At 65.0% G+C, this 54,307-nt stretch carries 57 protein-coding genes (2 of these 57 running past the window's edge); 25 read left to right on the top strand and 32 right to left on the bottom strand.

What is annotated here, in order from left to right; genetic code table 11:
• Positions 1-1,218, bottom strand: the 5' portion of a protein-coding gene (locus GGD66_RS23700; protein ID WP_183259130.1) for a metallophosphoesterase. 141 nt of this gene lie to the left of the window's left edge; 1,218 of the gene's 1,359 nt are visible here — the first part of the coding sequence; its start codon is at positions 1,216-1,218; its stop codon lies off the left edge, out of view.
• Positions 1,219-1,281: 63 nt separating this feature from the next.
• Entirely contained in the window at positions 1,282-1,824 is a 543-nt protein-coding gene (locus GGD66_RS23695) for a hypothetical protein (protein ID WP_092257644.1), read from the bottom strand.
• 212 nt (positions 1,825-2,036) lie between these two features.
• On the opposite strand from GGD66_RS23695, the gene GGD66_RS23690 reads away from it, so the two are divergent.
• From GGD66_RS23690 to GGD66_RS23680, 3 genes are all read left to right on the top strand, one after another.
• Complete coding sequence (locus GGD66_RS23690; protein ID WP_183259156.1) at positions 2,037-3,362, top strand: LLM class flavin-dependent oxidoreductase; 1,326 nt, start codon at positions 2,037-2,039, stop codon at positions 3,360-3,362.
• A 208-nt stretch (positions 3,363-3,570) separates the two neighbouring features.
• On the top strand, positions 3,571-3,738 hold the full coding sequence (rpmG, locus tag GGD66_RS23685; protein WP_007603295.1) for a 50S ribosomal protein L33: 168 nt from the start codon (positions 3,571-3,573) through the stop codon (positions 3,736-3,738).
• Between the two features lie 462 nt (positions 3,739-4,200).
• Positions 4,201-4,752, top strand: a complete 552-nt coding sequence (locus tag GGD66_RS23680) for a hypothetical protein (protein ID WP_183259129.1) — start codon at positions 4,201-4,203, stop codon at positions 4,750-4,752.
• A gap of 188 nt (positions 4,753-4,940) precedes the next feature.
• Here the strand turns inward: GGD66_RS23680 and GGD66_RS23675 are convergent, their stop codons facing one another.
• Positions 4,941-6,179, bottom strand: a complete 1,239-nt coding sequence (locus GGD66_RS23675) for an MFS transporter (protein WP_183259128.1) — start codon at positions 6,177-6,179, stop codon at positions 4,941-4,943.
• Positions 6,180-6,308: 129 nt separating this feature from the next.
• Here GGD66_RS23675 and GGD66_RS23670 point away from each other — a divergent pair, with 129 nt between their 5' ends.
• Positions 6,309-6,917, top strand: a complete 609-nt coding sequence (locus GGD66_RS23670) for a TetR/AcrR family transcriptional regulator (RefSeq protein WP_183259127.1) — start codon at positions 6,309-6,311, stop codon at positions 6,915-6,917.
• Between the two features lie 326 nt (positions 6,918-7,243).
• Here GGD66_RS23670 and GGD66_RS23665 read toward each other — a convergent pair whose 3' ends face one another.
• Both GGD66_RS23665 and GGD66_RS23660 read right to left on the bottom strand, forming a co-directional pair.
• Complete coding sequence (locus GGD66_RS23665; protein ID WP_183259126.1) at positions 7,244-8,617, bottom strand: PleD family two-component system response regulator; 1,374 nt, start codon at positions 8,615-8,617, stop codon at positions 7,244-7,246.
• Between the two features lie 14 nt (positions 8,618-8,631).
• Positions 8,632-8,997: a response regulator gene (locus GGD66_RS23660; RefSeq protein WP_183259125.1), complete on the bottom strand. Its 366-nt coding sequence runs from the start codon at positions 8,995-8,997 to the stop codon at positions 8,632-8,634.
• Between the two features lie 241 nt (positions 8,998-9,238).
• On the opposite strand from GGD66_RS23660, the gene GGD66_RS23655 reads away from it, so the two are divergent.
• Together GGD66_RS23655 and GGD66_RS23650 are read left to right on the top strand one after the other, a co-directional pair.
• Entirely contained in the window at positions 9,239-9,550 is a 312-nt protein-coding gene (locus GGD66_RS23655) for a DUF3572 domain-containing protein (RefSeq protein WP_183259124.1), read from the top strand.
• Entirely contained in the window at positions 9,547-10,836 is a 1,290-nt protein-coding gene (locus GGD66_RS23650) for a DNA polymerase IV (RefSeq protein WP_092257653.1), read from the top strand. Before GGD66_RS23655 ends, GGD66_RS23650 begins: the two co-directional genes overlap by 4 nt.
• 16 nt (positions 10,837-10,852) lie before the next feature.
• Here GGD66_RS23650 and GGD66_RS23645 read toward each other — a convergent pair whose 3' ends face one another.
• A complete protein-coding gene (locus GGD66_RS23645; RefSeq protein ID WP_008548553.1) occupies positions 10,853-11,008 on the bottom strand; it encodes a hypothetical protein in 156 nt (51 codons plus the stop codon).
• 192 nt (positions 11,009-11,200) lie between these two features.
• Here GGD66_RS23645 and GGD66_RS23640 point away from each other — a divergent pair, with 192 nt between their 5' ends.
• The gene (locus GGD66_RS23640; protein ID WP_183232101.1) at positions 11,201-11,602 is read left to right on the top strand and encodes an ACT domain-containing protein; all 402 of its coding nucleotides are present in this window, start codon (positions 11,201-11,203) and stop codon (positions 11,600-11,602) included.
• A gap of 37 nt (positions 11,603-11,639) precedes the next feature.
• On the opposite strand, the gene GGD66_RS23635 is transcribed toward GGD66_RS23640, so the two are convergent.
• Both GGD66_RS23635 and GGD66_RS23630 read right to left on the bottom strand, forming a co-directional pair.
• Positions 11,640-12,041, bottom strand: coding sequence for a RidA family protein (locus GGD66_RS23635; RefSeq protein WP_183259123.1), 402 nt, complete (start codon positions 12,039-12,041; stop codon positions 11,640-11,642).
• Between the two features lie 258 nt (positions 12,042-12,299).
• On the bottom strand, positions 12,300-13,160 hold the full coding sequence (locus GGD66_RS23630; RefSeq protein ID WP_183232099.1) for a cell envelope integrity EipB family protein: 861 nt from the start codon (positions 13,158-13,160) through the stop codon (positions 12,300-12,302).
• 247 nt (positions 13,161-13,407) lie between these two features.
• Here GGD66_RS23630 and GGD66_RS23625 point away from each other — a divergent pair, with 247 nt between their 5' ends.
• The 4 genes from GGD66_RS23625 to GGD66_RS23610 all read left to right on the top strand — a co-directional run bounded on the left by GGD66_RS23625 (position 13,408) and on the right by GGD66_RS23610 (position 16,601).
• Positions 13,408-13,875, top strand: coding sequence for a RidA family protein (locus GGD66_RS23625; protein WP_018321130.1), 468 nt, complete (start codon positions 13,408-13,410; stop codon positions 13,873-13,875).
• A gap of 5 nt (positions 13,876-13,880) precedes the next feature.
• Positions 13,881-14,627, top strand: a complete 747-nt coding sequence (locus tag GGD66_RS23620; RefSeq protein ID WP_183232098.1) for a glycerophosphodiester phosphodiesterase — start codon at positions 13,881-13,883, stop codon at positions 14,625-14,627.
• A 212-nt stretch (positions 14,628-14,839) separates the two neighbouring features.
• On the top strand, positions 14,840-16,111 hold the full coding sequence (locus tag GGD66_RS23615; RefSeq protein WP_183259122.1) for a GNAT family N-acetyltransferase: 1,272 nt from the start codon (positions 14,840-14,842) through the stop codon (positions 16,109-16,111).
• 64 nt (positions 16,112-16,175) lie between these two features.
• Positions 16,176-16,601, top strand: a complete 426-nt coding sequence (locus GGD66_RS23610) for an HIT domain-containing protein (RefSeq protein ID WP_092257674.1) — start codon at positions 16,176-16,178, stop codon at positions 16,599-16,601.
• Between the two features lie 45 nt (positions 16,602-16,646).
• Here the strand turns inward: GGD66_RS23610 and tsaA are convergent, their stop codons facing one another.
• The 4 genes from tsaA to GGD66_RS23590 all read right to left on the bottom strand — a co-directional run bounded on the left by tsaA (position 16,647) and on the right by GGD66_RS23590 (position 19,383).
• Positions 16,647-17,138, bottom strand: coding sequence for a tRNA (N6-threonylcarbamoyladenosine(37)-N6)-methyltransferase TrmO (tsaA, locus tag GGD66_RS23605; RefSeq protein WP_018321134.1), 492 nt, complete (start codon positions 17,136-17,138; stop codon positions 16,647-16,649).
• Positions 17,139-17,170: 32 nt separating this feature from the next.
• Entirely contained in the window at positions 17,171-17,521 is a 351-nt protein-coding gene (locus GGD66_RS23600) for an AzlD domain-containing protein (RefSeq protein ID WP_018321135.1), read from the bottom strand.
• The gene (locus GGD66_RS23595) at positions 17,518-18,258 is read right to left on the bottom strand and encodes an AzlC family ABC transporter permease (RefSeq protein WP_018321136.1); all 741 of its coding nucleotides are present in this window, start codon (positions 18,256-18,258) and stop codon (positions 17,518-17,520) included. Before GGD66_RS23595 ends, GGD66_RS23600 begins: the two co-directional genes overlap by 4 nt.
• 159 nt (positions 18,259-18,417) lie before the next feature.
• On the bottom strand, positions 18,418-19,383 hold the full coding sequence (locus tag GGD66_RS23590; RefSeq protein WP_092257679.1) for a lytic transglycosylase domain-containing protein: 966 nt from the start codon (positions 19,381-19,383) through the stop codon (positions 18,418-18,420).
• Positions 19,384-19,459: 76 nt separating this feature from the next.
• Here GGD66_RS23590 and GGD66_RS23585 point away from each other — a divergent pair, with 76 nt between their 5' ends.
• Entirely contained in the window at positions 19,460-20,098 is a 639-nt protein-coding gene (locus GGD66_RS23585; RefSeq protein ID WP_092257682.1) for an HAD family hydrolase, read from the top strand.
• On the opposite strand, the gene GGD66_RS23580 is transcribed toward GGD66_RS23585, so the two are convergent.
• Both GGD66_RS23580 and GGD66_RS23575 read right to left on the bottom strand, forming a co-directional pair.
• Complete coding sequence (locus tag GGD66_RS23580; protein ID WP_092257685.1) at positions 20,095-21,135, bottom strand: phenylacetaldoxime dehydratase family protein; 1,041 nt, start codon at positions 21,133-21,135, stop codon at positions 20,095-20,097. The two genes, GGD66_RS23585 and GGD66_RS23580, sit on opposite strands and share 4 nt — an antisense overlap.
• Before the next feature lie 28 nt (positions 21,136-21,163).
• Entirely contained in the window at positions 21,164-22,180 is a 1,017-nt protein-coding gene (locus tag GGD66_RS23575; protein WP_092257802.1) for a carbon-nitrogen hydrolase family protein, read from the bottom strand.
• 196 nt (positions 22,181-22,376) lie between these two features.
• On the opposite strand from GGD66_RS23575, the gene GGD66_RS23570 reads away from it, so the two are divergent.
• The 5 genes from GGD66_RS23570 to GGD66_RS23550 all read left to right on the top strand — a co-directional run bounded on the left by GGD66_RS23570 (position 22,377) and on the right by GGD66_RS23550 (position 26,939).
• The gene (locus GGD66_RS23570) at positions 22,377-23,333 is read left to right on the top strand and encodes a helix-turn-helix domain-containing protein (RefSeq protein WP_183259121.1); all 957 of its coding nucleotides are present in this window, start codon (positions 22,377-22,379) and stop codon (positions 23,331-23,333) included.
• Between the two features lie 92 nt (positions 23,334-23,425).
• Positions 23,426-23,662, top strand: coding sequence for a hypothetical protein (locus GGD66_RS23565; RefSeq protein WP_183259120.1), 237 nt, complete (start codon positions 23,426-23,428; stop codon positions 23,660-23,662).
• A gap of 113 nt (positions 23,663-23,775) precedes the next feature.
• Positions 23,776-24,801 (top strand): aldo/keto reductase, encoded by a 1,026-nt coding sequence (locus GGD66_RS23560; RefSeq protein ID WP_183259119.1) that lies wholly within the window; start codon positions 23,776-23,778, stop codon positions 24,799-24,801.
• 137 nt (positions 24,802-24,938) lie between these two features.
• Complete coding sequence (locus tag GGD66_RS23555; protein WP_183259118.1) at positions 24,939-26,360, top strand: MFS transporter; 1,422 nt, start codon at positions 24,939-24,941, stop codon at positions 26,358-26,360.
• Positions 26,361-26,489: 129 nt separating this feature from the next.
• The gene (locus GGD66_RS23550; RefSeq protein WP_092257699.1) at positions 26,490-26,939 is read left to right on the top strand and encodes a PEGA domain-containing protein; all 450 of its coding nucleotides are present in this window, start codon (positions 26,490-26,492) and stop codon (positions 26,937-26,939) included.
• Positions 26,940-27,012: 73 nt separating this feature from the next.
• On the opposite strand, the gene clpA is transcribed toward GGD66_RS23550, so the two are convergent.
• Positions 27,013-29,421: an ATP-dependent Clp protease ATP-binding subunit ClpA gene (clpA, locus tag GGD66_RS23545; protein WP_092257702.1), complete on the bottom strand. Its 2,409-nt coding sequence runs from the start codon at positions 29,419-29,421 to the stop codon at positions 27,013-27,015.
• A gap of 282 nt (positions 29,422-29,703) precedes the next feature.
• Positions 29,704-30,036: an ATP-dependent Clp protease adapter ClpS gene (clpS, locus tag GGD66_RS23540; protein WP_026202494.1), complete on the bottom strand. Its 333-nt coding sequence runs from the start codon at positions 30,034-30,036 to the stop codon at positions 29,704-29,706.
• A gap of 483 nt (positions 30,037-30,519) precedes the next feature.
• Here clpS and GGD66_RS23535 point away from each other — a divergent pair, with 483 nt between their 5' ends.
• Positions 30,520-31,881, top strand: a complete 1,362-nt coding sequence (locus GGD66_RS23535; protein WP_092257705.1) for a TadE/TadG family type IV pilus assembly protein — start codon at positions 30,520-30,522, stop codon at positions 31,879-31,881.
• 74 nt (positions 31,882-31,955) lie between these two features.
• Here the strand turns inward: GGD66_RS23535 and GGD66_RS23530 are convergent, their stop codons facing one another.
• Entirely contained in the window at positions 31,956-32,294 is a 339-nt protein-coding gene (locus tag GGD66_RS23530; protein ID WP_183234518.1) for a phasin family protein, read from the bottom strand.
• A 389-nt stretch (positions 32,295-32,683) separates the two neighbouring features.
• Here GGD66_RS23530 and GGD66_RS23525 point away from each other — a divergent pair, with 389 nt between their 5' ends.
• Positions 32,684-34,522: a D-alanyl-D-alanine carboxypeptidase gene (locus tag GGD66_RS23525; RefSeq protein ID WP_092257708.1), complete on the top strand. Its 1,839-nt coding sequence runs from the start codon at positions 32,684-32,686 to the stop codon at positions 34,520-34,522.
• Positions 34,523-34,741: 219 nt separating this feature from the next.
• On the opposite strand, the gene GGD66_RS23520 is transcribed toward GGD66_RS23525, so the two are convergent.
• The 4 genes from GGD66_RS23520 to GGD66_RS23505 all read right to left on the bottom strand — a co-directional run bounded on the left by GGD66_RS23520 (position 34,742) and on the right by GGD66_RS23505 (position 38,555).
• Positions 34,742-35,470 (bottom strand): DnaJ domain-containing protein, encoded by a 729-nt coding sequence (locus GGD66_RS23520; protein ID WP_018321151.1) that lies wholly within the window; start codon positions 35,468-35,470, stop codon positions 34,742-34,744.
• Positions 35,471-35,534: 64 nt separating this feature from the next.
• Positions 35,535-36,284: a VWA domain-containing protein gene (locus tag GGD66_RS23515; protein ID WP_183259117.1), complete on the bottom strand. Its 750-nt coding sequence runs from the start codon at positions 36,282-36,284 to the stop codon at positions 35,535-35,537.
• 133 nt (positions 36,285-36,417) lie between these two features.
• The gene (locus GGD66_RS23510) at positions 36,418-37,278 is read right to left on the bottom strand and encodes an alpha/beta fold hydrolase (RefSeq protein WP_183259116.1); all 861 of its coding nucleotides are present in this window, start codon (positions 37,276-37,278) and stop codon (positions 36,418-36,420) included.
• Positions 37,279-37,631: 353 nt separating this feature from the next.
• Entirely contained in the window at positions 37,632-38,555 is a 924-nt protein-coding gene (locus GGD66_RS23505) for a division plane positioning ATPase MipZ (protein ID WP_018321154.1), read from the bottom strand.
• Positions 38,556-38,835: 280 nt separating this feature from the next.
• On the opposite strand from GGD66_RS23505, the gene panC reads away from it, so the two are divergent.
• Complete coding sequence (panC, locus tag GGD66_RS23500; protein ID WP_183259115.1) at positions 38,836-39,687, top strand: pantoate--beta-alanine ligase; 852 nt, start codon at positions 38,836-38,838, stop codon at positions 39,685-39,687.
• On the opposite strand, the gene GGD66_RS23495 is transcribed toward panC, so the two are convergent.
• The 4 genes from GGD66_RS23495 to GGD66_RS23480 all read right to left on the bottom strand — a co-directional run bounded on the left by GGD66_RS23495 (position 39,684) and on the right by GGD66_RS23480 (position 42,488).
• Entirely contained in the window at positions 39,684-40,124 is a 441-nt protein-coding gene (locus GGD66_RS23495) for a DUF1489 family protein (RefSeq protein ID WP_183259114.1), read from the bottom strand. The genes panC and GGD66_RS23495 overlap by 4 nt on opposite strands.
• A 42-nt stretch (positions 40,125-40,166) precedes the next feature.
• A complete protein-coding gene (locus GGD66_RS23490) occupies positions 40,167-41,156 on the bottom strand; it encodes a hypothetical protein (RefSeq protein WP_183259113.1) in 990 nt (329 codons plus the stop codon).
• 159 nt (positions 41,157-41,315) lie between these two features.
• Positions 41,316-41,519 carry a hypothetical protein gene (locus tag GGD66_RS23485; protein ID WP_018321158.1) on the bottom strand — a complete coding sequence of 68 codons (204 nt, stop codon included), beginning with the start codon at positions 41,517-41,519 and terminating at the stop codon, positions 41,316-41,318.
• A 306-nt stretch (positions 41,520-41,825) separates the two neighbouring features.
• On the bottom strand, positions 41,826-42,488 hold the full coding sequence (locus GGD66_RS23480; RefSeq protein WP_092257723.1) for a glutathione S-transferase family protein: 663 nt from the start codon (positions 42,486-42,488) through the stop codon (positions 41,826-41,828).
• 122 nt (positions 42,489-42,610) lie between these two features.
• Between GGD66_RS23480 and GGD66_RS23475 the strand changes: the two genes are divergently transcribed.
• The gene (locus GGD66_RS23475; protein WP_183259112.1) at positions 42,611-43,327 is read left to right on the top strand and encodes a DUF599 domain-containing protein; all 717 of its coding nucleotides are present in this window, start codon (positions 42,611-42,613) and stop codon (positions 43,325-43,327) included.
• A gap of 1,103 nt (positions 43,328-44,430) precedes the next feature.
• On the opposite strand, the gene GGD66_RS23470 is transcribed toward GGD66_RS23475, so the two are convergent.
• The 4 genes from GGD66_RS23470 to mgtE form a co-directional block, all read right to left on the bottom strand.
• On the bottom strand, positions 44,431-45,396 hold the full coding sequence (locus GGD66_RS23470) for a hypothetical protein (RefSeq protein ID WP_183259111.1): 966 nt from the start codon (positions 45,394-45,396) through the stop codon (positions 44,431-44,433).
• Between the two features lie 49 nt (positions 45,397-45,445).
• A complete protein-coding gene (locus GGD66_RS23465; RefSeq protein WP_179738589.1) occupies positions 45,446-46,264 on the bottom strand; it encodes an aldo/keto reductase in 819 nt (272 codons plus the stop codon).
• Positions 46,265-46,445: 181 nt separating this feature from the next.
• The gene (locus GGD66_RS23460; RefSeq protein WP_038949950.1) at positions 46,446-46,763 is read right to left on the bottom strand and encodes a DNA-binding transcriptional regulator; all 318 of its coding nucleotides are present in this window, start codon (positions 46,761-46,763) and stop codon (positions 46,446-46,448) included.
• 162 nt (positions 46,764-46,925) lie between these two features.
• A complete protein-coding gene (mgtE, locus tag GGD66_RS23455) occupies positions 46,926-48,347 on the bottom strand; it encodes a magnesium transporter (protein WP_018320588.1) in 1,422 nt (473 codons plus the stop codon).
• Between the two features lie 115 nt (positions 48,348-48,462).
• Between mgtE and GGD66_RS23450 the strand changes: the two genes are divergently transcribed.
• Both GGD66_RS23450 and GGD66_RS23445 read left to right on the top strand, forming a co-directional pair.
• Positions 48,463-49,236 carry a polysaccharide deacetylase family protein gene (locus tag GGD66_RS23450; RefSeq protein WP_183259110.1) on the top strand — a complete coding sequence of 258 codons (774 nt, stop codon included), beginning with the start codon at positions 48,463-48,465 and terminating at the stop codon, positions 49,234-49,236.
• Between the two features lie 179 nt (positions 49,237-49,415).
• Positions 49,416-50,693, top strand: a complete 1,278-nt coding sequence (locus GGD66_RS23445) for a polysaccharide deacetylase family protein (RefSeq protein WP_183259109.1) — start codon at positions 49,416-49,418, stop codon at positions 50,691-50,693.
• 7 nt (positions 50,694-50,700) lie between these two features.
• Here the strand turns inward: GGD66_RS23445 and GGD66_RS23440 are convergent, their stop codons facing one another.
• Positions 50,701-51,075 carry a hypothetical protein gene (locus GGD66_RS23440; RefSeq protein WP_018320591.1) on the bottom strand — a complete coding sequence of 125 codons (375 nt, stop codon included), beginning with the start codon at positions 51,073-51,075 and terminating at the stop codon, positions 50,701-50,703.
• Positions 51,076-51,346: 271 nt separating this feature from the next.
• On the opposite strand from GGD66_RS23440, the gene GGD66_RS23435 reads away from it, so the two are divergent.
• The gene (locus tag GGD66_RS23435) at positions 51,347-51,604 is read left to right on the top strand and encodes a hypothetical protein (RefSeq protein ID WP_018320592.1); all 258 of its coding nucleotides are present in this window, start codon (positions 51,347-51,349) and stop codon (positions 51,602-51,604) included.
• Between the two features lie 31 nt (positions 51,605-51,635).
• Here GGD66_RS23435 and GGD66_RS23430 read toward each other — a convergent pair whose 3' ends face one another.
• Complete coding sequence (locus tag GGD66_RS23430) at positions 51,636-52,904, bottom strand: ABC transporter substrate-binding protein (protein ID WP_246788960.1); 1,269 nt, start codon at positions 52,902-52,904, stop codon at positions 51,636-51,638.
• A 102-nt stretch (positions 52,905-53,006) separates the two neighbouring features.
• The gene (locus tag GGD66_RS23425) at positions 53,007-53,693 is read right to left on the bottom strand and encodes a DJ-1/PfpI family protein (protein WP_183259108.1); all 687 of its coding nucleotides are present in this window, start codon (positions 53,691-53,693) and stop codon (positions 53,007-53,009) included.
• 91 nt (positions 53,694-53,784) lie between these two features.
• Here GGD66_RS23425 and GGD66_RS23420 point away from each other — a divergent pair, with 91 nt between their 5' ends.
• Positions 53,785-54,307 carry the 5' portion of a GlxA family transcriptional regulator gene (locus tag GGD66_RS23420; RefSeq protein WP_028140546.1) on the top strand. 416 nt of this gene lie beyond the right edge of the window, so only the first 523 of its 939 coding nucleotides appear in the window; its start codon is at positions 53,785-53,787; the stop codon falls past the right edge of the window.

The following is a 54,307-nucleotide window of genomic DNA, read 5'->3' as shown; positions in this document are numbered from 1 at the left end:
CGTGGAGTCCTGACGACGGTACAATAGACCGCCGGGGCCCATATCCGGGTAGATCGCGACGTGAATATCGAAACCCTCGCCCGCCGGAACATCAGGTCCAAACCAATAGGTTGGGCTTCGCCCCGGCTCACGACCAACGATGGCTGTCAGAGTTTGCCTTGGTCCCCGAAGCCCGAGCCAGAACGGCGCGATCGAACCAGGCGCGAAGGCCGTGAAAATCGTCTGGGCCGTTGCAACATCGGCCGCAGCGCTTTGCCCCACAAGCCTCAGCTCGATCCGACGCCCGCTCTCCAAACGTCCGCTAAACGGTGCCTCGACATCTCCGTGCCGCAGCACTTTCCACCCGGCGGGATCAGGATCCGGTAGCGGCCATTCCATCCTCTCCCTGACGACGCCGTCGGTATCCAGCACCTGATAACGCAAGCCTTCCTCGTCAAGCGCGGCTTGAATGCAATGCAGATACTCGACGCCTTCCGGCATCCTGTGAGCCGTTCCTGCGCCCGCAGTGCAAATCTGCAGGACACCACGATGTGCCTGGACGTCGAAGGCGAGGATGTGGCTGCACAGATAGGCAAGCACGTTTTCCTTCACCAGAAGGTCCCAGAACGGACGCGCATATTCGTGGCCGATCTCGCGCTGATACGTCCCGGTAAAGCCGTTGACAGGAAACACCGGGTGATGGCCAAGGACGAGCTTGTGTCGGGCATCACCATGTTCTCTGAGCGTGGCTTCCAGCCACGCGAGCTCAACATGGCCCTCACCTCCAAGGCCACTCCAGAGCGTGTTGACGAACACCATCAGGAGGTCGCCGCGCCGCACGAAGTAAGAGAGACCGGCTTGCCCCGGCGGCCCATTGTCCGGCAGGTCCAACACTGCGCGAAACACCGCCTCGCTCATCACGTCATAGGTAGTATGGTTGCCGGTGGTGTGCCAGATCGGAGTGGCCGCACGGTCGAGCCACGCCATTTCCGTTTCCAGCCAGTATCGCCACTGCGCACGCAGAGCGTCCGGGTCCGGCGTGAGTCCGATGATCTCATCGCCCGGAAAGAGAATGAAGTCAGGCTGCGGTGTCAGGCGTTGAACGACTGCGTTGACCGAGGCGAAGGTCTTTTCGTGCAAGGCACCGGGCACGCCCGAGCACGAGTCACCATACAACAGAAACTGGTGGCCCTTGCCGCGCGGCAGAAGCGCGGGAATGGAATTATTCGCAGAGGTCATGGCCTTCCATCGCGGTGTTCGGCCGCGAGGATGGCAATTTCCGGAACGGGTCGCAACTAGGCCTTAGCTCTCGTCAGGCTCGGTGCCGACATAGTCGCGCGCCGGCAGTTTCAGGAGGCGGCCGATCTCGCTCGCCAACTTGTCCGCCTCCTCGCGCCTAGTGAAGCTCACCAGCGTGATCGGCTCGGTGCCCTTGTTGCCGCAGAGATTGACGTCATAGGTCGTCAGCTCGGGATCGTAGTCGTCGGTGATGCTGATGAAGTGATAATCGGCGAGATCGCGCGATGAGCGGATATTCAGCAGGCCGAACTGCCTTGTGATGACGATCTGGCGCAGCGTCTCGTTGAGCACGACGAAATAGCGGAACGTGAGCAGGATGAGGCCGGGAATGCCGACCAGCAATCCGAGCCCCGTAAACACCAGCACCGGCATGAGGTCATCGGCGAGCCTTCCGAAGCCGAAAAAATCCTGCCGCAGCCCGAGCGCGACATTCCACAGCAGATAGCCGCTCGCCGCCAGCAGCGGCAGCGACAGCAGCCGGCCGACCCATGGCATGGGCCGGTCGATGCGAACGATGCCACCGTCCACGGTCATTGCGCGGGCCATTGAAGCGTCTCCTCACGAGGTCACGGCTTAGGTCGGAGCCAGCGGTGGATTGGTTCGATGGCTCCTGCGGGCTTGCCGCGTGCCCCCCGAAATGACGCGATTGTGCTAACCGCGTCGCGAAAAACAAAAGATTCTTCCCGCCTCCCCCGATGGCGGAGTTCCGTCGCATGCCTATGTCTTTCCCCAACGTCACCAAGAACGGACACCGGGCGATGGCACAACGGCAACTCAAGCTTGGCGCGTTCATGCGCCCGATCAGCATCCACACCGGCGCCTGGCGCTATCCCGGGGCCTGGCCGGACGCCAATTTCAACTTCTCGCACATCAAGACGCTGATCCAGAAGCTCGAGGCCGGCAAGTTCGACGCCTTCTTCATGGCCGATCACCTCGCCGTGCTGAACATGCCGGTCAATGCGCTCAAGCGCAGCCACACGGTGACCTCGTTCGAGCCGTTCACGCTGCTGTCGGCGCTCTCGGCGGTCACCGAGCGGATCGGCCTGATCGCGACGGGCTCGACCACGTTTGACGAACCCTATCACGTCGCGCGCCGCTTCGCCTCGCTCGATCATCTCAGCGGCGGCCGCGCCGGCTGGAACATCGTCACGACATCGAACCCGGACGCGGCGCTGAATTTCGGCCTCGACGACCACATGGAGCATGCCGAGCGCTACAAGCGCGCACGTGAGTTCTACGATGTCGTCACGGGCCTATGGGATTCCTTCGCCGACGATGCCTTCGTGCGCGATGTCGAGAGCGGGCTATTTTTCGATCCCGCGAAGATGCACACGCTCGACCACAACGGCAAATATCTGAAGGTGCGCGGCCCCCTCAACATTGCCCGTCCCGTGCAGGGCTGGCCGGTGATCGTGCAGGCCGGCGCCTCCGAAGACGGCAAGCAGCTCGCGGCAGAGACGGCGGAAGCCGTGTTCACCGGCGGCGGCAGCCTCGCCGACGGACAAAAGCTCTATGCCGACATCAAGGGCCGCATGGAGAGGATCGGCCGCGATCCCGAGCATCTGAAGATCCTGCCCGGCGCATTCGTGGTGGTCGGCGACAGCGTCGATGAGGCCAAAGAGAAGCGCACGCTGCTCGACAGCCGCGTGCATTACGACAGCGCCATCGCCTCGCTCTCGGTCATCCTCGGCACCGATGCCTCGGGCTTCGACCCCGACGGCCAACTGCCTGACATCCCCGAGACCAACGCCAGCAAGAGCGGCCGGCAGCGCATGGTCGACCTCGCCAAGCGCGACAAGCTCACCGTGCGCCAGCTCGCCCAGCGCGTCGGCGGCTATGGCGGGCTGTCCTTCGTCGGCACGGCCAAAACCATCGCCGACCAGATGGAGGAATGGCTGGTCGGGCGCGGCTCCGACGGCTTCAACATCATGTTCCCGTTCCTGCCCGCCGGCCTCGACGATTTCGTCGACAAGGTCGTCCCGGAGCTGCAGCGGCGCGGGATTTTCCGGAAAGAGTATGAAGGGCCCACTTTGAGGGAGAATCTGGGCCTGCCGCGGCCGAAAAACCGGTTCTTCGAGGGGTAATCGGGCCGTTTTGGGGGGCTTTTGCCGCTAGAGCCCCGTACGGGGGCTCTAGGTTGTTGTTTTTGACGCGTTTTCTTGACGCGAACCGGTGCCCACTTCGCTTGAAAACGCTTCGAAACCTTGACATCAGGCGGTTTCTGGCTAGGTTGCCGGCCAACGCGGGCCGTTTGGCCGGCTCCAGATTCCCTTCATTTCTGAGGTTCTGAACATGGCCAAAGCGGTCACCATCAAGGTCAAGCTCGTGTCCTCGGCCGACACCGGCTTCTACTACGTCGCCAAGAAGAATTCGCGCACCATGACCGACAAGCTGGTCAAGAAGAAGTACGACCCGGTCGCGCGCAAGCACGTCGAATTCCGCGAAGCCAAGATCAAGTAAGATCGCGGACAAGCTGCTGAGTTTTGCGGGGCCCTCACGGGCCCCGTTTTTCTTTACCTATCCTTCTCCGTTATCCTGAGGCGCGAGCCGTGCGATGCAAAGCATCGCGCGGAGAACCTCGAAGGATGAACGGCCGAGATGCGGCCGGGCTGTTCGCCCTTCGAGGCTCGCCCTGCGGGAAACCGCAGGACGAGCACCTCAGGGTGACGGTCAGAGAGCGCGAGCCGCCGCCACATCGGCGCGCTGCGCTGCAGAGTCGTTCCCAACCGCTTCGCTTCCGCCTTCGTTCTTCGAGCTTCGGTGGACAAGCCGCCCAGCAAGCGCGTTCTCTTGTTGGTTGCCATGGCGATGGCGAATTTATCGCTAAGCGATCCCTCAACCCCCGGTTGCTCAATCCTAAATGTCTGTTACCGTGCACTTACCGGCACGGAGTTTCCGTCCGGATTTGGGAAGGACATGGTCATGAGATTGTCATCGAGCCTTGTCGTGCCTTCAACCATCGCAGCCTTGTCGACTGTCCTGCTGTGCGCCCCGGCAGCGTCGCAAATCCCGACAGGCTCCGCCGCCACGCTTCCCCCCATCACGGTCGATGCGCCGAAACAGGTGGCAAAGCCGCACGTGTCGGAGCGGGGAGCAAACACAACGGCGCCGCGTCGAACTGCGTCAACCACTCGAACGGCAACCGCGCGCACGCCTTCCTATGCACCGGGTTCTGTGATGGGGAGGATAGCCAGCCTGGAGAAAGTCGCCAGCAGCTGCAACGGTGGCTGTGCATCAAGCTTCCGGCACGGCAAGGAGCCGTGGATCGGATGCAGCGAGTCGGGCGGCAATGTGAACTATGGACCCTTCTCGCCAACGTGCCGAGACACCATCACCCATTCATCCTACGAGAATTGCGTCGAGACGAAGGTGTTCCTGGGCGAATTTCGAAACAGAGCCCACTGGTTTTGCAGCAGCCTGCAGGCCGGCAACAGGTTCAAGGTCGCCGATCTCAAGCGCTCAGGACATCGCTAGTCCATACCGCTCGCCGATTGCTGCAAGCGCTTATCCCGATCCGTCATCCTGAGGTGCGAGTGGCGCGATGCAAACGCATCGCGCCGGGAGCCTCGAAGGATGAGCGGTCACAGCCGCGCCGTCGCCCTTCGAGGCTCGCCGAAGGCGAGCACCTCAGGGTGACGGTGAGAGATGCTAATCCCAGAAGCCTACGCCGCCTTCAGCACCGGCGCCGGCGGCTGCGACGGCCTGACAAGCGCGAACGCCACCTGCACGATGCCCCCGGCAAGGCCGAGCGCCACGCCGATGCGCCAGGCCATGGTGTAGGAGCCGAGCGCGTCGTAGAGTACCCCGCCTCCGTAGGCGCCGAGGAAGCTGCCGATCTGGTGGCTCATGAAGGCGAGGCCCTGGATCATCGCCTGCCAGCGCAGGCCGAACATCTCGGCGACCGCGCCCGCGACCAGCGGCCCGACGCCCATCCACAGGAAGCCCATGATGGCGCCGAACAGCAGCGTCGAGAACGGCGTTGCCGGCAGCATGAAGTACCAGGCGAGCGCCAGCGAGCGCAGGATGTAGATCGCCCCCAGCAGCGCCAGCTTGTTCCAGCGCTGGCCGGCCCAGCCGAAGAACAGCGAGCCGAGGACGTTGAAGCCGCCGATCATGCCGAGCGTCTGCGCGCTCAGCATCGGATCGAGGCCGCAGATCGCGAGGTATGACGGCAGATGCGTGGTGAGGAAGACCAGTTGCATGCCGCAGACGAGATAGGCGCAGGTCATCACCACGAAGGAGGCATTGCCGAACGCGGTCCTCGCCGCGGTCGCAGCCGTGGCATCGTCGATCTCGTCGGCAGCCGGCTTCGGCAGCGGGACCTGGTCGACGCGCCCCGCGTACCACGCGGCCGGAATCATCAGCACCGACATGACGACGAAGCCGGCAAGCCCGACGCGCCAGCCAAACCCCTCATTGAGCATCTGTCCGATCGGCGCCGACAGCAGCGCGCCGAGCGAACCCGCGCCGGAGACAATGCCGAGCACAGTCGAGCGCACCGTTTCGGGCACCGCGCGCGCCGCCACCGACATCGCGATAGCGGCCGCAGTGCAGGCCAGCGATGTGCCGATCAGCACGCCCGCGCCGATCATGATACTGACGAGGCCGTTCGCGGTCGCCATCAGAATGAGGCCCACGATGTACATCAGCGCGCCGACGATCATGATCGGGCGGAAGCCGTAGCGCACCGTCATCGCGCCGGCGAGCGGCTGGAGAAAGCCCCAGGCGAGGTTCTGCACCGCCAGCGCCAGCGTGAAATCCGAGATCGAAATGTGGATGTCGTGGGTCAGCGGCTGCATGAAGATGCCGAGGCTCTGCCGCAGCCCCATGCTCAGCGTCAGCATGATCGAGGCGCCGATCAGGATGGGCAATGTCGGACGCAGGACCTGCAGCAGGGGCATTTTCGTCTCCCTCGGGGGCACGGCGCAAATGCCGTCGTCTGAAATATCGGTTGATTTTGGTTACACAGACCTGTGTACTTAGGCTATGTTGCGCCCCAGCTGTCAAGCCAAGAGGATGCGCGTCGCTGCATGGCTCCCCCGCCCGCCCCACAGACGATGAAAGAGCGGATCCTTCAGACCGCCGACAAGCTGTTCTATCTGCAGGGCATTCGCGCCATCGGCGTTGACACCATCGCGGCCGAGATCGGCATCTCCAAGCGTACGCTCTACAACCACTTCCCGTCCAAGGACGCGCTGATCGCGGCATACCTCGAGCGCCGCTTCGTGCACGCATCTCCCTCGGACAAGCCGCCGGCCGAGCAGATTCTCGCAACCTTCGATTCGCTGGAGCGGCGCTTTGCCGCCAAGGACTTTCGCGGCTGCCCGTTCGTGAACGCGGTCGCCGAGCTCGGCCCTCAGGACCGCGCCGTGAAGAAGATCGCGGTCGCCTTCAAGGAAAGCCGCCGCCTCTGGTTTCGCGACCGCCTGAACGAGCTCGGTGTAGCCGAGGCGGACGCGCTCGCAACGCAGCTGGTGCTGCTGGTCGACGGCTCGATCGCGCAAGACCTCGTGCGGGACGATCCGGCAATGGCAAGAGCTGCGAAGGAAGCGGCGAAGGTGCTGTTGCGGAATGCAGGGGTGGATGTGGGGGATGCGGGGAAGCCGGCGGAGAAGCGACGCAAGCCGACGCCACAATAACCCTCGCCGCATCGTTCGGTGTCATCACCCGCGAAAGCGGGTGATCCAGTATTCCAGAGGCAGCTGTGATTGAACCGAGAGGCCGCGGCGTACTGGATTCCCCGCTTTCGCGGGGAATGACAGCGGAGTTTGTGGAGGAAGCGTGGACGCCTGACTACGCGTCAGGCCATTTCGCGACGCTACCAACATCCTCCCTGTTTTGCCCGACGGGTCAAACGGCGCGACGGTCCGCGCAAGCTATCTTTGCCGCGCACGTAACCCGTTGATCCGGCTAGCGCCGGCTACTGTGCATGGGGTTGTTTTCGCGAATTTTGCGCGGGCGGCCCTCACGCCGCCTGCGATACCACGCGGTTGCGCCCGTCGTGCTTGGCCCGATACAGCGCGGTGTCGGCGCGCTTGAGCACGTCGGCGACCGCCTCGCCCTTCTGCTCCAGCGTGGTGAGGCCGATCGAGATCGTGACCTCGATGCGCTTGGCGCCTTTGTGGATCGCGAACGGCTCGCCCGCGATCGAGCGGCGCAGGCGCTCGGCGACCATGCCGGCGACGTGGAGATCGGTCTCCGGCATCACGATGACGAACTCCTCGCCGCCATAGCGGCAGGCCAGGTCAATGCCGCGGATCGACTTGCGCACCCGCACCGCGAATTCGCGCAGCACGTCGTCGCCGGCGTCGTGGCCGTAATTGTCGTTGATGGACTTGAAGAAGTCGATGTCCAGGATCATCAGCGCCAGCGGCTTGCCGCGGGTCGAAGCCTGCTCGGCGAGCGTCGCCAGATGGCTCTCCATGTAGCGGCGATTGTGCAGGCCGGTGAGCGCGTCCGTGATCGCCATCTCGATCGAGTTCTGCACGTTGTCGCGCAGATGATCGGTGTAGCGGCGGCGGCGGATCTGGGTGCGGGCCCGCGCCAGCAGCTCGATCTTGTCGATGGGACGCAGCAGATAGTCGTTGACGCCGATCTCGAGGCCGCGGAGCAGCCGCGTCGAGTTCTCGGGGTCGGCGATCGCCAGGATCGGCACATGGCGCGTGCGCTCCAGCGAGCGCGCCTGGCTGCACAGGCGCAGGCCGTCGAAATTGTTGAGGTCGAGCGAGACGATCAGCAAATCGTAATTGCCCTCGGCGGCGTGGAACAGCGCCTCCGTCGGGTTCGGCTCGACGTCGATGGTGTGCTCGGCGGCGAGGATCGTCGCCAGCCGCTCGTAGGAGGACGGACGGTCGTCGACCAGCAGGATGCGGCCGCCCTTGCCGGTATCGGCCACGGCGCTGCGCTCGGGCGCCTGCATGCCGATCTCGAGCGAGGTGATGGCGCGCATGCGCAGCTCGTCGGTCATCATCTTCAGCCGCGTCAGCGAGCGCACCCGCGCGATCAGCACGACGTCGGAGACGGGTTTGGTCAGGAAGTCGTCGGCGCCCGCTTCCAGCCCCCGGTTACGGTCGGACGGACTGTCGAGCGCCGTCACCATCACGACGGGAATGTGGTGCGTGGCCGGATCGGTCTTGAGGCGGCGGCAAACTTCAAAACCGTCGATGTCGGGCATCATCACGTCGAGCAGGATGATGTCGCATTCAGCGCGATGACAGATCGCCAACGCCTCGGTGCCGTTCGAGGCGGTCATCACATCGAAATATTCGGCGGACAGGCGGGCTTCGAGGAGTTTGACGTTGGCAGGAACGTCATCGACAACCAGGATACGCGCGGACACTGTGAACTCACTTCCTATCCGATAAAACGCCGGACCGTCTCAATGAATTTGCCGACCGAGATCGGCTTGGACAAATAGGCCTCGCAGCCGCCCTCGCGGATGCGCTCTTCGTCGCCCTTCATCGCGAACGCCGTGACCGCGACGACGGGAATGGCGCGCAGCTCCGGATCGTCTTTGATCCAGCGCGTCACCTCGAGGCCGGAGACCTGCGGCAATTGGATATCCATCAGCACGAGGTCGGGCCGCATCTTGCGAACGAGGTCGAGCGCCTCGAAGCCGTTGCTGGTGCCGGAGGTCTGGTAGCCGTGCGCCTCCAACAGGTCGCGGAAGAGCTTCATGTTGAGCTCGTTGTCTTCCACGATCAGGACGGTCTTAGCCATCCCGCCCTCCTGATTGGTCCGCAGACCCATACATGTAACGCCTCAGGCGCCGCTCGCCGGCGCTTCGAAAACTGGATTCAAACTAGCCTCAGATTCGCTTGAGTTTCGTTAAACCCGAGGGTCGACTTTCCGCGATGTGGTTTCCAGTTGCTTGCCTGGGGTCGGAAGACTCAGGGCCGAGACTCGGGCATGATGATTCCAAATTAGAGACCGAAAGTTAACGGAAAGGCAAACCGTCCCCTTGAAAAAGCCTGTTCACAACCCCCGCGAAGTCGCTGAAATCGTTGCGATTCAGGCGCTCTCTTTCGTTGCGAGCGATCCCGAGCGGCTGGGCCTGTTTCTGGCCGAGACAGGGGTCGGTCCGGAGACCCTGCGCAATGCCGCCGCGGACCCCAATTTCCTGCTCAGCGTGCTCGATTTCGTGCTGCGCGATGACGCCACCGTGAAGGCCTTTGCCTCGAACGCGGAACTGCATCCGACCAACGTCGCGGCGGCGCGGCAGGTCCTCGGCGACGCGCTCGGCGACCCCTCCTGGGATCGCGACGTGCCGTGACCGTTCCCGACCCGGCCGGGCCTCGTTGCTTCTGCCGGGATTGTTCGGCCGATCTCGACATGGGCACGCGGCGCTGTTCCGCCTGCGGTTCCCCTCGCCTCGTCCGCCACCGCGCGCTCGCGGGCCTGACCATCGCCCACATCGACTGCGACGCCTTCTATGCGACGGTCGAGAAGCGCGACAATCCTGACATTGCCGACAAGCCGGTCATCATCGGCGGGGGAAAACGCGGCGTGGTGTCGGCCGCCTGCTACATCGCCCGCACCTACGGCGTGCGCTCGGCCATGCCGATGTTCAAGGCGTTGGAGGCCTGCCCGCACGCGACCGTGATCCCGCCGGATATGGCCAAATATGTCCGCGTCGGCCGCGAGGTGCGCCAGGCCATGCAGGCGCTGACGCCGCTGGTCGAGCCGCTCTCGATCGACGAGGCCTTCCTCGATCTCTCCGGCACCGAACGGGTGCACGGCATGATCCCGGCAAAGGTGCTGGCGCGCTTTGCCCGCGACGTCGAGCGCGACATCGGCATCTCCGTCTCGGTCGGCCTGTCCTGCAACAAGTTTTTGGCCAAGATCGCCTCCGACCTCGACAAGCCGCGCGGCTTCGCCGCGCTCGACCAGGAGGAAGCGCGATCGATGCTTGCCGAGAAGCCAGTCGGCTTCATCTTCGGCGTCGGACCTGCGACGCAGGAGCGCCTGGTGCAGCGCGGCTTCCGCATCATCGCCGATCTGCAAAAGGCCGACGAGATCGAGATGATGCGGCAGTTTCCGAGCGATGGCCGCCGGCTGTGGCGGCTCGCGCGCGGCATCGACGACCGCCGCGTCGAGCCTGACCGGGGCGCCAAGACGATATCGAGCGAAACCACCTTCGAGACCGACATCCGCGATTTCGCGACGCTGGAGAAGATCCTGTGGCGGCTGTGCGAGAAGACCTCGTCGCGGCTCAAGAGCAGCGAGCTCGCCGGCTTGACCGTCACGCTGAAGCTGAAGACCGCAGATTTCCGCCAGCGCACCCGCTCGCAATCGATCGCGGCCCCGACCCAGCTCGCCGCAAAGATCTTTGCGATCTGCCGCGAGATGCTGGCCAAGGAGATCGACGGCACCGCCTTCCGCCTGATGGGCGCCGGCGTCAGCGCGCTGCGCGAGGGCTCGCCCGCCGACGACACCGACATGCTCGACCGCCGCGCCGCCCACGCCGAGCGCGCGGTGGACAGCCTGCGCAAGAAATTCGGCAGCGCCGCGGTGATCCGCGGGATCGCGTATGAGGGGCCGGAGAAGGCGCAGGAGTGATCGGGACCTGCTCTGCTCAGTCGCGTTCAAAGATCCGTGCACCCGGATAGGCGCGCCTGGCATACTGGACGACCAGCTGCCGATCCTGCGTTTCCAGGAACGGAGTTCGGATCTGACAAGACCCGACAATGAGGTGCCACAAACCGTTGAGCTTTCGAATGACGACATTCATTGAGCTTCCTCGTAGTGACCCGAGTGGACTCAAATTGTAAGAATCCGCCGCCGTCACTCAATTGTACGAGCGTAAGGTCAGGGCATGAGAAGGATTCGGGGAGATATACGAACGTATGCCTGTCATGGCCTCAACAGCCGCCGGCGCCGATAGCTGCGCAAGGGCTCAAACGATCCTGCAGGAGCTGGCACCATGACGAGCGAGCACAATCTCGGCGCGCTGCTGAGACACATGAGGCCAAAGATGCTGGACGGGACCTTCGTATTTTGCACGATCCCGACCAGCGAGGCCATTCCCGAAGCACTCAAACCGCTGCTGACGTTCCGCGAACAGGAAGGCACGACGCTCGTGATCCCTCGCGAAGAGGCCGAAGCGGCGGGGCTTCGCTACGCGTTCCCCTCACGCCTGATCACCCTGACGGTTCACTCTGCGCTCGATGCGGTCGGCTTCCTGGCTGCGATCACTGCGCGCCTCGCCGACGCCGGCATCAGTGTGAACGCCGTGTCGGCCTTCCATCACGATCATCTGTTTGTGCCCGACGACAGGGCTGAGGAAGCGATGGCTGTTCTGCGAGATTTGTCTGCAACCAAGTAGGATGGGTTTCGCTGCGCTCTACCCATCCTACGCAACCTCAATCCGCGACGGCCACCGCCTCGATCTCGATTAGCCACTCCGGGGCTGCCAGCGCGGAAACGCCAACGAGCGTGGACGCCGGCGGCTCCATGCCTTCGAAGAAGGCCGAGCGAGCCTTGCCGATGATCGGGCGCAGCTCCGGCTTGTAGTTCACGACGAAGGTCGTGATCTTCAGGATGTTGGAATAGCTCGCACCGGCCGCTTTCAGCGCGTGTCCGAGATTCTGCATCACCTGCGTGGTCTGCGCGGCGATATCGCCCTCGCCGACGATCCGCCCCTCCTCATCCACCGACACCTGGCCCGAAATGTAGATGGTGCGCGCGCCGGTGGCGGTGACGACGTGGGAATAAGCGGGATTGTGATGCAGGCCGCTGGGGCGGAGATGATCGAGCTTGGGCATGGGCTGGCTCCCTGAGGTTTTTGGTTAGGAGGGAGCGTAGCGGGAGATCATGACAAGAGCTAGATGCGACGCGCAACACTCGTGCACCGTCATCCTGAGGTGCGCGCCATGCGACGCGAAGCGGCGTATGGGAAGCCTCGAAGGATGCACGGCCCCGCTGATACGGCCGGGCCGTCGCCCTTCGAGGGCCGCTGAAGAAGCGGCCACCTCAGGGTGACGGTGATGGTGTGCGCGGTACGCAGCTGTAGCAACAATCCCTCAATTACAGGGCTTGCTGTCCTTGACGTCGAACTTGCCCATCGCGCCGGAAATGACAAAGTCGTTGTAATCGAGCACGAGCTGGCGCGAGACGCCGTTTTCGTAGAGCTCGAACGCCATCGCATAGACCGGCGTCTGCTCGCCCTCTTTCTGCTGGGCCTCACGGTCGAAATAGCTGACCGTAACGGGCCAGCGCTTGAGCGATTTCATGTGCTCGTCGGAGGTCGACGGATCCGGCGCGGCGGCGCGGTCGGCGGGGATCGGCTGGCCGATCACGGTCAGCGTGTTGTAGACCTTCTGGCCGTCGTCGGAGCCGTCATAGACGGAGAGCTCGAGCAGCGGCTTGCCATCCTTGGCGGCGGCGATGATGCGCTGGATCTGCTCGGTCGGGAACACGATCTTGCCGTCGAGCGTGAAGTTCTTGGGCGCCGGCAGCTTCAGCTTGACATTGATGTGGTCGCCGTCGCGCTCGGCCGAGCCGTCGACGCGGCCGGCATCGGCCTCGTTCATGCGGGTCTCGATCTTGAAGCGGTAGCTTTTCCCCCCGGCATCTTCCCACGAGTTGGAGCGGAGGTCGCTCAGCGTGACCTTACCCTCGCCGCTGTCGAGCTCGGACACCTGGCGGAATTCAGAGGTGTAGCCCTCGCACGAGCTTCCGGTGAAGTTGTAGAGAATTCGGCCCCGCGCGCTGCTCACCGAATTGGAGCGCGATTTCACCAGGCTCAAGTCGTAGAGGGCCTGGTGCGCGAGGAACGGACCATTGGCGGCCTGCGCGGCGTCGCCAAGGCCTAAATCGCCAAGTCCGAAACTGGCCGCCGCGAGCGCCATTACACCGAGCGAAGTCCGGAAAAGGTGCACCATGTCTGTTCCTTGGGGGCGCGTCCTTGGGATGCGCAGATTCGACATTTTAATGACCGTTCCATTGCGTCGCAACTGAGGCCGTTTCACGTAAAGTTGCGGCCCTGCCGTTGAACCTGCGGCCTCGCCTCGGCAAAGGCAGCCTGCTGCGGTTTGCTTGCATGTGGCGGCACGATGGGCGAAACAGGGCGCGGCCGGCCTCCCACGGATGCGCCGGGGCGAATGGAATTTCTGGACAACGAGGTCGAACATGGCGGGCACGGTCGAGCAAAAGCTGGCGGAACAGGGCATCAAGCTGCACGAGGCCCCTACCCCTGTGGCCAATTACGTCCCGTTCGTGCGCACCGGTAATTTGCTGTTCGTCTCCGGCCAGGTCTGCTTCGACCCCGCCGGCAAGCTGATCGCCAAGGGCAAGTTGGGCGCCGGCGTCTCGATCGAAGACGGCGCGGCGGCGGCCCGCGGCTGCGCGGTCAATTTGCTGGCCCAGGTCAAGGCGGCGCTCGGCGACCTCGACAAGGTGGTGCGCGTGGTGCGCCTCGGCGGCTTCATCAACTCGGCCCCCGATTTTCTGGATGGGCCGAAGGTGCTCAACGGCGCCTCCGACCTGATGGTCGCCGCCTTCGGTGACAAGGGCCGCCATGCCCGCACCACCGTCGGCGTCGCCTCTTTGCCGGCAGACGCGGCGGTCGAGGTCGATGGCGTGTTCGAGGTCGCCTGACGCGCATGCGCGCTCCTGATTGGCTGACAGCCCGGCCGGTCGCTCATCGCGGCCTGCATGACATTTCCCGCGGCGTTGTCGAGAACATGCCCGGCGCGGTGCAGGCTGCGATATCGGGCAATTTTTCGATCGAGGTCGATATCCAGCTCTCGGCCGACGGCGAGGCCATGGTGCATCACGACCATGCGCTCGGCCGCCTCACCGAGGCCACCGGCGAGGTCGTGTCGAAGACCGCGGCGGAGCTGAAGGCTGTCAAATTCAAGGACACGGACGAGCGAATGATGTCGCTGTCCGACCTCTGCGCCATGGTCGCCGGCCGGGTCCCGCTGGTGATCGAGGTGAAGAGCCATTTTGGCGGCGACCGCAAGCTGGTGAAGCGGATGGCCGAGGTGCTGGCGTCCTATGACGGCCCCGCCGTCGGCATGTCGTTCGATCCCGACCAGGTGCTGGCACTGCGCAAGCTGTTGCCCTCCCGCCCGCGCGGCATCGTCGCGCAGCGGACCTATGAGGACGACTATTGGGCCAAGCTCACGCAGGAACAGCGCGACAGCATGCTGTATCTGCGCCACGGCTTTCAGACCCAGCCCCACTTCGTTGCCTTCAGGGTCGACGACCTCCCGGCCCCCGCTCCCTGGATCGCCCGCAACGTCTTCGGCTGCGCCCTGCTCGGCTGGACCGTCCGCACCCCGGAGCAGCGGACACGGGTCGGGCAACATGCCGATCAGATGATCTTTGAGGGGTTCGTGCCGTAGGAATGGTCTCGTGTCCCGGACAAGCTGCAACGCTTTGGCGTTGCGGCGCAGAGCCGGGACCCAGAAGGCGGCACGCTACGCGGTGAGATGGGCCCGGCTCTGCAGCGCGGACGATGCCTCGCATCGCCGGAGCGCTACGCTGCGTCCGGGGCACGAGAGCTGCGCTCCCGCCCCCTTGAAGTCGCTGCTGCAATGCACGATCTTGGGCAACAATGGCATCATCCGAAATCACGCTCGAGGCCGTACCTTCGATTGGTGAGGTATCCCCGGAGGACTGGGACGCCTGTGCCAATCCCGGCAAGGCTCTTAACGAAAAGGCTCTTAACGAAAAGGCCTGCAACGGGCTTGGCGCGGGAACCTCATCTGGACTTCCAGGCGACTCCCTCGGCCTTTTAAAACCCGCCTATAACCCTTTCGTCTCGCACGCCTTTCTGTCCGCCGTCGAGAAATCCGGTTCGGCGACAATCCGCACCGGCTGGGGACCGCGGCATCTCGTGGCCAAGGTCGACGGCCGCGTCGCCGGTGTCGTGCCCTGCTATCTGAAATCGCATTCGCAAGGCGAGTACGTGTTCGACCGCGGCTGGGCGGACGCCTATGAGCGCGCCGGCGGGCGCTACTATCCGAAGCTGCAGGTCTCGGTTCCCTTCACGCCGGCCACAGGCCCGCGCCTGCTGGTCCGTGACGGCGTCGATCACGAGCGCATCATGGACGCACTGGCGAGCGGGCTGGTGGCGCTCTGCGGCGTCAGCAAGGCCTCCTCCGTCCACGTCACCTTCGCACAGGAGGCCGAGTGGAAGCTGCTCGCCGAGCATGGATTCCTGCAGCGCACGGACCAGCAGTTCCACTGGCACAATGAGGGCTTTACTGGCTTCGACGACTTCCTGGCGACGCTGAACTCGCGCCACCGCAAGTCGATCAAGCGCGAGCGGCGCGACGCGCTTCCCGCCGGGATCACGATCCACTGGCTCACCGGCAAGGACATCACCGAGGACGCCTGGGATGCGTTCTTCATGTTCTACATGGAGACCGGGTCGCGCAAATGGGGCCGTCCCTATCTGACGCGCGAGTTCTTCTCGCTGATCGGCGAGACCATGAGCGAGGACGTGCTGCTGGTGATGGTCCGCCGCAACGATCGCTGGATCGCGGGCGCGATCAACTTCATCGGCTCGGACACGCTGTTCGGCCGCAACTGGGGCGCGGTCGAGCATCATCCGTTCCTGCATTTCGAGGTCTGCTATTACCAGGCGATCGATTTCGCGATCAAACGCGGCCTCACCCATGTCGAGGCCGGCGCGCAAGGCGAGCACAAGATCGCGCGCGGCTACCTGCCGCGCACCACCCATTCCGCGCACTTCATCGCCGATCCCGGCCTGCGCCGCGCGATCGATGATTACCTCAAGCGCGAGCGCGCGTACGTCGCAGAGGCCGGACGGGAGCTTGCCGGTCTCGGCCCGTTCCGGAAAGGCGCCGACGAGGCGCCTTGACGATTTGCCGCGGCTGGTGACAGTAAGCGCAAAATTCCAAGCGCAAAGTTCTTGGGGAGCCGCCATGACCGCCTACGACACCAACAATATCTTCGCCAAGATCCTGCGCGGCGAGCTGCCCTGCTCCAAGGTCTATGAGGACGAGCACGTCTTCGCGTTCCTCGACATCATGCCGCGCGTGCCTGGCCACACGCTGGTGATCCCGAAGGCCCCCGCCCGCAACATCCTCGACATCAAGCCTGACGATTACGCCCACGTCGCCCGCGGCGCGCACAAAATCGCGGCGGCTGCAATGAAGGCGTTCAAGGCCGACGGCATCACCATCCAGCAGTTCAACGAGCCCGCCGGCGGACAAGTGGTGTTTCACCTGCACATGCACGTGATGCCGCGCCACGACGGCGTGGCGATGCTGCCGCCCGCCAGCCGCAAGGAAGACGCCAAGGTATTGGAAGAGCACGCGGCGAAGCTGATCGCGGCGTTGAAGAGCTGATTGTCATTCCGGGCTCGCGCCTTCGCCACGCCCCGGAATGACAGATTACTCCGTCTCGAAATCCCCCGGCTGCGGCGCCGCCAATGGCGTGAACTCGCAGCGGTCGGGCTTGATGTCGATCAGCGGCGTGTTGTCGATGCAATCGAGACCGCGCACCAGGATCGCATTGCCCTCGATGCCGACCAGCTTCACGATCGACGTGCCGATCGGATTGGGCCGCACCGGCGAGCGCAGCGAGAACGTGCCGCGGGTCTTTTCGTTGTTCTTCGGGCTCTGCAGGATGATGTCGCGGCGCGACTGGTCGAGCCAGTAGAGCACTTCGAGATTGCTGTAGAAATCGACCCCCTTGATGGCCGGCACGAACGGCTCGAAGATCTCGAGCCGGCAGATCGGACCATCCTGACGCCCCTGCCGCGGCGTCTCCAGCCGCGAGGTCCAGGGCGTACGAATACGCCCGATGAAGACGAGACCGGCATCTTGCGTCGGTGGCAGCTCGATGGCGACCTCGCCCTCGCGGAGCTCCTGTTCGCGAACCATATTTCCTGTTCCTTGACTGTTCGCCGGCGGTTTTAGCCCAACCACCACTTGCCGGCCAGCATGAAGACTTCACCGGTCACCACGCCCGCAAAGATCGAGCGGCGGGTCAGCAGGAAGACGACGAGGCCAGCGCCAACCGCGCCATAGCGTAGGGTATCGGGCACGCTCGCCAGCGCCCCCGGCGGCTCGACCACGATCTGGGCGATGACGCCGGCCAGAATCGCGGTGGCGACCGCCCGCACCCAGACCAGCAGTTCGGAGCCTTCGTCGATGCCGCCGCCGAACCACAGTCCCAGCATGCGCCATATCTGGTTGGGAATGACGCCGGCGACGAACAGCACCGCCAGCGCGTGCCAGTCGCCGATCGCTTGCGCAAAGCTCATGCGCGCACCTCGCGCCACCAATGCACGCCATAGGCGATCGTGCCGGCCACCACCCCGCTGATCAGGATATCGACGCCGGAGCTCATCTTCGCGGCGAGCGGATACAGCAAGATGCCCAGCACGAGCGCGACGACATCGGCCACTTCGCGGCTGTTGCGCGCAGTCGAGAACAGGAAGGACAGCGGCGTCAGCAGCAGGATCGCCGCGCCAAGAGTCTGCGTTAGATTAGCGGCGAGGAAATAGCCGACCGTGTTGGCGACGAGGCACACCGAGACGAGGCCACAGCCGAGCCCGTGAACGAAGGCGATGCGCCGCTCACGCGGCACAAGCGGCAGGAAGCGGTGGCATTCGACCCACAACGTCACCGCGGTGAGATGCGCGGCAAAGACCAGCTCGCGCCGTTTGGTCGTCGGCGTGCGCATCAGCGGCAAGACCGAGACCACCATCGGAAACAGCCTGATAGCGCTGACGGTCACCGCGATCGCGGACTGGATGATGGTGGCGCCGGAGCCCAGTGTGGTGATCAGGATGATCTGCGCCGGCCCCGCCCAGACGAACAGCGTCGAGGCGAGCGCCCAGACCAGGCTGAAATGGGTGTCATGGGCCAGCGCACCGATGCCGAGATAGGTCACGAACAGCACGATGGTGAGGATCGTCTGCGTGATCGAGCGCAGCCCCCAGCCGAAAGCAAGCCAGGGACTATTCCATTGCGGTGAATCGAGCGGAGGGAGCGCCACGGAAGTCTTGGCCGGGTGAGGAATCGTGCTTGCATAACGGGCGATGCGGCGGCTCGCGTCAAGGAAACAGGCGGCGGGGCTGGCATGCGCGACACACCCACCGCACCGCTGTCATTCCGGGCTCGTGCCCAAGAAGGCACCCCGGAATGACGATTGGAGCTACCCGCTCACGCCCTTGTTCTTCAGCACGAAGCACGCCCCGCCGGCCTTCCGGATCCGGTTACAGAGATCATCCGCCTCGCTGCGCGTGTCGGCACCGATGCGCACCTGGTAGAACGCGCGGGTGCCGCGGCTGCGCATCACCGAGCTCAAAAGGCTCGGATCGTGGTCGCCGATTGCGGTGCCGAGCCGCGTGACGGCGCGGGAATACATCGCCAGCGCCCTGTTGCGGTCGAAACCGGCGGCGAGCTGCACGCCCCAGGCTTTTGCGGCCGCCAGCTCGACATGCTGCTCGAGCTCGGCGACGAAAGCATTCGGCGCGCGCTTGAGCAGCGCCATCAGGTCGCGACAGCTGGTCGGCGGCGCGCTCGGCGGGCCCTTGCCGGTCGCACCCGCCTTGGCCCAGGCATCGACGCTCGTCCCAGTGATCGCGTAGACGTAGTTGCGGGTCTGCTCCGGCATGCCGCCGGTGCCGGCGAGCCATTCCTGCACGCGCCGCGGACCTGCGTTGTAGGCAGCGGCCGCAAGGCCGAGATTGCCGAACTGGTTGCGCAGCTCATTCAGAAACTCTGCCGACTTCGGCAATGCCTGCACCGGATTGAACGGATTAAGCAGACCGCGCTCGCTCGCGGTGCCTGGCATGAACTGCGCGATCCCCTGTGCGTGCTCGCCGCTGCGTGTCGTCGGGCCTACCGCGTCGGCCTGGAAGCGGCTTTCCTGCCAGATCACCCGGGCGAAGAATTCCAGCGGGAGATTGGCATCGCGTGCGGCGGCCTCGATGATCAGGCAGATCGACTCCCGCGTGTCGCTCTCGCGCGCCGAATCGGGCGATGGCGACGGTTTTGCGGGGGCTTCGGGGCCGAGCTGCGTGGGAGGAACCGGTGCGTCCTCGGCCAGCGCCGGCGTGCAGACGAACGCTGCCACGAGCAACTGCCAGATCAGCTTCTGGACCCCACCAAGCTGCATTTCGCTCCAAGCCCTTGAACTCGGGCCCCAAGGCAACTAGCAACGGCCGGAACAATCAACGCTGAGCTCGGCCAAAATGCGGACAATCTATTTTGATCTCGACGGCACACTCACCGATCCAAAGCCCGGGATCACCGGTTCGATCCAGTATGCCCTGAAAAAACTCGACCAGCCGGTCCCGAGCCAGGACGAGCTGACCTGGTGCATTGGGCCGCCGCTGCATGCCAGCCTAAAGAGGCTCGTCGGAACCGACGAACTTGCTGACCGGGCGCTGCTACTCTACCGCGAGCGGTTTTCCGAGGTCGGCCTGTTCGAGAATGCGCTCTACCAGGGCATCCACGACACGCTCGCCGCGGTGGCCGCCACGACGCCGCGGATGTTCGTCGCAACCAGCAAGCCCGCGGTCTACGCCACCCGCATCGTCGATCATTTCGGCCTGAAGCCGTACTTCGAGCGTGTGTTCGGCTCCGAGCTCGACGGCACCCGCGTCGACAAGCGCGATCTGCTGCGCTACGCGCTCGACGAGACCAAGGTCGACGCGAGCAGCGCCATCATGATCGGCGACCGCAGCCACGATGTGATCGGCGCCCGCACCAACGGCATGACCGCGATCGGCGTGCTCTATGGCTATGGCAGCGAGACCGAGCTCAGGGACGCCGGCGCGCATCACATCTGCGCCGCACATCCCGAGCTGCTCGGCCACTGCGTCGTCTAAGCGACGACCGTCTCGATCGCCGCCAGCATCCCGGTCTTCGGGTGACAGTCCAGATATTCGAAGAACTGCTCGTCGGCGGCCGCCACCGTGACCTCGTGATAGAGCCGCAGCTTGGCTGACGGCCCGAGCGTCGACAGATATTTCATCGCCGCGCCAAAAATCCTGACATGGGTCGGATGCGACTCCGCCCAGCGTTCGAGCGCCGCCAGGCTCTTCCACCAGCTCTGGCCGTAGGACTTTTCGCTCACGCGGCCGTCGGCCTGGAGCACCTGCATGTAGCGGTTGGCATAGCAGCCGATCGCAAGACCGTCGTCGCGCAGGAAATCCATGCCTTCGCGCAGCACCGGCTCGACATCGTCGAGATAGAGCTTTCGCTCGGATGCCTCGGTATCGCTCCAATCCTGTCCGGATCTGATCAGGCAGAGATTGTCGTGCGCCCTCACGCGTAGCCGCGCGCCGTCCCGGATCAGCTCCGGCGCGCCGCCGGGCGTCATCGCGTCGGTTTGCGACAGCGGGATACGGTCGCGCATGCCGCCCCAATAAGCGTGCTCCTGCACCTCGCCGCTCATGCCGCCAGCGATGGCCGCGACACCCTCGGTCCGGTCGGGCGAAGAGAACAGCGTCTCGTGTCGCGCCACAATGGGACGCAGCACCTCGATGAAGGTGCCGACACCCTCGCGCCGCCTCCCGGTCCATGCCGCGCGTGCCGGTTCGAACCAGGCGTCGAAGCGCGCAACGTCGTCCCAATAGGCGACCGAGACGAAGGTCTCGTGCCCGGCCTGGTCGACATAGCGCGCGCGATCCCAATGGGAGGGTCCGCCTTGCGCAGCGAACCGCCCCGCGATTTCGGCAAGCGCCTCCGTTGCGGCCGCCGGCGCCGCGCCGCGATACTGCACGCCGAAATAAGCCATCACGACGCGGCTCACGGTCGGCTTGTAGCGCGCCACGAAGGACGGATATGGCGGCTGGTAATCATCAGGCACGCGCTTGTGGCGCGTGCGCTGGGTCTCGAGATGCTGAGGAATTGCGGATTCCATGATCGTACCCTCCTCTCGATCTCGGTGATCAGCTCGCTGCCGCAGCAATGTCCGTGGGCTCGACGGTGTCCACCGGCAACGCAAATTGCTCGACGCGTTGGTACCGCCTCTTGTTCAGGAGCAGCCGCGTCACGTCGGGCCGCGAATAATGCCCGGCCGGATCTGCCGCGTTCTTGGCAACGCCGATGGCGCCGAGGTCGATCTCGGCGATCAATAGCCCCTCCTGATCCGGCGCCAGCTTGTCGCCGATCTGGCTGCCGTCGGGACCGTAGATCGCGGCAAAGCCGCCGCCGGCATGCAGCAGCGCATGCTTGTCCGGCCGATCGCAGAGCTCGTCGATCATGGCCTGCGAGACCGTCGCGCAAGGCGCCAGCACGAAGCAGGAGCCCTCCACCGCATAGACGCGCGAGGCGGCGTTGTTGACCTCGGCCCCGAGCGCCGGCGCAAAGGGATCGTAGAGCGAGAAGCTCGGCCAGGCCGCGACGTGCACCTGCTCGTTTTGGGCGTACATCGCGTATTTGGACAGCGGCTGCAGATGCTCCCAGCAGCACAGCGCGCCGAGACGGCCGATGTCGGCCCTCGCGTGGACTGCGAGATCGCTGCCGTCGCCCTCGCCATAGACGGTGCGCTCGGCATGGGTCGGCCGCAGCTTGCGGCGCTTGGCGATGGTCTCGCCGTCGGGCCCGATTAGCCATTGCGCGAGATAAAGGCTGCCGCCGTCGCGTTCGGACAGGCCGATCACGGCGGTGAGCTTGGCCTTGCGTACGGCATCGCGCAACCGCTCGGCCTGCGGGCTGTCATAGGACAGCGAGTTGTCGAAATAGCGCTGCACGAAGCCGCGGCCGATTGCCCAGGCCGGCGAGTCCATCCAGATATGCCAGGGGTAACCGGGGATGAAGGCCTCGGGAAAAGCGATCAGCCTGGCGCCCTTCTCGGCGGCGTCCCGGATCAGCGCGATCGACTTGTCGATGGAGGCGTCGAGATCGAGCCAGGCCGGCGCCGCCTGCACCACCGCCACCTTGTATTTCGGATGTTCGATGCCCATTGCCGCCTCCATTGCCGGTTGATCGGAAGCCATCTCCGATGCAGTCTATTGGGCCAAAGCGGGCAACCGGCCGCTCGACCGCGGCGGAACAAAAACTCGACCGGCCAGGATTTCGGCCCGGTACGGGTTTTGCCTCGGATCGGGCTGGATCTGCGCCAACATGCGATTTCGCTGGATGTGAAAGGGAGGCCTGCCGATGCCAATCCAGTTCACGACGGACGGCAGCCCCGGCTACCGGCGGCTCGCCCTCTGGCAGGACATCGTCTGCGACGTCTTCGTCGGGCTCGACTGCAAGTCCGATCTCGGCAGCGCCTTTCGCGGCTCGGTGACGCAAATCCCGCTCGGCAAGGCGGTGTGCTCCGAGGTCTGCTCCGACCGCCAGCATGTGTTCCGCACGCCCTCCCGCATCGCGCGCTCGGATCAGGATTTCGTCCTGGTCGCGCTCGGCCATCGCGGCGATGGCGGCGTGGTGCAGGACGGCCGTGAGACCGTGGTTCATCCCGGCGAGTTCGCGCTCTACGACACCACGCGCCCCTATGAGCTGAAGTTCAACGACGCTTTTACGCAGACCATCTTCAAGGTGCCGCGCGAGATGTTGCAGCGCCGGCTCGGCGGCACGGAGACGCTGACGGCGATGTCGTTTGGCACTGAGGCACCGCTCGAGCGGCTCGCCTATGATTTCATCTTCCGGCTTTGCCAGAGCGCCGACCGGCTCGCCCCTGGCAACGCCGCCGTTCTGTCCGAACAGGCGGTCGACCTGCTCGCGATGGCGCTGAGCGAGCGGCTCGGCAAGACGTCGCTGCCATCTTCGACCCATCGCTCCGCGCTGATCTACCGGCTCAAGGCGCATGTCCGCGCCCATCTCGCCGACCCCGACCTTTCATTGCCGGAGGCCGCCGCCGCGCTCGGCATCTCGCCGCGTTATGTGAATGATCTTCTCGCCGACGAGCAGACCTCGTTCCAACGTTACGTCCTCGCCGAGCGCCTTGCGCAGTGCCGGCGCGACCTCGCCTCGCCCATGCTCGTCCATCGCCACATCAGCGAGATCGCTTTCGCCTGGGGCTTTAACGACCTCTCGCATTTCGGCCGGGTCTTCCGCGAGCATTTCGGGATGTCGCCGCGCGACTTCAGGCAGAGCCAGCTGCGGCACTGAGCAGCCATCTTCGCAAGCCTTCGTCCTGGACGAAGGCAACGCTCGCCAATTCCAGATTGTCTTGTGTTGCCGCGGGGATCAGGCTGCGACGCATGAGGACTCAGGCCACGATCAGCGGAACGGAGCTGTTACTGAGCGTCATCGCGATCCATCTCGCCGTGCTGGTCGTGGTGGGATGGGGTTTGACTCTCCTGCCGCAGCAGACGCGCAATCGAGAGCTCGGCTGCGCTCTCCCATCCCAGGCAAGGGACGAGGCGAAACTTTCGGCGAAGATTGTCGGCCCGCACATCGTTGATGCCGCGTTCGACGACATGCTTCGGCACGATTAGGGCGTCCGAGCAAGGCCGGTATGTGAGCGCGTGATAGGACAAGGCACCCGCTTGCGCTAACCTCAGCGCCAAGGCGACAACGATCAATCAGCGGCCAGCCGAGGAGCATATCGATGGAATACCGACGCTTGGGCCGGTCAGGCCTCATGGTGCCCGCTTTGAGCCTTGGCACCGGCACGTTCGGCGGCGTCGGCCGCCTTGCCGCGTGGGGCACGACCGACGCGACCGAGGCGCGGCGCCTGCTGGACATCTGCCTCGAGGCCGGCGTGTCGATGTTCGACACCGCGGACGTCTATTCGCTCGGCGAGTCCGAACGCGTTCTCGGCGAGGCCATCAAGGGCCGCCGCGACAAGGTGCTGGTCTCGACCAAGGCCACGTTTCGCTTCGGCGACGGCCCCAACGACATTGGCTCGTCACGGCAGCATCTGCTCGCAGCCATCGACGGTTCGCTGAGCCGGCTCGGCACCGACTACATCGACCTGTTCCAGCTCCACGGCTTCGACGCCTTCACCCCGCCCGAGGAGGTGCTCGCGACCCTCGATACGCTCGTGCGCGCCGGCAAGATCCGCTATGTCGGCGTTTCGAATTTTTCGGGCTGGCACCTGATGAAGTCGCTCTCCGTTGCCGACAAGCACGGCTTTCCGCGCTACGTCGCCAACCAAACCTATTATTCGCTGATCGGGCGCGATTACGAATGGGAGCTGATGCCGCTCGGCCTCGACCAGGGGCTGGGTGCCGTGGTCTGGTCGCCGCTCGGATGGGGACGCCTCACCGGCAAGATCCGCCGCGGCCAGCCGAAGCCCGAGGTGAGCCGCCTGCCCAAGACCGCCGAGTTCGGCCCGCCGGTGCCGGACGAACACGTCTATCGTGTCGTCGATGCCATCGACGAGGTCGCCAAGGAAACCGGCAAGAGCGTGTCGCAGATCGCGCTGAACTGGCTGCTGCAGCGCCCGACCGTGTCGACGCTGATCATCGGCGCGCGCAACGAGACGCAGCTGCGCGAAAATCTCGGCGCGGTCGGCTGGTCGCTGACCAACGACCAGATCGCCAAGCTCGACGCCGCGAGCAAGGTAACGCTGCCATATCCCTATTGGCACCAGCGCACGACCTTTACCGACCGCAATCCGCCGGCGGTCTAGCGCAAGAATCTTTGTGTTTGCCGAGCCGTTACGAGTGCTTCCGTTGCGGGAACTGCGGAAAGCCTGACGGGTTGCCGTCAATCCGGCAATTTCCTATTCGGAGATGAAACACGGCTCGAATCAAGCGCGCCTCCATCATGTCGTCCGCCCCCATCGAGCATGCCGACGGCCTGCCGCAGCCGCAGCGCAACCAGGCGGTGCTGACCATTGCGCTCGGCATCATCATGGCGGTGGTCGACAGCGCCATCGCCAATGTCGCCCTGCCGACGATCGCGGCCGACCTCGACGCCAGTCCAGCCTTCTCGATCTGGATCGTCAACGGTTACCAGCTCGCGATCACGATCTCGCTGCTGCCGCTGGCTTCGCTCGGCGAGATCGTCGGCTATCGCCGCGTCTATCTGGTCGGGCTGGTGCTGTTCACGCTGGCGTCCGCCTTCTGCGCGCTGGCGCATACGCTGCCCCTGCTCACGATCGCGCGCATCATCCAGGGCTTTGGCGCGGCCGGCATCATGAGCGTGAACGCGGCGCTGGTGCGCTTCACCTACCCGCGCAGCCAGCTCGGCCGCGGCATCGGGCTCAACGCGCTCGTCGTCGCCTTCTCGGCCGCCATCGGCCCGACGCTCGCCGCAGGCATCTTGGCGGTCGGAAGCTGGCCGTGGCTGTTCGCCATCAACGTGCCGCTCGGCGCGGTGACGCTGGTGCTGGGCCTGCGCAGCCTGCCGCACACAAAGCCCGCCAGCCATTCGTTCGACTGGCAGAGCGCGGGGCTTTCGGCGATCACCTTCGGCGTCGGGATCGCGGCCGTCGACAGCGTCGGTCATGGCGAGGCCGCCATCACCTGCCTCGTGCAGTTCGCCATCGCCATCGTCGCAGGCGCGCTGCTGATCTGGCGCGAAACCCACATAACCTCGCCGCTGCTGCCGGTCGACCTGTTGCGCATCCCGGTGTTCGCGCTGTCGATCGCGACCTCGATCGCCTCGTTCTGCGGGCAGATGCTGGCCTTCGTCGCCATCCCCTTCTACCTCCAGAGCCGCTTCGGCTATTCGGCGGTCCATATGGGCCTCCTGATCACGCCATGGCCGATCGCCGTGGCGTTCGCAGCGCCCCTCGCCGGCCGCCTGGTCGAGCGTTATCCGGCCGGCCTGCTCGGCGGCATCGGCCTCACGCTGTTCGCCTGCGGCCTTGCCGCGCTCGCCTTCCTGCCCGCAGACCCCGCACCGTTCGACGTGATCTGGCGCATGGCGTTGGCGGGCGCCGGCTTCGGTCTGTTCCAGACGCCCAACAACCGCACCATGATCGCTGCCGCCCCGCGCGAGCGCGCAGGCGGCGCCAGCGGCATGCTGGGCACGGCACGCCTGCTCGGCCAGACCACCGGCGCCGCGCTGGTGGCGTTGTTGCTCGGACGGTATCCGGTTGAGGGGACCAGGCTGGCGCTCCTTGCAGGCGTCGGGTTTGCACTCTGCGGCGCGGTGCTGAGCATGCTGCGGCTGTCTCCGGTTGGCGCGCGCGGCGCCGAACACGTCCGCGTGCAGGACGATCAGCGCCTGCGGGGCGACTGACGGAGCCCCACGTCCAGGTACCGGCCATTCCCGTGCACAACCGCTGCGTGGCTTAACTATCCGGACCAATGACCTATTGCCCTCGCGCTCCGGTTGCGGTTGATTGGCGCGGGGAATAAGGGGCACTTCATGCGTTCATTGGGAATTGTGGCGCTCAGCGTCATGCTGGGCGGCTGCGCGTCTGTGACGCGCGGCACGACCGAAAACATCAGCATCTCATCGACACCGTCAGGCGTGGAAGCCGTCGTCAGCGGAATGGAAGTTCCGACCACCTGCACGACGCCCTGCTCCGTGGTCGTCAAGCGGAATGCCGACATTTCGATCACCTTCCAGAAGGAAGGCTACGAGCCGCAGATCGTGCCGCTCAGCCGGGACGTACAGACATCAGGGGCCGCGGGCTTCGCCGGCAATCTCCTGCTCGGCGGCGTGGTCGGCATGGGCGTCGATGCCGCAACGGGGGCGGCCACCGATCACAAGCCCAATCCGGTCATCGTGACGATGCAGCCGTCGGTTCGCGCACGGCCGGCCGCGCCGAAGAAGCCACGGCCGCCTGCGGCCGCACCCGAAGCCGGAACGTAGGGGCTCTCACCCAGCCACAGAAACAAAAAGGCCGGCTTTTCAGCCGGCCTTTTCAATTCTCATGGCGTGCCGATCAAGCCTTGACCAGCGGGCCCTTGGAGGTCGGCCCCTTCGAGCCGCCGGGGCCGCCCGGCTTGGACTTGCCCGGCGGGCGCTTGCGGGTGCCCGGGAGCTTCTCCTGCTTCGGCGTGACCGGCCCCTCGACGTATTCGAAGCCGATCTTGTCCTTGGTCTCGTCAGCCTCGTCCTTGACCAGGATGACGCGAACATGGCCGCCGCCCTTCAGCTTGCCGAACAGCACCTCGTCAGCCAACGGCTTCTTGATGTGTTCCTGGATCACGCGGGCCATGGGACGTGCGCCCATCTGCTCGTCGTAACCATGCTGGACCAGCCAGGCCTTGGCGGGCTCGGACAGCTCGATGGTGACGTCGCGGTCGCCGAGCTGGGCTTCGAGCTGAAGCACGAACTTCTCGACCACGGTGCCGATCACCTCGACGCTGAGATGGCCGAACGAGACGATGGCATCGAGACGGTTGCGGAATTCCGGCGCGAACTGCCGGTTGATCGCCTCGTGGTCGTCGCCTTCCCGCTTCGAGCGCGTGAAGCCGAACGCCTGCTTGGCGAGATCGGAAGCCCCCGCGTTCGTGGTCATGATCAGGATCACGTTGCGGAAATTGACCTGCTTGCCGTTGTGGTCGGTGAGCCGGCCGTGATCCATGATCTGGAGCAGCACGTTGTAGAGATCGGGATGCGCCTTCTCGATTTCGTCGAGCAGCACCACGCAATGCGGATGCTGGTCGACGCCGTCGGTGAGCAAGCCGCCCTGGTCGAAGCCGACATAGCCGGGAGGCGCACCAATCAGGCGCGATACGGTGTGCCGCTCCATGTATTCGGACATGTCGAAGCGCAACAGCTCGACGCCGAGGCTTGCCGCCAGCTGCTTTGCAACCTCGGTCTTGCCGACGCCGGTCGGACCCGAGAACAGGTAGCAGCCGATCGGCTTCTCCGGCTCGCGCAGGCCGGCACGCGCCAGCTTGATCGATGCCGCGAGCGACTCGATCGCCTTGTCCTGGCCGAACACGGTGCGCTTCAGCGTCTGCTCGAGATGCTTGAGCACCTCGGCATCGTCCTTCGAGACGCTCTTCGGCGGAATCCGCGCCATCGAGGCGATCGTGGTCTCGATCTCCTTGATGCCGATGGTCTTCTTGCGCTTGTTCTCGGCCACCAGCATCTGCGCCGCACCGGACTCGTCGATCACGTCGATCGCCTTGTCCGGCAGCTTGCGGTCGTGGATGTAGCGCGAGGAGAGCTGAACCGCGGCCTCGATCGCCTCGTTGGTGTACTTCAGCCGGTGGTAGTCCTCGAAGTACGGCTTGAGACCCTTGAGGATCGCGATCGCGTCCTCGACCGTCGGCTCGTTGATGTCGATCTTCTGGAAGCGCCGCACCAGCGCGCGGTCCTTCTCGAAGTGCTGACGGTATTCCTTGTAGGTGGTCGAGCCCATGCAGCGGATGGTGCCCGAGGCCAGCGCCGGCTTGAGCAGGTTCGAGGCATCCATCGCCCCGCCCGACGTCGCGCCGGCACCGATCACGGTGTGGATCTCGTCGATGAACAGGATGGCGTTGGGATGCGCCTCGAGCTCCTTCAGCACTTGCTTCAGGCGTTCTTCGAAGTCGCCGCGATAGCGCGTGCCCGCGAGCAGCGTGCCCATGTCGAGCGAGAACACGGTGGCAGCCGCCAGAACTTCCGGCACCTCGCTGTCCACGATGCGCTTGGCGAGGCCCTCCGCAATCGCGGTCTTGCCGACGCCGGCTTCGCCGACGAACAGCGGGTTGTTCTTCTGCCGGCGGCACAGCACCTGGATCGCACGGTTGATCTCGGAGTTGCGTCCGATTACCGGGTCGATCTTGCCGTCGCGCGCCTTCTTGTTGAGGTTGACGCAATAGGTCTCGAGCGCCTCGCCCTTCTTCTTGGCGTCTTCGGCACCCTTGGTCTCGGTCTCCTCGTCGACGCCGCGCACCGGCCGCGCCTCGGAGACGCCAGGCCGCTTGGCAATGCCGTGGCTGATGTAGTTGACCGCGTCATAGCGCGTCATGTCCTGCTCCTGCAGGAAATACGCGGCGTGGCTCTCGCGCTCGGCGAAGATCGCGATCAGCACGTTGGCGCCGGTCACCTCTTCACGACCGGAGGATTGCACGTGAATCACGGCGCGCTGGATCACGCGCTGGAAGCCGGCGGTCGGCTTGGCGTCGTCGGCGCCATCGGTGACCAGATTCTCGAACTCGGTCTCAAGATAATTAACCAGGCTCGTGCGGAGCTTGTCGAGATCGACACTACAGGCGCGCATGACGGCGGCTGCATCGGAGTCGTCGATCAGGGAGAGCAACAGATGCTCGAGCGTCGCGTATTGGTGATGACGTTCGTTTGCGATCGCCAGTGCACGATGCAGGGATTGTTCAAGGCTTTGGGAAAAAGTCGGCATTCGCGTCCTCTATGGCCCCCACCATCATGGTCGTGATCGCCCGGTCAGGCAACAACAACCTTTGTCACATATAGTTATACAAGACCGCCGCGAAAGACCGGTTCCGCGACTCCGGCAGCGACACACCCGCGGTATTTTCGATGCAAAACCCGTTCCGATTTGGGCAGACTACCCATTTGGGCAGGGTTGACGCCGGCGCCGAAGTTCACCGGATCATGCAGCAGGATGTGCTGCCATCACACGCCGCGCGAACAGAACCACTCTAAGGAACGCGACCGGCGACTATTTCTTTTCCATCACGCATTGCAGCGGATGCTGGTGCTTGCGGGCGAAATCCATCACCTGCGTTACCTTGGTCTCGGCGATCTCGTAAGTGAACACGCCGCACTCCCCGATGCCATGATGGTGGACGTGCAGCATGATCTTGGTCGCGGCCTCGATGTCCTTGTTGAAGAACTTCTCCAGCACGTGGACGACGAACTCCATCGGCGTGTAGTCGTCGTTCAGGATCAGCACGCGGTAGAGGTTCGGCCGTTTGGTCTTGGGCTTGACCTTGGTAATGACCGAAGTGTTCGGACCCGAGGGGTTGCCCGAACGGTTCTCGTCATTGCTCATGCGAGGAGCGTAGGCAGCGGCTGGGGCGGACAGGTCGAGTCTGGAAGTCAATTGCGGCATGGCTCAGGCGTTCAAATTCCCCATGGAAGCGAATGGCAGTCGCCGCACGACCCCGCCCTTCGGAGCCTGGCGCAGGCGCGCCGCCTTGTTGGATCGCCGCTCCCGACAATCCGGTCCAAGCCGGATCGTTCGCCAGCAATATGGGCCTGCCCCCGGCCCGCCGCAAGCGTGCAAAGGTCCGGCCGATGCGGCCACAGCAGTCCCGATTCCCGGTCCGGGCGATCGGGAGCAAGGTTAAACAATCCGGACCGATTTGACAAAAATTTCGCCCCCGCGCGTTTAGAACATGTTGACCAGGAACCCCGGCTGTTAACCCGGCTGCGGCGGTTTCACGCGGGTCGCTCCGGTTTTCTACGGTCCAATTTACCTGCCGTTCAATGGCGTGGCGCGAAATCGGGCAAAACACAGATTTCGGGGATCGTCATGTCTCGCCCGCCCCTCGTCAGCCGCCTTGGTCGACTATTCGCCCGCTTTGCAGCGGCCGAGCAAGGCAATATCGCCGTGATCTTCGCCATCGCGCTGGTCCCGGTGCTGAGCTTCGTCGGTGCCGCGATCGATTATAGCCGCGCCGCCCAGGCCCGCGCCTCCATGCAGTCGGCCCTCGACTCCACCGCGCTGATGCTCTCCAGGGACCTGTCGGCCGGCACGATCACGACGTCGCAGATCAGCAGCAAGGCGCAAACCTATTTCAATGCCCTGTTCACCAACACCACGACCCTGCCATCGGTCACCGTTGGGGCCACTTATACCGCGAGCACCAGCATCGGCTCGACGATCCAGCTCACCGGAACCGGCACCTACACGACCAGCTTCATGAAGATCGCCGGCTTCCCGACACTCGGCATCGACACCACCTCCACCAGCGCCTGGGGCCTGACGCGCATGCGCGTGGCCCTGGTGCTCGACGTCACGGGATCGATGGCCGACGACGGTAAGATGCCGGCCATGCAGACGGCCGCGAAGAACCTGGTCGACCAGCTCAGCACGCTCGCCAAGACCAACGGCGACGTCTACATCTCGGTGGTTCCGTTTTCCAAGGACGTCAACGTCGGCAGCAGCAACTATGACAAGTCCTGGATCGACTGGAGCGACTGGGAAGCGGTGAATGGCAGCTGCAGCGACAATTGGTACAAGCAACAGTCGGGCTGCGTCAGCGCGGGCAAGACGTGGACGCCGAAGAACCACAACAAATGGACGGGATGCGTCACCGACCGCGATCAGGACTACGACACCAAGAATACGACTCCGGTTATCAGCAACTCGTCGACGCTGTTCCCGGCGGAGCAGTATTCGTACTGCAATTCCAGCAATTCGGCCTACATCCAACCGATCATGCCGCTGAGCTACGACTGGTCCGCGCTCAAGACGCTGATCGGCAATCTGGTCCCGACCGGCAACACCAACCAGGGCATCGGCCTCGCCTGGGGCTGGATGACGCTCTCGACCGGCGATCCCATGAACGCGCCGGCCAAGGACACCAACTACACCTACAAGGACGCGATCGTCCTGCTCTCCGACGGCATGAACACGCAGAACCGCTGGTACAGCGACTCCTCGCAGATCGACGCGCGGGAGAAGAAGCTGTGCGACAATGCCAAGGCCCAGCCCAACAACATCACGATCTACACGGTGCAGGTGAACACCGGCACTGATCCGACCTCGAGCGTGCTGCAATATTGCGCCAGCAGCGCCGACAAGTTCTATCTCGTCACGTCGGCCAGCCAGACCGTTTCGGTGTTCAAGGACATCGGCACCTCGCTGTCGAAGCTGCGCGTGGCGCGCTGACGGATCGAGCGCGTGCAAACAAAAAGCCCGGCTGGTTCAGCCGGGCTTTTCGATTCCAGGACGTCCTGAAAAATTTACTGAGCAGCCGGGGTGAACTTCGACACGATGGTCTCGACCGGCTTGAACGCCTGCTTGGCGAGGTCGTTGTAGAGGCCGGCGATCTTCTGCGATTCCGCAACGAAGGTCTCGTAGGAGGAACGGGCGAAATCGGTCTGCGCTTCCATGGCCTTGTCCAGCGACTTCACGCCGGAAAGCTTCTCGACGAAGGACTTGGTGTCTTCGAACGACTTCTTCGTATAGTCGCCATAGGCGCTGGCGATCGCCTGGAGGCCGTGCTGCACCGAGGTCGCGGAGGCGACGTACTGCTCGAAGTGCTCTTTCCCGTAGTTCTGAAAGTCTTCAACCTTGAACATTTCGGAATCCTTTTCCCTGGCTCTCGTCGGGAAGCCCCGGCTCCCTGACTCTGCCCACAATTAGTGCAACGCACAAAAAAGTCAAGAATCTTTGTGCGACGCACAAATTTGGACTCACTTCGCGGAGATTCCCGGGGTTTCCCGCAAGGGTTCTTTAAGCATTTGGAAACCGCGGGCCCCTACCCTGATTCCCTGGACGTGTTCAGCTTCCGCAGACGGTCAAAAGCCGTTTGAGACCATCACCTTAGCCAGAATAGCGGTTCAGGCCCAACGTCCCCCGCGGCGAACACCAGCGGAGGGACAGCCTGAGCAGGTAATGATCCCGGGTCCATTGGGCACAATTTCGCCTCACGAGCCGGTGATCAGTTGAGAAACGGGGACGGGGTTCCATGCTTCGTAAAAACTTGTCTTCCTCGCGCTTGGCGCGGGTTGGCGTTTTCGGGCTTCTTACGGTCACCACCGCGGTCATCTTCACCACCGATGCCGCCGAGGCGCGGCGTCATCGCCGCCATTACGCGCACCACCGGGTGCAGCGCGATGTGTCCGAGAGCTCCAGCCCGAAATTCGCGTCCATCATCGTCGACGGCAATTCCGGCGCGGTGCTTCAGTCGAACGCCCCGGACGGCATCCGTCACCCCGCCTCGCTCACCAAGATCATGACGCTCTATCTGCTGTTCGAGCGTCTCGAGTCCGGCAAGATGAAGCTCGACACCGAGATGCCGGTGTCCCAGCACGCCGCCGATCAGGATCCGACCAAGCTGAATTTGCGTGCCGGCCAGACCATCCGCGTCGAGGACGCGATCAAGGGTCTCGTCACCCGCTCCGCCAACGACGCCGCGGTGGTGATCGCGGAAGCGATCGCCGGCGACGAGGACGACTTCGCCCAGATGATGACGCGCAAGGCGCGCTCGCTCGGCATGTCCAAGACGGTGTACCGCAACGCCAACGGCCTTCCCAACGACGAGCAGGTCACGACCGCGCGCGACCAGGCTACGCTCGGCCGCGCCATCCAGGAGCGCTTCCCGCGCTACTATCGCTATTTCGCGACCGCGACCTTCAACTGGCGCGGACAGTCGATCCGCAACCACAATCACCTGCTCGGCAATGTCGAGGGCGTTGACGGCATCAAGACCGGCTACACCCGCGCCTCCGGCTTCAATCTCGTGACCTCGATGCGCCGCGGCAACCGTCATCTGATCGGTGTCGTGCTCGGCGGCCGCAGCGGCGGCTCGCGCGATGCGATCATGCGCAACCTGCTCGCGGAGAATCTTGAGAAGGGCGCGACCACCCACACCGTCGCCGCGGTCACGGAGCGCAACGGCGCTGACGCCAGCACCGAGGTCGCCGATGCGTCGCCTATCCCGGCCCGCGCTGTTCCGCAAGTTCAGGCCGCTTCTGCCCCTGCTCCTGAAGCCGCTCCGTCGCGTCTGGCCGCACGCCTGTCGACGCTCGCGGCTGCGACTGCCGCGGTGCCGCCGACGCAGCCCAGGTCCGAAGCCAAGCCTGAAGTTCGGCCGACGGAATCCAAGATCGAGCCGGCGCCGCTCACCAATGGCGTGATCTCGAGCCAGCCGCTCTCGATCATCCCCGGCTCGTCCGAGCCGATGAAGCCGGTTCGGGTCAAGACGGTTCAGGTCAAGGCCGGCGCCGTGAAAGTCGCCTCCGCTGCCCCTGCTCAGGTCGCACCGCCGGTCACCAACGCCATTTCGTCCCGTTCCGACGTCGCGGAAACCTCCACCGCCGTCGTCGCCCGGGCCGATCTCATCAACAAGCCCGAGGTCGTCAGCCAGCCGGAAGCGCCGAAGGCCGAGGTGGCGCGCACCGAGCTGCCGCGGCAGCCGGCGGGCTTCGGCACCGGCAACGGCATCCTCGGGGTGCTGCCGGCCGCAACGGCTGCCGCGCCCACCCCGGCCGCTCCGAAGCTCGCCTCCGCCGATCCGATGCCGGTCCAGATGAGCGCCACCACCAAGCCGGTCGTCACCCACAGCGGCTGGATCGTCCAGGTCGGCGCGCTCGAGAGCGAGAACGAAGCCCAGCAGCGCATCGACGCCGCGCGCAGCTCGGCCCGCGGCCTGCTCAGCAAGGCCGATCCGTTCACCGAGGTCGTCGCCAAGGACAATCGCAAGCTCTATCGCGCCCGCTTCGCCGGGCTCGAGCGCGACCAGGCCGAAGCCGTCTGCCGTACCCTGAAGCGTGCCGACATCTCCTGCATCACCGTCCGCAACTGATCTTTCGCAACGCTCCGATCAAAATGCCCGCGCTGTGCCGCGGGCATTTTTGTTTTTGGCGGGTCTCGATGCCAGTTCCGCGACAACTTCTCGTCAAGGATTTACGGTTAAAACTTTACTCAAGAGATCAACCACGCCGACAATGGCGGGTGTCAGGGCGACGGCAGACAGAGCAAGCGGAGCTCACGCGGTACGGGCGTTTGTAGCGTGGTGCCGGAGTTAGCCGTTATGCGTACGAAGCAGAGTATCCTTGGCCTCGTTTACACGGGCAGCGAGGTAGTTCGACCCCCCCTGGTCGGGATGGAGTTTCTTCATCAGGGTCTTGTGGGCCCGGCTGATGTCGTCACGCCCCGCCCCCGGCTGCAAGCCAAGGATCTGGTAGGCCTCCTCCGCCGTCATTTTGCCGCTCGCCGCCGTGCGGCGCTGCCCCCCTGCCGCATCGCTCTGCGCGTTCTGACGCCAGGCGGGAAACCGGCGGTCCAGATAGCTTTCAAGTAAGGCCACGCTCTCGGCGTCGAATGTCGGGACCATGGCCAGCAGGCTAGCGAGATCGAACTCGCCGAGATCGCGCCCGGCGTGAGGCCCGGCGACGATCTGCCCGCCGAGCTGGCCAGAGCCGTGGTCGAGCCGCATATCCAGGAATTGCGAGCGCACGCGTGAGGACTGCCCTGACGCGGGCGCAGCACCACCGCCGCCGAACAGCCCGCCGACATTGCCGAAGCCGGCGTTTGCCAGCGGTGTCCAGCCCAGCAGGCCGGCGCCGAAAATCCCGAGCGGGATCGCCACCACCAGTTCGCCCCGCAAGCCCGTGAAGGCTGCGACCGCCAGCGCCACCACGCCGCCACCGAACCTGATGGCCCTCGCCAGCACCGCTGGGTTGGCGGCTCGGAACATCTGGAGCAGCAGATAAAGCGTGATAACAGCGACAGCGCCGGCGATCAGGGTCATGACCGGAATATAGTCGCCCTCGCGGCAAAATGCATGGCATACGCCTCGCCGCGATGCCTGAGCGCTATTTCATCTGGCCGATCAGCCTGGCCGCGCCGCTCGCGGTCTTCGCCAGTTTCAACAGGGCCTCGCGACCGCCGGCGGCATAGGCCGCAGCGGCCCGCAGCAGCTCGCGCAACTGCGCCGCCGCGCCCGGATCGAAGCGGCACCAGGCGCCACCCGTCAAGCGCGCGATCTCGCGAAAGGCTTGCTCGGCGACGGCATCATGACCTTCCTGAAACACGAACACGGGCACTTTGAGCATGCCGAGCTCGCCGGCCTTGGCGCAAAGCTCGTCGACCTTCTCCTCCATGGCATCGCCGACGAAGACGACGGCGCGCACGCCCGATGCGACCGCTTCGCGCCGCGCCTCGGTCAGCACCTTGCCGATCTGGGTGTCGCCGCCGCGGCAATCGATCTTGCTCATCAACGCCGCAAGCCTGGTGCTGTCGGAGATCCACCCCGTGGTGCGGCACTCGTTGAAGCCGCGATAATAGACCAGGCGGATGTCGAGACTGCCGAGCGCGGTGGTCTCGCGAAACATGTCGGCCTGCAGCGCGCAGGCCATGTCCCAGGTCGGCTGCCGGCTCATGGTCGCATCCAGCGCGAAGATCAGCCGCCCCTTCGCGCCCGGCGCATGCGGTGACATCGCCTGCGCCTTGGTAACGAAGGCGGCGATGTCTTCCGCAGTCGACGTTCCGGCCTGCGGCACCGCGCGGCCTACCTGCGCCGAGACGGCATCGCCGCTGCGCGGTTTGATGGGTTCGCCCGACATGCCTTGACCCTGCGTGGGCAGCTAATGTGGTTAGCGCAAGCTGCCCGGTCAATGTGCAAAGCCCCCGCCGGCAGAGGCTGGCGGGGGCTTTGCAGATCGTGGCTGACGATGAGGGACCGTCAGGGAGAAGACGTCAGCTCTTGGCAGGCCCCATCAAGGCGACCGGACCGGGCTCCAGGATATTGGGCGGCGAGGATTGCGTGTCGACCGGCGCGATCTCGCTGTCGGTGGCGCTCAGGAATTTGTCGAGCATGCCCTGGATCGAGTTCTTGGCGACATCCGGACCGGTGTCGCGCATGTCGTTGTGCTGGAATTCGGTCTTCACGACCTGGATACCCGCCTTCTCGCATTCCTCATCCGTCGGGATCACGCCCGCATCGGCCTTGAACTGCGGATCGGTGGAGCGGAACGACAGGATCTTGAACTTGCCGGCGGTGACGAAGGGCACGCGCAAATTGTCGAGCGTGACGACCTTCTTGACCTCATCCGGATACTGCTTGGCGAAATACATGGTGATGTCGCCGCCCATGGAATGGCCGACCATGGTCACCTTGTCGTAGTCGGCGTTGGGCTGAACCTTCTTCATCTCCTGCACGGCGAGATGGATGTTGGCGACACCGCGCAGGATCTGCGGCAGCCGGCCGACATAGAGCTCGCCGGGCTTGGTCACCATCGGAGGATCGGTCGGCAAATCGTGCTGCGGGCTCATGACCATGTAGCCGCGCGCAGCGAAGATGTTGGCGAGGAAGCCGTACTCGGTGTTCTTGACGGTGTTGCCGTGATTGATCACTGCGACCGGCAGCGTGATCATGCCGGCATTGGCCTGCATTTCCTTGTCGCGACGCACCGCGACGTCGACGGGCACCGGGCGATTGTCGCGCGAGGCGTCGTAGAAGGTAATGGTCTCATGCTTGATCGCCCACTTGCTCGCCGTGAAATAGGCGATGCCGCAGAGAGCACTGACCGAAACCAGAACGGCAATTCCACGCTTCATTTTCGTCCTCAGCCTCAGGCTCTTGCGGCCTGAATCCCTGTTGAAAATCGTGTTCTTCCGGGGCTCTTCGGCCCCTTGTCGCCTATTCGCTAATATATGTCACAGGCGCGTGACAGGAAGGCCAAATATTGTGAACCGACAGCCCTTTCATTGTGCGCCGCACACGTTTTATGGGCATCCCGTCCTCGCCAGGCTACGTCAGGGTGTACTTCACCATCCGACGCAACCGGTCTCAATTGGGTTCAATTTCAAGGTCAACGTAAGGTGAAAACGGCGAAACGCGGCTGCAGTTCCCTGGAGAGCCCGGCCCTCAGATCGATCGGATCGATCGGAAGTAGTGACATACCGCCGGCTCAGGCGCCGAGGATGTCGTGGACCTCGAGCGGCTTGTCGACCTGGTTGAACCACTCGGCCCGGTTGGCGGCGCGGCGGCGGCCGCGCTCGTCCAGCGGCAGCTTGAGCTGGCGGAGCAGGCTCGTCACCTCCTCCCGTGCGGTGAGATGGCCGAGATTGGGGCGCATGCCGAGCGTGGCCTCGTCGATCTCGTCGAGCGCGGTCAGGCCGCGCGGGAAAAATTCGCGATAGACGACGCGTTCGGCGAAGCCGTCGACGTAGCGGAAGCCGAGCCGCAGCGACAGATCCTTCAACCCCTCGGCGACGAGCTGCTTGTTGCGCGAGCCGAGCATCGACAGGCGGTTGCGCACGACGATCCAGTCGGTGGTCGAGCCGTCGAGCTGGCGGCGCTTGCGCCTGACGTCGCGCACCATCTCGGCGTAATGGCTCTCGCCCGTCACCGCGTAGTTGGCGGGATCGACGGTGCCGAGCACGTCGAAATCGAGGAAGCTGTCGTTGATCGGCGTGACCAGGGTGTCGGCCATCGAGTGCGCCAGCCGCATCAGATAGCTGTCGGTGCCCGGCGTATCGATGACGATGAAGTCGAAGCTGCTCTCGACTGCCGAGACCGCCTCCATGAACTGCTGGAACTCGGAATTCTCGTTCTCGGCGATCTGCATGGTCTCGCCGAGCTTGATGCAGCGATGCACCGGCAGTTCGAGGTCGAGCTTGGTGCGGCGCGCCCAGGCAGAGCGGTTGCCGATGTAGCGGGTGAAGCTCTGCTGACGGCAGTCGAGGTCGATGGTAGCGACGCGCTGGCCCGCCTTCAGGAGCGCAACCGCGATGTGCAAGGCGGTGGTCGACTTGCCGGAACCGCCCTTCTCGTTGCCGAGCACGACTACATGCGCCGAGCCGGATTGGCCTTGGCTAGCCTGCACAAGCATGGCGATCCTCAACACCCCTGATGAATATCTTCGAGTTGGCCGCGTCTGCGGTCAAGTGAAATGCGTGACAGGTAATGCAAATCGTATTGCGCCGTTCTTCATGAATCGCGGCGTCGTCTTTCGTCTGTGATCCAGCCACAATGTCGCGACATCGCGCGCGCCTTGCGCGGGATGCTGTGCCGCATCCGGATGCATGGCGTCCACGATCGCCGCTTGTTAAGGTTAGTCGCCCTTGGCGCCAAGGTCATGCCGCGCCGATTCCCAACCCTGTCGAGTCCTGATGTCAGCAAGCCCCTTGATCGCCCGCACGGTCCCAACCTTGCGCCGCGCCGTCGACAATCTCCGCAAGCGAAAAGCCACGATCGCGCTGGTCCCGACCATGGGGGCCCTCCATGACGGGCATGTGTCTCTCGTCCGCCTCGCCAAGCGGCGCGCCAGCCGCGTCATGGTTTCGATCTTCGTCAACCCGACCCAGTTCGCCCCGACCGAGGATTTCGGTGCCTATCCGCGCACCTGGAAGGCCGACATCGCCAAGCTCGCGGCCGAGGATGTCGATATCGTCTGGCACCCCGGCGTCGCGGCGATGTATCCGGAGGGCTTTGCCACCCGCATCATGCCGGAGGGACCGGCGCTCGCCGGCCTCGAGGACCGCTTCCGCCCGCATTTCTTCGGCGGCGTCGCCACCGTGGTCGGCAAACTGTTCACGCAGTGCCGGCCGGACTTTGCGATCTTCGGCGAAAAGGACTTTCAGCAGTTGCGGGTGGTGTCGCAGATGGCGCGCGACCTCGACCTCGGCGTCAAGGTCGTCGGCTCCCGCACCGTGCGCGAGCGCGACGGGCTCGCGATGTCCTCGCGCAACGTCTATCTGTCGCCCGAGGAGCGGCAGACCGCCCCCGTCCTCTACCGCGCCATGAAGGACAGCGCCGGCCGCATCCGTGCCGGCGAAGCCGTTGCGTCGGCCATGAAGCGTGGCGCCGCGACGATCGAGGCGGCCGGCTTTGCGCTCGACTATTACGAGGCGCGCCATGCCGAGACGCTGGCGCCCCTCACCTCGCGCAAGGACGGCCCGTTGCGGATCCTGGTCGCGGCCAAGCTCGGCAACACCCGGCTGATCGACAATATCGCGGTTTAGAGCAGCCCGAGATCGCGCAATTCGCGTCGCATCGGCTCCGGCATCGCCGCGATCGAGCCGGCGGCGGACTTGCCGAGATCGGCCGGCACGGAATCATCAGTGAGATAGCGCCAGCCCTGGAACGGGCGCATCGGCCGCGGCGACACCGAGACCACTTTCGGCTGCATCACGATCCGGCAGCGGCCGATGCCGTCCTTGTCGCGGAACGGCTCGATGCCGATGATCTTTTCCCGCGCGGCGATCTCGCCCTTGATCACCCAATAGAGCGACCCGCCCGAGAGGATCTCGGCATCGCGCTTGGGGACCATGCGGGTGATGTGGATGTGACGTTGCGGCAGACCCTTCTTCTTGGCGGTCTGCATCCGTTCGGCGATCCACTCCTTCAATTCCTTGACGGAGTCGCAACCGACGGCGAGCTTGATCAGATGTAGCGGCATGCCCAAGCATTAGCCGGGCAGCACCGCATTTGGAATGCCGATCTACTCGTTATCCGCAGCCGCGGGCGCGGCCGCCGAGGCTGGCGGCGGAGCGAGCGGAACCGGTGCTGCCGCGGGAGCACGCGCAGCCTTCGGGGCCGGCGGCTTCTTCGCGGCCGGTGGTGCGGCAGCCTGTGCCGACGTCGTGGCAGGCGCGCGCGGTGCCGGCGCTGCGTTCGCGGCGGCGGGCGCCGCCTGACGCGTCGTCGCCGTGGGCTCCGGATTCATGATGCTGACTGGCGGCGTCGACGAGGCGCTCGGGAACTCAGCGCTGGTCGGCTTGCCCGTCGGCATCGCGGGCGGCAGCCCGGCAAGCGCGGCCGTGGCCGGCATCCCCTGCGCCGTTGCAGGCGCGTTCCAGGTTGGCGCGTAGCGCGCGACCAGCATGTCGTAGAGATGGGCGTCCATGTTGGCGGCGACCCGCTGCTGGTCGGTCAGCGAGCGGAACGCGGCGCAGTCGAACTGCGTGCAGCCGTCGCGCACGACCAGCACCTGCGCGACGAGGCCGTAGCGATCGTGCTCCAGCGCCTTGCGCAGCACCTTCATGTCCGTCGTGAGGCTCTTCTCGGCGGTCGCGGCATCACCGAGCGCGGTCAGCCGGTCGATTCGGGCCGCGGTGTAGGAGACGGCGGCAGCCGCGGCATCCGGCGAGCCGAACAGCGCCTTCTCGCAGCCAATGGCGACCGCATCGCCGGCGAGATCGTCGAGACAGGACAGCGCCGGCAGGCTCGCGATGACGGCACCTTGCGCGCGCACTTCGGTCGGAGCGTCCTGCCCCGCCGGTCCATAGACGCGCACGGTGGCAGCTCCGGCGATCGCGATGGACAGCAGCGTGATCACGGTCAGCGCGCCGTTGGCGACCGACCTATCGGCGCGCAGCAGCGTGATCAGCAGGATCAATCCGAAGAATCCGGCAGCCGCCAGCGTCATCCACATCGGAAAGGCCGGCGAGCGCCAGATTTGGTCGAGCGAAGTGGCCCATGCCCAGTTCATGCGCGACGTCCCCTCACGCGAGCAGAGAGCGAATGGTCAAGCGAGCACCGCGAGTCGGCAACTGCCCCCGAGGCCCACCTTGCGAAGGTGAAGCGGGCCTTTTGACGGCGGCAGGACACAATTCCGCAGAGGGCGCGAATGCGCGGGGAGCGTCGGTCTTCAGGAGAGCGCGAGCTGGCTTTCCTTGGCGACACGTTCGAAAGCTTCGGTCGAGCTCTTGATCCGGTACTGGCAGTCGTCGCCGTCGGTCGGCAGCAGGCGGATGACCTCGTACGAGCCGCTGGCAGCAGGGCGCGCGACGTTGCTGGCCGTGAACAATACGCGCGTTCCAATCGGGAATTTGTGCTTCAACACCCTCTCCATCACTCAAACAACGCCTGCCTCGCCCATGGTCCCACTGCGACGGCCGGCCAGAAACCCAGGCGCTGTATAGCACGCGACCTGCCGTTTTGGCCAGCGCCATGCCACCATGGCAAGCGCGTAAATCCTGCAGTCTTTTCAGAATGATAGGGATGGAACCGGCCGGTCGATGATACCGCCGGGGCCGCATGTTCAGGCGGCATGTCGCAGGGCCGGTCGCAGCCCGAATGGCATATGGCGCCAGTCAATGTCCGGAACGTGAGCGCCGCCGGCCGGCACACAGCCAGCGGCCTCGTTCGGACCGACCGGTCAGGCGTCCTCGAACTTCGCGATGACAAGGGTTTCGGCCAGCCCGTCGCGGGTCCATTCCTGGAACGCCGGCAGCGCCATCATCGTCTCCATGTAGGCCTTGGTGTCCGGCGCGACGTCGATCGCGTAGGTGCGCAGGCGATGCACCACCGGCGCGTACATCGCGTCGGCCGCGCCGAAGCGGCCGAACAGGAACGGACCCTTGGCACCATAGCGCGTGCGGCATTCGCGCCAGATCTCCTCGATGCGCGCGACGTTGGCCTTGGCGTCGGCCGACAGCGTCACGGGGCGGATCGGCCGATGCAGGTTCATGCCGCATTCGTTGCGCAGCGCCACGAAGCCGGAATGCATCTCGGCGCACACCGATCGGGCATGCGCGCGCGCGGCGACGTCGTCGGGCCACAGCTTCACCTCCGGATAGCGCTCGGCGATGTATTCGATGATGGCGAGCGAATCCCACACCGTGACATCGCCGTCGACCAGCACCGGCACCTTGCCGGCACGGCTGAAGGACAGGATCTGCTCCTTGTCCGCGGGATTGTCGGTGTAGAGCGGGATCAGCGTCTCCACGAACGGGATGTCGTTGGCGCGAAGCGCGAGCCATGGCCGCATCGACCATGACGAGTAGTTCTTGTTGCCGATCGCGAGTTTCAGCGCAGCCATGTCATCAGTCCTTCCCGAGACGCTTTGAAGCGAGCCGCTTTTAACGCCATCGCGTGCCGCCAATCAATCGTTGCCGCATCCTGCCATGCGTGGCAATCGTGGCGGCTTGCGAGGAGAGAGAGATGAGCAGGCATTGGGTCGACATCACCGCGGTCGGCTTCTTCATCATCGAATGGCTGGTCTATGCCCTGACGCTGGAGCATTCGGCCTACGGCCGCGACAGCCTGTCGGCGCGCATGAACCGCTATCGCGAGGTCTGGGTGCGCCGGCTGCTCGACCGCGAGACGCGCATGGTCGACATGCAGATCATGGCCTCGCTGCAGAACGGAACCGCTTTCTTCGCCTCGACCAGCCTGATCGCGCTCGGCGGTGCGCTGGCGCTGCTGCACGCCACCAACGACGCCATCATGATTCTGAGCAAGCTGCCGATCGACCTCAGCACGTCGCCGGCGATGTGGGAGCTGAAATGCGTCGGCCTCGTGCTGATCTGCGTCTACGCCTTCTTCAAATTCGCCTGGTCCTATCGCCTGTTCAACTATGTCGCGATCCTGTTCGGCGGCATGCCCCCGGCCGAGCGGCGCGACACGCCGGAGGCGGAAGCCCATGTCATCCGCACCACGCGCCTGTTCGAATCCGCCGGCCGCCATTTCAACCGCGGCCAGCGCGCCTTCTTCTTCGCGCTCGGCTATCTCGGCTGGTTCGTCAGCCCCTGGCTGCTGTTCGTGACCACGGCCGCCGTGGTGGTCGTGACCTGGCGCCGGCAATTCGCATCGAGCGCATGGGCGGCGATGGCACCGGAGGTGGTGGATGGCGCGGAGAAGATGAAGCGCGGTCATTGAGGCACGTGTCCCGGACAAGCTGCAACGCGCAAGCGTTGCGGCGCAGAGCCGGGACCCAGGGCAACACGGCGCGATGCGGATGGATGGCCCCGTCGAACCGGACGATGCTTCGCATCGCCGGGATAACGCTGCGCTGCGTCCGGGGCACGAGAGCGGAGTGTGGCGCACGCTGTCTCCACTTGTCATTGCGATGCTCCAGTGCACATCCCAGCGGCGCTGCCGTAGGGTGGGCAAAGGAGCACTTGCGCCGTGCCCACGATCTCCGTCCATAAGCGACAAGGCGTGGGCACGCTGCGCTTTGCCCACCCTACGAGATCGAGCTTGTGGCACGTAGCTCAGCTCGCAGACACGACTCTTCGGCCTCGCGGCGCAATTCGCCCGAGCTTTGCTTGGTCTCGCGACCCTCTCATCCAAGAGGGCGCAGGGAAGGCCGGGTGCCAGCGCGCACCCGCGGTCCGCTGCGCGAAAAGCACGCGCAGAAAGAACCGCACAGCAGCATACAGGTGTGGCCGATCACTCGGCCTTCCCTGCGCAGTGGCTGGACGGCTTATGCCGTGATCTCCCGGGAGCCGACCATTCCTTCTGGCCTCCCTCGCCCCGCGAATTGGATGATGCAGTCTGCCCGGTTGGGCTCGCTCGCACCTTCGCAGGACTTGACCGTAGCAACGACGGCCAGGACCACACGGTTTTGCCGTACGCACGGCCCGCCATTTCGCCGCAGTTTTTCCAGCCCTGTCGACGAAGCCGGAAACTTACAGACGAGACGAAGCCTAACAGCGCCGCTCATCCGCACGAAGCCTCGGGCTCACAGGGACTACCCGCCCTGCCCGCGCCTCTCGTGCCGACGCTGCCGCGTCCACCGCAACCCCGGCTCGCGACAGTGACGACCACATAGTCGCCCCTCTTGGGTGAGCCGGGATGGGCGACACATACGCCGAAACCGAATTTCGGTAAAGTGGAATATTTTTAGCGACGTGGATTGACAGAGGGCGAAACAGGCACGATCGCGTAGCCCGGATGGAGCGCCAGCGTAATCCGGGACGGTGCGAGATGCCGGGCGAGCGGCCCCGGATTGCGCTTTGCTTCATCCGGGCTACGCGAAGCTACGATCCGAAATCCCGTGGGCTGAACGGCAGGTCCATGATCTTCCATTCCCCGTACAGATTTGCCGGCAGCATCTTGTAAGGTTGGCAGTTCTGGAGCGCGCTCATGGCGGACTTCACGAGTGCCACCCCTTTTGCGGACGGCGGAGCCTCGATCAGGATCGGCTCGCGCGCCAGCGTGCCGTCGGTCGCGAACACCGTGCGCAGCTTGATGTGAACGGCGTCGGTCGGGCTCAGTCCGGCCGGCAATTTCGCACAGCTGCGCAAATGGCGACGAAGCGCGGCGATGACTTCAGCCGGCAACTTGGCTGCGATTGAATCCTTGGCATCGCCGCCATCGTCCTTGGGGGTGTCTTTTGGCAGCTCCGGCGGCAATTCCGGCGGCAGGCCCAGCATGACGCCGTACTTGACGGTGACGTCAGGTTGCGGAGCCTGATAGGCCGGCGGCGGTGCGGCCTCCGGCTGCTGCATCGCTTGCGGCGGCGGCTGCATCGGTGGCTGCGGCATCGCCTGGGACGGCGGTTGTTGCTGGGCTTGCGGCGGCGGCTGTTGCGACGGCTGTGGCTGTTGAGGCTGCGACTGCACGTTGGCCTCACGCTGCTTCGGCGCCGGCGAGGTTTGCGGCTGCTTCTGCTGCGGTTCAGGTGGCGTCTGCTGCGACGGTGCCGCGGCTTGCTGCTTGGCCGCGGGCTTGTCCGCCGCTTCGGACTTTTCGGTGAAATCGAGCTTCGGCAGTTTCAGATCGGGCGTCGGCTCCGGCGGCTTCTCCTTGGCCGCCTCCTTCGTCTCCTGCTCCTTGATCTCTTCCTTCACCTGCTCCGGCGTGACGATGTCGACGGTCACGGTCTCCGGCGGCTGGCTGCGAAACGGATGGACCTCGCTGATCACGATGATCAGCGCCACCAGCGTCAGATGCGCGATTGCTGACGCCGCAATGTCCGTCCGTATGATCTTCCGCAGTTCCATCGACCGATCTTGGGTTGCCGTCGCGGTCCTAGCATACCCCGGCCCCCTCTCAATCCCATTTCGGGGCGAAGCCGAAGTCGGTCAGCCGGCCCTTCGGACTGGCGAGTGCGGCGATCCGGCTCATCTCGTCCTCCGACAGCTCGAAATCGAAGATCTCGATGTTTTCGGACAGGCGTTCGATGCGCGAGGTGCGCGGGATCGCAGCGACATTCTGTTGCACCAGCCAGCGCAGGCAGACCTGCGCCGACGACTTGCGGTGGGCGCGTCCGATCTCGGCCAGCCTCTGGTCGGACTTGATGCGTCCCTTGGCGATCGGGCTGTAGGCGACGAGCGCAAGGCCATGCTGGTCGCAGGCCGCCCTCACCTTCGCCTGATCGAGATAAGGGTGGTATTCGACCTGGTTGCAGACCAGCGGCTCCGGCGAGAGCGCGACCGCCTGCTCGATCAGCGCCACCGTGAAATTGGAGACGCCGATGTGACGGGTCAGACCCATGGTCTTCGCATGCGACAGCGCGCCGAGCGTCTCCACCAGCGGCACGTGTGAATTGGGCCAGTGCAGCAGCAACAGATCGACGCTAGGAAGCCGCAAGCGGGCCAGGCTCTCCTTGACCGAGCGCTCGAGATCGTGGGGCGCGAAATGGTTGGTCCAGACCTTGGTGGTGAGGAAGATGTCGTCGCGCCGCACGCCGGAGGCGCGCACGCCGTCGCCAACCTCGCGTTCGTTCTCGTAGACTTGCGCGGTGTCGATGTGGCGGTAGCCGAGCCGCAGCGCCTGCTCGACCAGGCGCGCGGCAGGTCTTCCGCTCAGCTCCCAGGTCCCGAGCCCGATCGCCGGGATTTTTGCGCCATTGGCCTCGACGAACAGCATGAGGAATCCTCTCTGTCGCGGTCGCCCCAAATCATCATCCAGGTGCCATTATGGACCCGGCCCGTCACGGTGCCAACGGACGACGCCGGCCGCCGGGCCGGATCTTCAGCGCAATGCTAACGGGAGGTTCGCGCCAGGCCTTGATGTCAGGCCTTTGACGTCAGGCCTTGAGGCTTTGGCGTCAGGCTTTGGCGAGCGCCTGGAACACGGTATCCGGGGCGTGCGCGATCACCGCGAGCAGCGCACGGGCCGGTCCCCGCGGCGCGCGCTTGCCCTGCTCCCAGTTGCGGATGGTCTCGACGGGAACGCCGAGCTTGGCGGCGAACTCCATCTGGGTCAGGCAGGCGCGGCGGCGCAAATCGCGCACTGCGAGTGGGTTGGCGTCGGCCGGCGCGGCATTGGCCGTGGGCTCGACCGGAGACGGCTGGACCGGAAATTCCTGTCCATCCCGCAACTCAACGACCCGTCCGTCCGCCTTCAGCCGCAACCGCATGCTCATTCCCCCAAGCAAGGGGGATGATGCGGCAGGTCGCTTAAGTTCGGATTAAAGACAGGAGCCCGTAGCCCGGATGGAGCGCAGCGTAATCCGGGACCACTGTCGCTTGGGGCACCCCGGATTGCGCTGCGCTCCATCCGGGCTACGAATTCCCGCTGCCCGCCCCTACCTCAACCCGAACCAGAGCGTCGCAATCCCGAGGAAGGAGAAGAAGCCGACCACGTCCGTCACCGTGGTGACGAAGGTGCCCGACGCCACCGCCGGGTCGGCCCTGACACGCTCCAGCGCCATCGGGATCAGGATGCCGCCGAGCGCGCCGGCGATGAGGTTGCACACCATCGCCAGCCCGATGACGATGCCGAGGCCGGGGATCTTGAACCAGGCCACCGCCGCAATCCCCGTGATCACGGCGAAGGCGAGCCCGTTGACGAGACCGACCAGCGCCTCGCGCATCACCACGCGCCAGGCGTTGGAAGAACCGAGCTCGCGCGTCGCCAGCGCCCGCACCGCCACCGTCATGGTCTGGGTCGCGGCATTGCCGCCCTGGCTCGCCACGATTGGCGCCAGCACGGCGAGCGCGACCATCTTCTCCAGCTGGCCCTCGAACAGGCCGAGCACGGAGGACGCCAGGAAGGCTGTCGCGAGATTGACCAGCAGCCAGTTGAACCGCGCGCGCGCAATCGTCAGGAAGGTGTCCGACAGCTCTTCGTCGCTGGTGACGCCGCCGAGCGCCTTGAGGTCTTCGTCCGCCTCCTCCTCGATGACGTCGACGACGTCGTCGACGGTGATGACGCCGACCAGGCGGTCCTGGGTGTCGAGCACGGGAGCTGCGACGAGATTGTACTTGCCGAACATGCGCGCGACCTCTTCCTGGTCCTCCAGGACGGAGACGCGGCGGCGGTCCTCGTCGGTGAGCTCGGTAAGCGGCACCGGCCGGCGCGCGCGCAGCAGCACGTCGAGGGGGACTGCGCCTTGCCAGTGCTGGTCCTTGTCGACGACGTAGATCTCGTAGAAGCGGTCGGGCAGATCAGGCGTCTCGCGCATGTAGTCGATCGCCTGCCCCACGGTGAAGTCCTGGGGCACCGCGATGAACTCGGTCTGCATCCGGCGGCCCGCGGAATTCTCGGGGTACAGCAGGCTGCGTTCGAGCGCGACGCGCTCCCTGAGCGGCAGCTTCTCGAGGATCTCCTCCTGCTCGGCCTGGTCGAGGGTCTCCAGCAGCTCGACGGCGTCGTCGGATTCGAGCTCGCGAACGCCCTCGGCGACGGTCTCCGGCGGCAGTTCCTCGAGGATCTCCTCGCGCACGCCCTCGTCGAGCTCGTTCAGCGCGGAGAAGTCGAAATCGCGCCCCGTCAGCTCGACCAGGCGGACGCGGTCGTCGGGCTCGAGAGCGCCGATGAGATCGCCGAGGTCGGCCTCGTGCAGCTCGGCGACGCAGGCGCGCAGCGAGGCGCTGTCGCCGGCCTCGATCGCATGGGCGATTTCCTCGACGAATTCGTGCCTGATATCGCCGTCTTCATTGCGCATCGGCACGTGGTCGAGTACCGAATCCGCAGCGGATCGGGCAACGTCCATATGTTCATCCATGGCGCGCCTCGCCGTTTGACAGGTTGGAACGAATGGTCTGGGCTGACGGTCAGGCAATACCCACAAGGCAAAGCCGAGCGCAATGACAAAGATGCTTCGACAGCGGTGGACCGCGATGTCATCAGGCGCGGCCCTCGCTGCCCTGATCGGCATCGCCTCGACGGAAGCCGCCGCGTGCCCGCGCAAGGACGCGCTCGGCACCTCGCGCGTGCTGAGTGTCGATGCCAGGACCACGCCGCGCGTGGGCCTGAAGAGCTTTCCGCAGACGCTTGCGCTGGCCGATCACGAGGTCGTGCTGACCTTCGATGACGGGCCGAACCCGCCGACGACGTCGAAGGTGCTCGCAGCGCTGGCGCAGGAATGCGTGCGCGCGACCTTCTTCCTGATCGGCCTGCACGCCAGCCAGCATCCCGACATGGTCAAGCGCATCGCCCGCGAGGGCCACACCGTCGGCCACCACACCTTCTCGCATCCGTTCATGGCGCGGATCCCGTTCGACAAGGCCAAGGGCGAGATCGACCGCGGCGTCGCGGCCGTCGAGATGTCGCTGCACGGCAGCTCGACGGCGACGCCTTCGACGCCGTTCTTCCGCTTTCCCTATTTCCAGGGGACGCAAGCGCAGCTCGACCTGCTCCAGTCCCGCGGCATCGTCGTGTTCGGCGCTGACCTCTGGGCCAGCGACTGGAACGAGATGACGCCGGAGCAGGAATTGAAGCTGGTCACGGAGCGGCTTGCCGCTAGCGGCAAGGGCATCGTCCTCTTCCACGACCCCAAGGCGCGCACCGCCGCGATCATGCCGGCCTTCCTGCGGTATCTGAGGGAGAACGGTTTTCGCGTGGTCCACATCGTGCCGGCCGGCCCGCCGCAGAAGAGCGCCGATGCGCGCTGATGCCGGAATGTCACGCCGGCGCAAAATGGGGTGATTTGGGCCCTATTAACACTCTGTTCATGATACCCCCTGCTAATGGACGGGGACTTTGTGACGGGCAAGGCTGTTGGCGCCTGAACCGTTTCCTGATGTCTCCGACCTACTATGGCGGCTATCGCACATGAGGGCAGACGGGGTTCATGATCGGAAGTAGCGTTGTCTTGCGGACGCGATCGTGGATCGTCCTTTGCCTGGGCGGATTCCTTGGATGTTCGACCATCGGATCGCCGGCGGCGCTTGCCGCCGACTGCCCGGGCCATCCCGACGCGCTCGGCACGTCCCGCACCCTGGTGGTCGATCCGCGCGAGCATCCGCTGATCGGCACCATGCAGTACCGCGAGACGCTGCCGCTCAGGGATCATGAGGTCGTCCTGACCTTCGACGACGGTCCGCTGCCGAAATATTCCAACCAGGTCCTCAAGATGCTCGACGACGAGTGCATCAAGGCGACCTTCTTCATCATCGGCAGCCAGGCCAAAGCGAATCCCGAAGGCGTGCGCAAGCTGGTGGCGGCGGGCCACACGGTCGGCACCCACAGCATGAACCATCCGCTGACCTTCGACCGGATGCCGATCGAGAAGGCCGAGGCCGAGATCAACGGCGGCATCGAGTGGACGTCGGCCGCGATGACCGACCCGTCCAAGCTGGCGCCGTTCTTCCGCATTCCCGGCCTGATGCGCGCCGAAGGCGTCGAACATCATCTGATCTCGCGCGGCATCCAGGTGTGGAGCGCCGACTTCCCCGCCGACGACTGGCGCCACGTGTCGTCCGACCGCGTCTATCAGCTCGCGATGCAGCGGCTGGAGGCCAAGGGCAAGGGCATTTTGCTGCTGCACGACATCCAGGCGCGGACGGTCGCGGCGCTGCCAAAAATCATCCGCGACCTCAAGGCGCGCGGCTATCGCATCGTGCATGTTGTGCCGGCGACCGCCGACCGGCCGGCGACGCCGACCACGCCGGTGGAATGGCTGCTGCATCCGCCGACCGAGACCGTGCCGATCGCGCGCTGGCCTTCCGTTCCGAGCTTCGTGTTCACGCAGACCAGGACGCTTCCGGCGCCCTCGCTCGCCGACCTCAATGCGCAGACCGAGCATCAGCCGCTGCTGCCGCGCCGAACCAGGGGTCAGATGGACGTCGCATCCGCCCTGCCGGTGCCCGGCCGCGCTCTGTTTGCGATCCCGGAAGGCTCGGTCGAGGTGCTGCTGTCGACGACATTGTCGCGGCGTGCCGCGACCCGGCTGGCAATGGCCGCCGAGACGCCGCATGCGGCCAGGGGCAAGGCCGCAAAGGGCAAGACGGCCAAGTCCCAGGCTCGGCACACCGCGCATGCGGCACCGGCCGCACCCAAGCCTGCCGCGCAGGCCAAGAGCGCCACGCCGCGCTCGACCCGCATCGCCAGCCTGAAGAAGCGCGCTTAATCCCTACCTACTGCCGCATGATGGCGGCGACGCAGAGCAGCACGATCAGCGCCAGGAAGAACAGGTCCATATAGGACTTGAGCTCGCCGTCGCGGCGCAGCCGGGCCACGTCGGCGACCACCTGCTTGCGCGCGTTCGTTCCCCCCGAGCCGTCATTGATCGGGCCCTGAAGCCGCCGCGTCTCGGCTTCCAGCTTCTCGATCTTCTGGAAGAAGTAGAACGCGCGGAGCGTCGAGACCGCGCGCATCGCGGCATAGATCAGCACCAGGATCGCCAGGATCGCCCGGTTCGGGTACTTCTCCATGAAGTTCAGGCTGAAATAGACCACCGCCATGAACGCGAAGTTGGTGATGAAGCGGTAGACGAAGCTGAGAAAAACCATGCTGGCTCGAGCCTTGAGGGTGCGCAGCCGGATCGTGCTGCGAATTCGGGATCGGGACCCAGACCGGGAGCTGGGTTGTGACGGCCCGTCTACGCCAACTTTGTTTCAACAAAGATACTGCAAGTCGCCGCCTTTTAGCCACACGCCGCCATAATGCAAGCCGGACGATGGCGGTCGGCCTACCCTGACGCAGCGCGCCCGCTACGGCTCAATGGCGATTTGGCGGAAGTCGCGATAGACTGTGCGCTGCCGTCACATCTGGGATCTGCCGATGCCGAAGAAGGGAATCACCGGCCACGACGACTGGGTTCTGACCGAGGCTCTCGCGACCGCCCTGGTCGCGCTGGAGCAGCTCGAACCGAAGCACCAGCCGAACGCGCATATGGACGACCTCCGCAAGATGCTGGCGAACGGCAAGGAGCCGGCGGCGGTGAGCCTGCACCTCGCCCAGGCCAAATGCCGCCTGTTCCCCGACCTCGATCCGCTGGAGATCTACCGGGAATACGGCATCGGCGAGGAATATGGCTGAAGCGGCCGGCCGCCTGTCTTGACGAGAAGCGCTAGTTTCGTGACGTCTTGAGCAACGGGCATTCGCTGTCGCTCAGCGGCAGAAAGGCGTCCTCGGCAGGTATCTTCTCGACGACGTTGTAATAGTCCCAGGGCGCCTTCACGTCCGAAGGTTTCTTGACCTCGACGAGATAGAAATCATGCACCAGCTTGTTGTCGGCGCGCAGCCGCGCGCCGCGCGCGTAGAAATCGTCGACCGGCATCGCGCGCATCTGCTCCAGAACAGCGCTCGTCTCGTCCGTTCCGGCCGCAGACGCGGCCTTCAGATACTGCGACACGGCGGAGTAGACGGCGGCCTGCGGCGCGGTCGGCATGGCGTTGTGAACCTTGTAGAACCTTTGGGCGAACGCACGCGTTTCCTCGTTGAGCGCCCAATACCAGGCAGTGACGGTCGTCAGGCCCTTGGCGGTTTCGGCCCCCATCGCGTGCACGTCGGTCAGGAACATCAGCTCGGCGACCGCCTTCTGCGGTCCCGCGTTCATTCCGAACTCGTTCCATTGCTTCATCGAGGTCACGAGCTGCTCGCCGGCATTGGCGAACGCAACCACCTTGGCTTTGGACGCCTGGGCCTGCAGCAGGAAGGAGCCGTAATCGGCATTTCCCAGCGGATGAAAGACCGCACCGAGCGACTTGGCCCCTGAAGCCGCCAGCACGCGCTGGGACACCTCGACCATGTTGCGTCCGAACGCGTAATCGGACGCGATGAAGAACCAGCTGTCATAGCCTTGCGACACCAGCTTTCGAACCGAGCCGGCGACCAGATTGTAATTGTCGTGCAGCCACATCAGGCCGGTGCGCGAGCATTGCTTGCCGCCGATCTCGGTGGTGCCGACCGCCGAATAGATCACGATCCTGTTCTTGTCGCGCGCGATCGACTGGATGGCGAGCGCCACCGCGGAGTTTCCGACGTCGGCCACCATGTCGACGCCATCAACGTCGAACCATTTGCGGACGATCTGGGCGCCGATATCCGGCTTGTTCTGATGGTCGGCGACGACGATCTCGGCCTTCAGCCCGGGCGTTGCGCGTTGAAAATCGTCCACGGCCATCCGCGCGGCGACGACGGAGCCGGGCCCGGCCAGGTCCGACAACGGTCCGGCCTGGTCATTGATAATGCCGATCCTGACCACGCCACCGGAGAATTCGGCGGCCGCGCTCCGTTCGGCCAGCGCTGCCGGACCGAGCGCCAGGATGAGGCCGAAGGTCAAACGGCAAAGCCGGCTGCGCGACGATAGCAATTCTCCAACACGACAAGGCGCCATTGCCCCCTCCGCTTCAGCATCGCGACGGCATGTCGGCGATGATCGATCGATGTCCCCTCGCTGGCAGCGCACCGTGCGCCGATCCTCGCGGCGGCCCGGCCACTATCCCTGCCGTTGGACGGCCTTCCTGACGAACTCCAGCCGCCGCGCCTGCGCCGGCGCAACCCGTTCCTTCATGGCAGCGACGATCGCCGCGGGCGCCGTGTCCGGCGAGCCCGCCGCAAAGGGCGGTGCGGGATTGTACTCCATGCGCAGCTGAATCATCTCCGCCGCCGCACGGCCCCGCAACATCGACACCAGGGTGAGTGCGAAGTCGATGCCCGCGGTGATGCCGCCGCCCGTCATGCGGTTGCGGTCGACGCAGACCCTCTCCTGCGACAGCTCGGCTCCGAACAGCGGCAATGCATCCCTCGCCGTCCAGTGCGTGGCCGCGCGATATCCCTTCAACAGACCGGCGGCGCCGAGCACGAGCGAGCCGGTGCAGACCGACGTCACGTATTGCGCGCCCCTCTCCTGCTGTCGCAGAAAGGCGAGAACGTCCTCGTCCAGCATCAGCTCGTCGGTGCCGTAGCCGCCCGGAACGCAGATCACGTCGAGCTGCGGGCAATCGGCGAACGTGACGGTCGGCGTCAGCGCGATGACGGAATCGCTCGGCACCGGCTCGATGCGTTTCCAGACCAGATGCACGGTCACGTCAGGCAGGCTGGAGAAGACCTGGGCGGGACCGGTGAGATCGAGCTGGGTGACGCGCGGAAAAACCAGAAGACCGATCTGCAACGGGCCCGACATGTCCAACCTCGACAACGCGCTTGACGGTTGCAGCCTGCCATGTTGGCCTTGCGGTCGAAATGGCTTAATTCCCTCAATTCTGGACACGCCCATGATCGGCTTCCTGATCTTTCCCGAATTCCAATTGCTGGATGCGGCCGGTCCGATCTCGGTGTTCGAGATCGCCAGGCGTCATACGCCGAATGCGCCGCGCGTGATCACCGTCGCAACGAAGGCGGGCGCCGTGCGCAGCTCGTCAGGAATCGAGATGCTGGCGCGCAATCTGCGGTCGGCAAGCTCGGTCACGACGCTGTTCGTCGCCGGTGGAGAGGGCGTGGAGGCCGCGGCGCGCTGCAAGACGACCATCGCCTTCATCCAGCGACTGGCGAGCCGCGGCGTGCGCATCGCCAGCGTTTGCAACGGCGCCTATCTTCTGGCGCAGGCGGGACTGCTGGACGGGCGCTGCGCGACCACGCACTGGTCTTGCACCCGCGACTTCATCGGGCGCTACCCGAAGGTGCGGCTCGAGCCGGACCAGATCTTCATCCGCGACGATCGGGTGTGGACGTCAGCCGGCATCACGGCCGGGATCGATCTCGCGCTCGCCATGATCGCGCAGGACCATGGAGAGGAGG

Source organism: Bradyrhizobium sp. CIR48, from assembly GCF_014198315.1.
Taxonomy (GTDB): Bacteria; Pseudomonadota; Alphaproteobacteria; order Rhizobiales; family Xanthobacteraceae; genus Bradyrhizobium.
The sequence above is the reverse complement of the archived record's forward strand: the minus strand, read 5'-3'. Positions and strand labels throughout refer to the sequence as shown.

Bases quoted from the DNA above. Each gene is read 5' to 3' on its own strand.
- GGD66_RS23695 (WP_092257644.1), bottom strand. From the start codon at position 1,824: ATGGCCCGCGCAATGACCGTGGACGGTGGCATCGTTCGCATCGACCGG.
- GGD66_RS23690 (WP_183259156.1), top strand. From the start codon at position 2,037: ATGGCACAACGGCAACTCAAGCTTGGCGCGTTCATGCGCCCGATCAGC.
- rpmG (WP_007603295.1), top strand. From the start codon at position 3,571: ATGGCCAAAGCGGTCACCATCAAGGTCAAGCTCGTGTCCTCGGCCGAC.
- GGD66_RS23680 (WP_183259129.1), top strand. From the start codon at position 4,201: ATGAGATTGTCATCGAGCCTTGTCGTGCCTTCAACCATCGCAGCCTTG.
- GGD66_RS23675 (WP_183259128.1), bottom strand. From the start codon at position 6,179: ATGCCCCTGCTGCAGGTCCTGCGTCCGACATTGCCCATCCTGATCGGC.
- GGD66_RS23670 (WP_183259127.1), top strand. From the start codon at position 6,309: ATGGCTCCCCCGCCCGCCCCACAGACGATGAAAGAGCGGATCCTTCAG.
- GGD66_RS23660 (WP_183259125.1), bottom strand. From the start codon at position 8,997: ATGGCTAAGACCGTCCTGATCGTGGAAGACAACGAGCTCAACATGAAG.
- GGD66_RS23645 (WP_008548553.1), bottom strand. From the start codon at position 11,008: ATGAATGTCGTCATTCGAAAGCTCAACGGTTTGTGGCACCTCATTGTC.
- GGD66_RS23640 (WP_183232101.1), top strand. From the start codon at position 11,201: ATGACGAGCGAGCACAATCTCGGCGCGCTGCTGAGACACATGAGGCCA.
- GGD66_RS23635 (WP_183259123.1), bottom strand. From the start codon at position 12,041: ATGCCCAAGCTCGATCATCTCCGCCCCAGCGGCCTGCATCACAATCCC.
- GGD66_RS23630 (WP_183232099.1), bottom strand. From the start codon at position 13,160: ATGGTGCACCTTTTCCGGACTTCGCTCGGTGTAATGGCGCTCGCGGCG.
- GGD66_RS23625 (WP_018321130.1), top strand. From the start codon at position 13,408: ATGGCGGGCACGGTCGAGCAAAAGCTGGCGGAACAGGGCATCAAGCTG.
- GGD66_RS23620 (WP_183232098.1), top strand. From the start codon at position 13,881: ATGCGCGCTCCTGATTGGCTGACAGCCCGGCCGGTCGCTCATCGCGGC.
- GGD66_RS23615 (WP_183259122.1), top strand. From the start codon at position 14,840: ATGGCATCATCCGAAATCACGCTCGAGGCCGTACCTTCGATTGGTGAG.
- GGD66_RS23610 (WP_092257674.1), top strand. From the start codon at position 16,176: ATGACCGCCTACGACACCAACAATATCTTCGCCAAGATCCTGCGCGGC.
- tsaA (WP_018321134.1), bottom strand. From the start codon at position 17,138: ATGGTTCGCGAACAGGAGCTCCGCGAGGGCGAGGTCGCCATCGAGCTG.
- GGD66_RS23600 (WP_018321135.1), bottom strand. From the start codon at position 17,521: ATGAGCTTTGCGCAAGCGATCGGCGACTGGCACGCGCTGGCGGTGCTG.
- GGD66_RS23590 (WP_092257679.1), bottom strand. From the start codon at position 19,383: ATGCAGCTTGGTGGGGTCCAGAAGCTGATCTGGCAGTTGCTCGTGGCA.
- GGD66_RS23585 (WP_092257682.1), top strand. From the start codon at position 19,460: ATGCGGACAATCTATTTTGATCTCGACGGCACACTCACCGATCCAAAG.
- GGD66_RS23580 (WP_092257685.1), bottom strand. From the start codon at position 21,135: ATGGAATCCGCAATTCCTCAGCATCTCGAGACCCAGCGCACGCGCCAC.
- GGD66_RS23575 (WP_092257802.1), bottom strand. From the start codon at position 22,180: ATGGGCATCGAACATCCGAAATACAAGGTGGCGGTGGTGCAGGCGGCG.
- GGD66_RS23570 (WP_183259121.1), top strand. From the start codon at position 22,377: ATGCCAATCCAGTTCACGACGGACGGCAGCCCCGGCTACCGGCGGCTC.
- GGD66_RS23565 (WP_183259120.1), top strand. From the start codon at position 23,426: ATGAGGACTCAGGCCACGATCAGCGGAACGGAGCTGTTACTGAGCGTC.
- GGD66_RS23560 (WP_183259119.1), top strand. From the start codon at position 23,776: ATGGAATACCGACGCTTGGGCCGGTCAGGCCTCATGGTGCCCGCTTTG.
- GGD66_RS23555 (WP_183259118.1), top strand. From the start codon at position 24,939: ATGTCGTCCGCCCCCATCGAGCATGCCGACGGCCTGCCGCAGCCGCAG.
- GGD66_RS23550 (WP_092257699.1), top strand. From the start codon at position 26,490: ATGCGTTCATTGGGAATTGTGGCGCTCAGCGTCATGCTGGGCGGCTGC.
- clpA (WP_092257702.1), bottom strand. From the start codon at position 29,421: ATGCCGACTTTTTCCCAAAGCCTTGAACAATCCCTGCATCGTGCACTG.
- clpS (WP_026202494.1), bottom strand. From the start codon at position 30,036: ATGAGCAATGACGAGAACCGTTCGGGCAACCCCTCGGGTCCGAACACT.
- GGD66_RS23535 (WP_092257705.1), top strand. From the start codon at position 30,520: ATGTCTCGCCCGCCCCTCGTCAGCCGCCTTGGTCGACTATTCGCCCGC.
- GGD66_RS23530 (WP_183234518.1), bottom strand. From the start codon at position 32,294: ATGTTCAAGGTTGAAGACTTTCAGAACTACGGGAAAGAGCACTTCGAG.
- GGD66_RS23525 (WP_092257708.1), top strand. From the start codon at position 32,684: ATGCTTCGTAAAAACTTGTCTTCCTCGCGCTTGGCGCGGGTTGGCGTT.
- GGD66_RS23520 (WP_018321151.1), bottom strand. From the start codon at position 35,470: ATGACCCTGATCGCCGGCGCTGTCGCTGTTATCACGCTTTATCTGCTG.
- GGD66_RS23515 (WP_183259117.1), bottom strand. From the start codon at position 36,284: ATGTCGGGCGAACCCATCAAACCGCGCAGCGGCGATGCCGTCTCGGCG.
- GGD66_RS23510 (WP_183259116.1), bottom strand. From the start codon at position 37,278: ATGAAGCGTGGAATTGCCGTTCTGGTTTCGGTCAGTGCTCTCTGCGGC.
- GGD66_RS23505 (WP_018321154.1), bottom strand. From the start codon at position 38,555: ATGCTTGTGCAGGCTAGCCAAGGCCAATCCGGCTCGGCGCATGTAGTC.
- panC (WP_183259115.1), top strand. From the start codon at position 38,836: ATGTCAGCAAGCCCCTTGATCGCCCGCACGGTCCCAACCTTGCGCCGC.
- GGD66_RS23495 (WP_183259114.1), bottom strand. From the start codon at position 40,124: ATGCCGCTACATCTGATCAAGCTCGCCGTCGGTTGCGACTCCGTCAAG.
- GGD66_RS23490 (WP_183259113.1), bottom strand. From the start codon at position 41,156: ATGAACTGGGCATGGGCCACTTCGCTCGACCAAATCTGGCGCTCGCCG.
- GGD66_RS23485 (WP_018321158.1), bottom strand. From the start codon at position 41,519: ATGGAGAGGGTGTTGAAGCACAAATTCCCGATTGGAACGCGCGTATTG.
- GGD66_RS23480 (WP_092257723.1), bottom strand. From the start codon at position 42,488: ATGGCTGCGCTGAAACTCGCGATCGGCAACAAGAACTACTCGTCATGG.
- GGD66_RS23475 (WP_183259112.1), top strand. From the start codon at position 42,611: ATGAGCAGGCATTGGGTCGACATCACCGCGGTCGGCTTCTTCATCATC.
- GGD66_RS23470 (WP_183259111.1), bottom strand. From the start codon at position 45,396: ATGGAACTGCGGAAGATCATACGGACGGACATTGCGGCGTCAGCAATC.
- GGD66_RS23465 (WP_179738589.1), bottom strand. From the start codon at position 46,264: ATGCTGTTCGTCGAGGCCAATGGCGCAAAAATCCCGGCGATCGGGCTC.
- GGD66_RS23460 (WP_038949950.1), bottom strand. From the start codon at position 46,763: ATGAGCATGCGGTTGCGGCTGAAGGCGGACGGACGGGTCGTTGAGTTG.
- mgtE (WP_018320588.1), bottom strand. From the start codon at position 48,347: ATGGATGAACATATGGACGTTGCCCGATCCGCTGCGGATTCGGTACTC.
- GGD66_RS23450 (WP_183259110.1), top strand. From the start codon at position 48,463: ATGTCATCAGGCGCGGCCCTCGCTGCCCTGATCGGCATCGCCTCGACG.
- GGD66_RS23445 (WP_183259109.1), top strand. From the start codon at position 49,416: ATGATCGGAAGTAGCGTTGTCTTGCGGACGCGATCGTGGATCGTCCTT.
- GGD66_RS23440 (WP_018320591.1), bottom strand. From the start codon at position 51,075: ATGGTTTTTCTCAGCTTCGTCTACCGCTTCATCACCAACTTCGCGTTC.
- GGD66_RS23435 (WP_018320592.1), top strand. From the start codon at position 51,347: ATGCCGAAGAAGGGAATCACCGGCCACGACGACTGGGTTCTGACCGAG.
- GGD66_RS23430 (WP_246788960.1), bottom strand. From the start codon at position 52,904: ATGGCGCCTTGTCGTGTTGGAGAATTGCTATCGTCGCGCAGCCGGCTT.
- GGD66_RS23425 (WP_183259108.1), bottom strand. From the start codon at position 53,693: ATGTCGGGCCCGTTGCAGATCGGTCTTCTGGTTTTTCCGCGCGTCACC.